Below are 57,671 nucleotides of genomic sequence, written 5' to 3'. Positions count from 1 at the left end.
CCCCAAACTAGAAATGAAAGAAGCGCAAAATCCCGCCGCCACGCCACCCCATTTGGACATGGCATCAAAGCGAGAAAATACTTTGCCACTGAGTTTGCGATCCAGATTGCTCGCAAGATGCTGATGCAATCCGTGATAACAACACACCATCGCGATGCCGAAGATAATTCTCGCAGCAATGAGTGCGGTTTCGGACGCAATTAAATGCAAGGCAGAGCTCACGGCAAGCAATGCAAACCCAAGCCACAACGTGCGCAGCGGTTGATGGCGATTCAGCCCATCTGACAACACGTGGATTTTGCCTGCCAGCAACAGATAGACGCCATGCGGCAGTGCGTACATAAAACCGATCCATGCGTGGTTATTGATGCCATATTGCTGCACAAACGGCGAGAAATAAGGAAAGGTCACCACCATAGAAAACGCAAACCCGAACTGAGCAAAGAAGATCCAGCGAATGGCATGCATTGCGTTTTTCTTTGCAACAGGTTGTTCTTGCTGAGATTCTGAGTTTGGCTTTTCGAGGTTTTGTTCGGCGGGTTTATCCGCAGGCAGTGTTAGCGTGATGCCCATAGCAATTAAAGGCAAAACGCATAACCAAAGGTATGCGTTGAGCGGGTTGGTCTCTGACAAGCTCCAGCCGAGCCCTATGGGCGCAACGATCAGCGCCAAGCGAGCAGATAGTTGGGTTTTATTGAGTGACTTGCCGAGTGTTTTGGCTTCTTTAATTTGACTAGATAAGTAGCTGTTCGAGGCGGCCATGGTGCCGCCAAAGGTTCCTTGAACAATAAGACCAAACACAAACATGGCGAGGTTGTCTGCCAAGCCGCACAGCGCAAACCCTGCTGCAAGGCCAAGTTGCGCGCGCAAGAGTGAGCGGCGGCGACCGTAGCGATCAGCAAAGTTGCCCCAAAATCGCGCTGCCAACGCAGTACAAAACGTGGGTAGGATAAACAACACACCTGCCCAGTCTGCATCAATGCTTGCGCCTAACGTTGGCAACACGACGGGTAGAAATAGCGGCATACCTAACGCGGCAAACGCAGCGATAAAGTGGCACAACAACACACTGTAGATGAGTTTGGTCATAATCGTTTAACGTACGCTTTTTTTGATGGCTTCTAAGTAGGCGCGTTGCGCTTCTTCGCTAGAAAGCAGCAAGAAGTTCGGAGCCGACAAACCATAGAACTTATTGATGTCGCTCGCGCCAGAGGCTTCTTTCGAGAGCAAACTGCCAGAGCTCAACAAGTACTTGGCGTACAAATCAGGTGCTTCTTGCAGTAACTCGCGTGCCAGTTTTGTCTCTAACCCTTCGCCTTCTAATCGGTTGAGTTGCTCTGCAATGCTTTTGGCCACGATGGCGTAAAGCGATGCTGAAGAGGCAATGCCCTTCGCAGCCATGGCTTCTACAATCGCTGCAATATCCAGTTGTAATGTGATGGTGGTAAACATCTGACCGAGCGCCAATTCATTGTCGACTTTGATGCGTTGGTCGAGCAGTTCATCACAATCCACGGGAGTTGTTCCTACGCCGTGTTTTTGGGCAGCATGCTCTGTAGCAAAGTGAAAGCGCTCAGGCCAAATTCGCGCCGCGTCGTTGTCTTTCATCGCGAGCGTCATTTTGCCCTGTTGATCAAATGCAACGATGGCGTTTTGCTGGTTGGACTCCAATGCGATGCCATAACGAAGCCACAAGGTGAGGTGCACTTGGCATAATAGGTCGACGTAATCTTGGTACCACGCCAGCGTATCTTGTTGATAGTACTGCTCTGCCAAATGTTCTAAGAACAAGCGGTCGTCAGGCATTGGGCTTGCCAGTGCGGCAACCGGAACTAACGCTTTGTCTTTGCAATGAGTAAGTGGGTACTCACGTACGATGTACGCGAAGGTTTTATCCTCACCGACGTGTCCACCGTGTTTTTCGTTGCAATGGAACAAGCGAGTGTTTAAGTCGGCGTCCGTTTGCTCAAGGTGGCTGAGTAGGCGTTCAAACCAGTGGCCGTCATACAGTGTTGAAGGCTTGATTAAGCGAATGTTTTTCGTGCCTAGCGATCGCATGATCAGCGGAACTTTGATGTGAATATGCGGCGCGTCGTTGACGACCACAGTACGAACGGAAAGCGTTGGCGTCACGTCTAGGTACATAAACGGCGCTTCTATCATGCCTTCGGGTAAGGCTTCTAAAGAGCGAAGGGTGAGCGGATGCGCAGGGAACAGTACGTGGCTCAGTGCAAAATCAGCAGGAAGCCCCACTTGCTCCATTGTTGGCCAGCAATCAGGTTGTTCGCTGGTTAATGTCACCAGTGATTTTTCAATCGCAATCCAATGCAGAGCAAAGCTTTGTGCGAACTCGGGCGCGTACTTAGCAAGGTCTTCATCGCTCAGACCAAACTTCGCCCGCGCAGTTGGATAGTACGGGTGGTCAAGGTAAGAAGCAATCTGGTCGGCAAGCAGTAGCTTTTTATGCCAAGAGCCAAGCTTGGATATTGGTTGAGAAATGTGGTCGGCGTGGTGACGAAACGCTTGGTCACACAGTGCTTTGTGTTTCTCTGCGCATTCCAGTTCTTGAAGATACCCCGCCAACAATTCGTGAGAGCTCTCATGCGCAAGTGTCGTTAGTAGCGCAATCCACTCTTGATAATGCTGCTGATGCTCGACTTGGCCATTTTTCTCCACCCACCAACCTAGCGGCGCTTCGCCATTGGTTTGGCCGTAACACCAATGCTGCATGTAATACGTTGGCACAACAGGTAAATAGAGCGTGAAATCCGGATTATCAAAGGTTAGCCAGACTTGCTCGCGTTGAGGAACAATTACCCCTTTTGGTGCGGCGCTACTGAACTTGGCGTTCGATAAAATGCCAAACATGTCTTCGCGCAGGCAAGTATCGATCAATCGTTGGGTTAGGTATAAAGCGTTGTGATTCATGCTGCCACCTCGCGAGTCGGAGCTAGATTGAAATTGTTAAGCGCGTTCTGCAGTGCTTGGTCGAGGTTTCGCCCCGATGGCGAGACAATCGAAATTCGGGCGAGATAATCCTTGTTGGAATAACTCTGTTGGAAGAGTTCTCCCGCGGTTTTTAGTACCTGTTGCTGGGTGATGACATCGCCATCGTGTTGGATGAAGGAGGTCGAATCTCCATCAATCACACCACTGTGCTCCGCAACCACATAGTGCACGTGTGCTGAGCCATGAATTTGGTAATCGCCGTCCAATCTTCGGCCCAAATGCAGACCCAAAATTGTGCTAAACCAACCGAAGTGAGCGAGATTGTTGAGCAAGAATTCGCGACCGTCCCCAATGCTGCGGTAGTTAATTTCCACCAGAACTGGGCCGTTTTCCGTGATGATAAATTCGCTGTGGCAAACTCCAAAGCCAACGCCGAACGCTTTCAGTTGAGCCAAGCAAGCTTCTCGGTGAGCAATGCAGTTTAGTCCGTTCCAGTCTGCGGCCGTTTCGATAAAGTAAGGCGGTTCAGAGAGCGACACATCAAAACCGCCCACGGCGATAAGGCGCTCACCATCTCCTAAAGTTTCTAGCGTAACCAACGGCCCTTGAAGGAATTGCTCCACCAGAATGGCGGCGTTTGGGTGTTTTTGCCAAAACGCATCGCAGTATGCGTCGAGCTCGCTTTGGGTGTCACAGCGCTGCACATCCAAACTCGCCACGCCTTCTTTGGGTTTTGCTACGACAGGGAAGGCCATGCCTAATGCCACATTCGAATGTCGGTGCAACAAACAGCTTTGTGTGTTGGGTAGGGCTTTTTCATTCAACACTTGTCGAGTTAAGTGTTTGTTTTTGGCCTTTAACGTGACAGACCAATCTTTGGCCGGTAGACCAAAAAATTGTGCGCATATGGCGGTGGAAGTTTGTAAGTGATCACTATTGCTGAAAATAGCGTCGGGTTTTAACTCATTCTCAGTGATGGTTTCGATGATCTCCAAGGGATTGAAGACATCGCACTCTAGAATGGTATCCGGATTAAAGTGACTATCACGACTTGCCAGTTCTAAATGGCTGAGCTTGTGATCGGTGATAAGAACGACGTGGAGGTCCATCGCTTTAGCTGCAGGCACGAAGCCGTGAGTGACTGCATCATTAACGACATGACTTACGATAATCATCGTAGATTTCATGAGCTTTCCTAATTTTCTAACATTTCCTAACGTTGATACTGTCTGCTCACAGTCGGCTTCCAGTGTGCCTCTCGCGAGGCTACGGGGCAGAAGGTTTGGTCTTTATTGTTATTGTGTTTGATTTTTTGTTGTTGCTTGTGTTTTTAGGGTAAATAAATATAGAGCATAAAATTAATATTGCAAATGTAAATAATATTTGTTCTTATTTCTATCCGTTGGCTTTATAACAACTAAACGGAATTATGGAATGAATAAATTATTGACCCTGACCCCTTTGGCGGTCGCGATTGGTTCTTCACTAGTGGTACCAAGCGCAGTGGCTTCAGAAGAGACAAACTCAACCCCATCGGCAACCGAAACCATTCAAGTCTACGGACACCAGTACGAAGGTTACGCTGAACATATGCCTCAATCGGGCACCAAAACGGACGTCGAGTGGCTTGATGTGCCGCAAGCGGTCTCGGTGGTGACCAAAACAGAAATGCAAGATCGCGGCGCGGTGCGCTTAGTGGATGCGTTAGATGGGGTGGCTGGGGTCAATAACACCTTGGGTGAAGGCAGCCGCGATCAGTTCATGATCCGTGGTTTTGATTCACTCAATGATATGTACCGTGACGGCATGCGAGACGACGGTACGTTGCAGTCTTACCGCAGTTTGGCGAACGTTGAGCGCGTTGAAATTGTGAAAGGCCCGGCAGGCGCGCTGTATGGCCGTGGCTCGGCAGGTGGCATCATCAACTTGGTGACGAAGCGCGCTAACGGCGATAACTTCACCCACGTAAAAGGCAGTGTGGGCAGCAACAGCCAGTATGTTGGTCAAGTCGACAGCTCAATGGCATTTTCTGACAAGGTCAACGGACGTATTAACTTGGAATACCGTCAGGCCGATTCTTACGTCGATCATGTTGATTCGAACGATTTCTTCATCGCGCCGACCATTCGAGTGTTGCCAGCGGACGGTCACACGATTGATATTGACGTTGAATACGCCCATCAAGAATTAGTGCCATATCGTGGTGTGCCATCAAAAAATGGCAAGCCAGTTGATTTGCCAGTGAGTACTTACTTTGGTGGCACGAACGATTATCAGGAGTCGGACAGTCTTCGCGTTGCAGTGGACTACGAATGGCGTTTGAGTGATCAATGGGTATGGAACAACCGAGCGGCGTTCAACCATATCGAACTTGAGCAAAAAGGCACGCGTCAGGGCAAAGTGACGGGCAATGAAGTGTCTCAAACCGTGAATAACTTTGGCTACGATCCTCGTACTACAACCACTTTGCAATCTGAGCTGATTTGGGAAACCAACGACAACCAATTGATGTTGGGCGCGGATTTCAACCAAATTGATATCGACCTGACGTTGGCAAGTGACAAAACGCTTCCTCCGCAAAATATCTACAACCCAGTTGTGGGCCCAACACCCGATCCGGGCTTCAAACCATTCCGTGACAATACCACCACAACCACGGGTGTGTACGTGCAAGATGTGTACACGTGGGGCGACCTTTCTGTGATCGGTAATGTGCGTTACGACTCGATGGATCTCGAACAGCAAAAAGCGGGCGCAGGAAAGGAAAAATTGGACGATGACAAAGTCAGCTACCGCACTGGTTTGGTATACCGCATCAATTACGACACCTCCGTTTACGCCAGTTTAGCGCGCTCTTGGCAGTTGCCGTACGCAGGCATCTACATCAATCCAAAGTTGGCGGAATTCTTCCATACAGACCTAAAAGAAGTGGGGGCGAAAGCGTACCTGCTGGATAACGCATTAATGTTGAATGCGGCACTGTTCCAGATCGACCAAGAGCAGCCACAAACCAACGTAGACGGCGATGTCATCGACAAAATTGAAGTACGTCACCAAGGCATTGAGCTAGAAGCTCGCGGTCAAATCACCAAACAGTGGGACATCTCTTTGGGTTACAGCTACTTGGATGCGGAAGACAAAGCCACAGGCAAAAAGCCGAACGATGTGTCAGACCACTTGTTCTCCCTTTGGAGCACTTACCAATTGGATGACAACTGGCGTTTGGGGGGCGGCGTGAAATACGTGGGCGACCGTTATGCAGGTAACGACGAAGCCGTCGCACTTGGCGATTACACCACGGTGGATTTGATGGCGGCGTACACCACTGGTCGTCACAAGATCCAAGCGAACGCTTACAACATTTTGGATGAGAAATACATTCTTGGCGCAACAAACGGCACGTCTGGCCTAAACCAGATTGGCTACGGCGCACCAGCCGAGTTCATGCTTAGCTACGGATACCAGTTCTAGGCTTGTTGTGCGTAGTTGGCGCACGTTAGCCGATTTTTGCCTCTTATTGAGGATGTTTTAGCCCCGAGAGCCTACGGGAAATGTTCTGCCCGAGGCTCAATTTCTCGCAAAGGAGACCTTAATGTCTTACCAGAATTTGGATGGTAAAGTGCGTGTACGTGCTGGTTTGTCTACCACTTACAGTGTGCTCGCGATTGCTATCGCTTCTGCCACCTCCATGAGCGCGGTTGCCGCTCCTGCCGCAAAAAACGAAACCACCGTGATGGAAACGGTGGTTGTCACTGGCAGCGTGATTGGCAACTCTGACATTGAAGACGTCAAAGAGTACCCTGGTGCTCGTACTGTCATTACCCGTGATCAAATTGAGAAAACCGCAGCGGGTTCGATTGATAATGCGCTACAGCGCGTTCCGGGTATTAAAGTTCAGGATGAAAGCGGAACGGGCGTTTTGCCTAACATTTCCGTACGTGGTTTGAAAGCGAGCCGCAGTGGTCATGCTCAGTTCTTGATGGATGGTGTGCCGCTAACGCTCGCGCCATACGGTCATACTGGTCAGTCTATCTTCCCAGCAACGCTGTCGATGCTTGATCGTATTGACATTGTACGCGGTGGTGCCGCAGTGCAGTACGGTCCAAACAACGTCGGTGGTGTGATCAACCTAGTGACCAAACCGATTCCACACACTTGGCAAACTGAAATCAGCAACCGCCTTACCGTGTTTGACGGTGGTGATGCGCCGCTGAATGATTTTTACCTACGCACGGGTGGCTGGTTAAGCGACACATTCGCGCTGCAGTTGGAAGGTAACTTTCTAAAAGGCGAAAGCTTCCGTGAACATTCCGATACGGACGTGAAGAACTTTCAAGCTAAAGCACAGTGGCTACTGAGTGATACTCAAGAGATTCAAGCATTCCTGCAACGTTACGATGCTGAAACGCAAATGCCGGGCGCACTTTCGCCACAAGATTACGAGCAAGATCGTCATCAATCGAAACGTCCTTACGATGATTATGAAGGTAAGTCGACGCGCTGGAGTGTTAAGTACATCCACGATTTGCCATTTGCCGACAGTGCCGAGCTAGAAGTGCTCACGTTTGGTCACAAATCAGAGCGTCTTTTCAAGTGGGGCTTTAACAGTGCGGGTGGCCATTGGGCGGATCCGGCTCTGCCTGCGACGGACGTTCGTACCTCTCCACGTGAATTTACCGTGTACGGCATAGAGCCGAAAATGGCGATGTATTTTGGTGAAGGCAAATCCGTTACCCAAAACTGGATCGTGGGTACTCGTTATGTTAACGAAGACATTGACTACAAACTCACTCAGACTCCAATCGCTGGTGGCGCAACCAAAGTGCCGCGTGATTGGCATTTAGATACGGATGCGTTTGCTGGTTACGTTAGCAACGAGATTGGCTTGTTCAATGATACGTTGAAGGTAACGCCAGGGCTGCGTGTTGAATCGGTTCGCATGACGTTTACCGATCGCGGTAAAAAGCAAACGGCAGACAACAAGGTGACCGAATGGCTGCCGGGTTTGACGGTGGCATACAACGTGACCGATCAGTGGGTAACGTATGCGAACGCGCAAAAATCGCTTCGTGCGCCACAAATTGCCTACATCCGAGGCTTGGGTGAAGAAGGCAGCGAACTGGCTTGGAACTACGAAGTCGGCGCGCGTTACACCCAAGATGCGACCAGCTTTAACGCTGCACTTTATCGCATCGATTTTGAAGACCAACTGCAATGGCAGAGCTCAACGCAGACCTTCGATAACATCGGAAAAACACTTCACCAAGGTTTAGAACTTTCTGCTCGTTACGTGCCTGAAGTTCTACCTGCTCTGAGCTTGGGCGCAAGTTACAACTACCTCGATGCCACGCTTGAAGAAGAAGGTGCGAATAAAGGTAACCAGCTGCCTTACACCTCTAAACATCAACTTGGTTGGGATGCGACCTACGCGTTTTACGGCATGGACACCACTCTATCGGGCTTCTACTTCAGTGATTCGTATACCGATAACGCCAACACCAGTGCCGAAGACGCAACAGGTGCAACGGGCAAAGTGCCGTCTTACATGGTGTGGAACTTCAACTTGGGGACGGATTTATACAAAGACGACAAAGGCAAGTTACGCATGAATGTTGCGGTGAACAACTTGTTTGACGAGGAGTATTACTTCCGTGGGATTGATACCAGCCCAGTTGGTCGGTACCCAGCTCCAGGACGCTCTTACACACTGGATCTGAACTATCACTTTTAAGCGTTTCGTTCACCGAGTTTGAAAAGAAAAGTCGCCAATTTACCTTGGCGACTTTGCCGATCTTAGGTACTGGAAAACTCTTAGCACTGGAAAAAAGCAAGATGAAAAATAAAAAACAATTTACGATCAAACACTTTTCAACCGTTTTGCTGATGCTGTTGAGCTCAGCTTTGATGTCATTTAGCGCATTTTCTCAGGCGCGCAGCGTGCAAGATGAGCAAGGCACTTTTGAGCTAGAAGCGATACCTCAACGTATTGTGGTTTTGGAGTTTTCGTTTGTGGACGCTCTGGCGGCCGTCGATGTCTCACCGGTAGGCGTTGCCGATGACAACGATGCCACACGAGTCATCCCTGCTGTTCGTGACAAGATTGAGCCTTGGCAATCGGTCGGCATGCGCTCACAACCGAGTTTAGAGGCGATTGCGGTGCTCAAGCCTGATTTGATCATTGCCGATGCAGAACGTCATCGCGCGATTTATCAAGATTTGCAGCGAATTGCGCCAACCTTGCTACTAAAAAGTCGTGGTGAGACATATCAAGAAAACCTCGAATCTGCACAGAAAATCGGCGTGGCGATTGGCAAGCAAGCGCAAATGACGCAACGCATTGAGCAGCACAAACAGACCATGGCAGAGTTCAAACAGCATTTTTCGACACAAGAAACCATTCAGTTTGGTGTGGTTTCCGACAAAGGGATGTGGCTGCATAGCCCGGTTTCTTACGCTGGTGGCGTTTTGAGCACTCTAGGCATCCAAAGCCCGCTGGCTCCATATGAGCGCAATGCGTATATCCCAACCAGCTTCGAACTTTTACTAAAAACCAACCCTGATTGGTTACTAGTTGGACTTTACTCTCAACCAAATGTCGTGGATGAATGGCGCAAAAATCCATTATTTAAGCTGTTAACTGCGGCGAAAAAGCGACAACTGGTCGAAGTCTCTCCGGAGCTGTGGTCATTAAATCGTGGCATGTTGGCGGCGGAAGAAATTGCCCGCAACCTTGAAGCGTTATTGGAGCGCTCATGAGTGCGGCGATAAGCTCGGAAAGCGCGTCTTCGGTTAGCAAATCGCATTGGAAAGCGAGCTTGTTTGTCTGTGCTATGGCGTTGTGTACGCTCTCAGGCTATGCAGCCTCAATGATTGGCTGGTCCAACTTTTCTTTGAGCGTTAATGATCTGACAAGCTATTGGTTTGCGTTTGATGAGGGCAATATGCTGCATCAAATCCTCGCGACGCTGCGTGCGCCTCGTACCTATGCTGGGTTATTAATTGGCGCTTCGCTTGCGGTATCCGGAGTGCTGATGCAAGGGTTAACTCGCAACCCTTTGGCGTCGCCATCCATTCTCGGCATTAATGCTGGTGCGGCGTGTTTTATGGCCTTGGCCTCCATCGGCGCACCATTCTTTAGTCAATTGAACCCAATCATCAACGCAGTATTCGGCGCGCTACTAAGTGGTGGTGCGGTCATGTTGTTGGGCGGTTTTTTCTCTGCGCGTTCTCACCCGTTGCGTTTGGTGTTAGCGGGCATTGCCATCAGTGCGCTACTGATAGGGTTGACTCGTGCGTCGGTAATCTTGGCAGATGACATGGCTTACAGCGTGTTGCATTGGTTAACGGGTTCACTCTCTGCGGTAGATTCTCAGCAGTGGCTGCAACTGTGGCCTCTTGCGACTTTAGGTTTGGTGCTCGCCATGGGATTAGCGCGAAACTTAAATTTACTCGCGTTGGGGGACGAAGTGGCTGTCGGGTTGGGTGGTAACATTCGTCTTACTCGATTAATCAGTGGTTTAGCGGTTGTGCTGTTGGCGGGTACTAGCGTGGCGATTGCTGGGCCAATTGGCTTTGTCGGGTTGTTAGTGCCGCACTTGGTACGCCCGATTGTTGGTCACAACTATCACATTCTCATTCCGGTTTCCGCTTTGTGTGGCGCGGCATTGGTGACGTGGTCAGATGTTTTGTCACGCGCGATTGCCTTTCCGGCCGAAACGCCGGTGGGCGTGATTACCGCACTGTTGGGCACTCCTTGCTTTATCGCGATTGCAATGAGGAAATCATCATGATGAATCAAACCAAACTGATGGCACAGCTTGGGCTTTTGCTGATTGCGTCGTCTCTCACGCTGTTTGTTGGCGCGGCGAATCTGTCGGCTCAACAGGTTTTTGCATTGCTGTTTTCTTTCTCTGATTCGGACTTTGTGATTCACCAATATCGACTGCCGAGAATGTTGCTCGCTATTGGCGTGGGCGCTGGATTAGGGCTATCAGGCGTTTTAGTGCAAGGCGTCATCCGCAATCCACTTGCCTCCCCAGATTTAATGGGGATAAGCGCAGGGGCAGGGCTGGCGGCTACCGCTTGCTTGGTGTTGTATCCGAATGCGCCGGTGGCAATGTTGCCGATGGTCGCTATGGCGGGAGGTTTGCTTGCTGCAGGCTTTATTGCTGTTCTGGCTTATTGGTCGAAGCCAACACCTGCGCGTTTGGCGCTGATTGGCGTTGCTGTCAGCGCATTTTTAGCCAGCGGTATCGACTTTCTTCTGATTGTGAACCCTATCGAAATCAATACGGCGATGGTCTGGCTAACGGGTAGTTTGTGGGGACGAAACTGGCAACAAGTGCCGTTTATTTGGAGTGCTCTATTGCTGCTACTGCCATTGGCGTTTTGGCTGGCATGGCGGTTAGATGTGATGGGACTGGGAGAAGAAAGCGCCACTACACTTGGCACGAAACCAAGACAGATCCAAATTCTTGCGTTGATTGCTGCCGTGCTATTGGCGAGCATCAGCGTGTCTGTGGCAGGCACTATCAGCTTTGTTGGCCTGCTTGCGCCGCATCTTGCGCGTTTGCTGTTTGGTCACAATCACAAGTTATTGATTCCTGCTTCTGCAACCCTTGGCGCGCTGTTGGTGATTTGCGCCGATGGTCTAGCGAGAGGCTTACAGCCACCAATTGAGTTGCCAGCGGGTGTGCTGACTTCTGTTATTGGCGCACCATATTTCATTTTTCTTTTGTATCGTTATCGAGGTTGGTAAGCATGTTACGAACGCAGAATTTATCCGTCGCGTACGGCAAACAGACCATCATTCCGGATCTCTCTTTGTCGATTCCTCAAGGTAAAATTACCGCGCTTGTTGGCCCAAATGGTTGCGGTAAGTCGACACTATTAAAAACCTTGGTACGCATCAATAAACCAGCTTCTGGCCAAGTGTTGTATGACGACAAACCACTAAGCAGCTACGGTGATAAACGCTTGGCACGCTCGTTGTCTTTGCTGCCGCAGATTCTCGTCAGTCCTGAAGGTATTACAGTCAGAAAACTGGTCGAATATGGCCGCTCGCCTTATCTCTCTCATTGGGGTCGGTTAAGTCAACAAGACAAAACCTTAGTCGAGCACGCAATGCAAGATACTGGCGTGATTGAGTTTGCTGACAAGCCAGTTGAATCGTTGTCTGGCGGTCAAAGGCAAAGGGCGTGGATTGCGATGGTAATGGCGCAAGATACCGACGTAGTGATGCTTGATGAGCCAACCACTTACTTGGATCTCTCTCACCAAGTTGAGCTGATGAAACTCATGAGGCATATGAACGACAAAGGCAAAACAGTGGTCGTAGTGCTACACGATCTAAACCAAGCCTGCCGTTACTGCGATCATTTGGTGGTGTTGGAAAAAGGTCAGTTAGTCACGCAGGGAACGCCGCAAGAGGTACTGACAGAAGGCATGTTGGCATCGGTGTTTGATTTACAAGCGAGAGTATTTAACGATCCAATCTCAGGCACGCCGATGTGTGTGGCGGTGTAGGTCTTACGTCTTTCGAAAGCTATCTGCAATAAAAACGCTGAGCCATAAAAACAAACCCCGCTAGTAACAAAGTTGCTAGCGGGGTTTGTTGTTTTTAAGATCGTTCCTAACGTGGCGTTTAAGCCAGTTTAAACGTCGCTACTTTCGAGTTGAGATCCTCTGCTTGCGATTTCAGCTCAGCAGATTGATTCATCGATTCTTCGGCACCAATCACCAAGTGATCGGTCACATCTTTAATGGACGTGACGTTTTGTGTGATTTCATTGGTTACGTGCGTTTGCTCTTCGGCTGCGGTCGCGATTTGCGTTGCCATATCGCTGATCAGCGCAACGGCCGCGTTGATTTCATCCAGAGCCAGTGCTGCGCGATCGGCATCTTCCACCGAACCTTGCGCGAGCTGAGAGCTTTTATCCATGATGGTCACAGCGCGTTGTGTGGTTTGCTGCAAAGTCTCGATCGTCGAGCGAATCTCTTCGGTTGAGGTGTGTGTGCGTTGTGATAGCACGCGAACCTCGTCTGCAACTACGGCAAAACCGCGACCTTGTTCACCTGCACGCGCCGCTTCAATCGCCGCATTCAGAGCCAGTAAGTTGGTTTGCTCTGCGATGTCTCGAATCGTTGATAGCACGGTTGAGATGTCTTGCGCGTGCTGGTTGAGCTCGCCGATGACAACGCTCGCTTGGTTGACTTCAGAAGACAAATTGTTGATGGACGATTTGGAGTTGATCACCAATTCATGACCATTTTGTGTGCTCGCTGAAGAGTCTTGTGCGGCTTTGGCCGTCTGCTCTGCATGCGCTGCAATCTCTTGTGTTGCCGATGCCATTTCAGTCACAGCGGTCGCCACCATAGTGATTTCTTGTTGCTGATGGTTCAGATCAGAAACAGACTGATTCGCGCGAGTCGTGCTCAGTTCTGATTGCTGGCTTAGTTCTTCCGCTTGGTGACGAATGTGACCTATAAGCTGCTGTAAACTTTCGACAAACTGGTTGAAGTTTTCAGCCAGCTCACCAACTTCGTCACGGTTTTCTACTTTGATGCGTTGAGTCAAGTCGCCGCTACCGTTAGCGATTTGCGAAAGCGCATTCGAAACGTTGTAGAGTGGGCGGAACAAGATGTTACATAGCAGGTTAAACAGCGCCACACAGATGATAACCACGATAGCCGTCGCGATAATTTGATCCCAAACGGCATCGTAAAGTGGTGCAACCAAAGAGTTGTGAGCCAACACCGTTACCGTCGTGAGCTTGGTGCCCTCAATTGGACGCGCATAAATCACATAATCGGTGCCGCTGATCGACACGCGACGTTCAGTGCCTGAGCGTGCAGCGTTGGTGATGTCGTTGTTGTTTAAGCCCAGTTTGCTAACTGGTTGGTTTAGGAGCTTGCTGTCGTTATGGGTGAAAATATTGCCCTGATCGTTGGCAATAAACATGTAGCCTTCACCCGGTAGGATCACTTGGTTGAGGCTGTTTAAAATATCTCCAATTTCGACATCTGCACCCAGTACAGTTGTTTGGCCGTGCAGTTGTAACGCCTTACCGAGCGACACCACATTCGCACCAGTTGCAGCAGCAACGGTCGGGTTATCCATAAAGACTTTCGATGGATTGGCAATGGCGTTGGTGTACCAGCCCCACTTGCGAGGATCATTATTGCCTGGCGGTAAAATCACCCCATTGGCGTTGTCTTGTGAGCCGTCTGGGTAAGCGAGGAAGACGTTATCGAACGCGCCGGAATCTCGCACCTGCTTCAAGTGCGTCACGATGGCTCGTTTTTCTGACTCAGCAGAAAGGGAGGTGAGTGCTCGCTCTTTAGAGAGTAGCCAGTCACTTACGTACTGGTTGTATGACGCGCTGGTGCTTTCCAGACGCTGGGCAACTTCCGCATCCAACCGTTGTAACGAATCTCGAAAAGACAAGCCTTCGACTAACACGCCCCCAAGGATGATGGCAGCACTGGCCGAGATAGCCAGTTTATTCTTCAGTGATAAATTTTTGAACATAGCAGCGATTAATAGATTTTTTGTACCCAAGCGGCGTTAAGTGTCGGGCTTAATACCCATTTACCTAAAAGCGCGGGGTAGTTTGTTATTGGTTATTTTCATTCGTATATGATTCGGCGTCGTCGCTGAAAAGCGTTTTTGACGCCGAAATCATCGATTGATTATATTTTACTGCTCAAAATAAATACTGGCGCTATGTCGCGAATTTGAGCTTTATAAGAAATAAGAACCTAATACGAGAGCGGTTTGTTTTATGTATTTGTAAAGTAAGGATTTGTCGCGTTTTGTAAATGATAATTGATTTCGCCAAATGGTGATATAGATCACATTTGAGCGGTAAATAATCCATTAAAAATGTGAAGGTCATGGAACGAGGATTATATTGATCGGCTTAATCATAGTTATGGGCAATAGTTATGCGCAGTATATTGTTAGTCCCCGCGTTATTGTTGTCAGGGTGTGCTCTGACACAACAATCCACGCCGATTCAGCCTGATGCCAACTGGCACGTTAATCAGCTATCCAATGGAATGAAATACCACATCTATCCAACTCAAGACCAAGAAGTTTCGGTTCGTTTGGTGATGCACATTGGTTCGTTCCAAGAAGAAGCCAATCAAAAAGGCTACGCTCACTTCGTTGAGCACATGGCATTTAATGGCAGCACACACTTTACCGGCAATGACGTTGTTAAGCTTTTTGAGCAATCTGGCGGCAGTTTTGGCGCAGATATCAACGCGTTTACCACCTATCAGCAAACCTCCTATAAGCTCGACTTGGCCAATAACGAGAAGCTTGAAGATGCCCTGACTTGGATGCGAGACATTGGCGACGGTTTAGAGTTCGCTCCAGCTCAAGTTGAAAAAGAGAAAGGTGTTGTCTTGGGTGAATGGCGACGCGCCAATCCGGATGATAAGTCGTTTTCGATGCACGCGTATGAGGCTTCGATTGAAGGAACGCCTTACGCCGAGCATGATCCAATCGGTACTCGTGATGCAATTGAGAACGCGACGTCAAATGGGCTGAAAAACTTCTACGAGAAATGGTATCAGCCGCAGTATGCCGAGCTGATCGTCACGGGCAATGTGGACGCTAAGTCGCTTGCTAACATCATCAAGAACAAGTTCTCGAACTGGGAAAGTACCTCAGATATCGCCATCGAAAAGCGTCGTGACATTCGACTCAATACTCAAGACGAAATTCTGCCAAGCAACTCGATGGAGTCACCAAGCTTGCATTTGGTGATTGAACGCGGCGATCTTCGTCGCGAAACGGTCGAGCAGCAACACGCAGAATGGCGGGACGAAGTGGCCATTCAACTGATTCAACAGCGTTTGATCAGCCTTCTCAATGATGCCGCCGAACCTTACCAATACGTTTATGCGCAGCCTTACTACTCGAACTACCAACGCCTGATGTCGGCGGGTATCTCATTTTCGCCTGACCACCGTGAACAAATGCACCAAATTTTCATCAGTGCGTTGACGTCACTTCGCGATTACGGTGTGACACAAGCTGAGCTAGAGAGCATCACATCTAACTGGTATGGCGAACTGGCAAATCTTGATTCTGATTGGAGCAAACGCAAGCCAAATAGTTACGCGGAAGCGCGTATTTTCCAATTGGAGCAAGACAGCGTAAGCCAATCGAAAGAGAGCTATGCGCAAAGCTTGGCAGCTTTTTTGGATAAAACGACGCTAGAGAGCGTAAACGCGCAGTTAAAAGAGCTGCTGTCTAATCAACCAAGCTTTGTGATTGGCATGGGCAAAAGTGAAACGCAAGCGCAGTTTGCTGATGTATTCACTGCGCTTAACAGCGCCTACCTACAAGCTGGTGAAAAGCCTTCTGACATGAACGCCAAAGCAGAAGGCTTCCTGCAACCAGCAGAGGAAGGCAGCATCGTTAGTATGCGTCAAGCTCCGGGTGGTTTTCAGGTTTACACCCTATCAAATGGTGTGGATGTTTGGTTCCAAAAAGACGCAAAAGCCGGTGGCCGCGCTTACATCTACTTCACTAGCCAAGGGGGTAAAGCAGCCCTAGATAAATCGCTTTATCCAGCCTACGAACTGGCTGCCATGACCGCCGTTCGCAGTGGATTAGGAGAGTTTTCTGGCTCAGAACTGGATGCCTATTTACGTACGAACAACATCGCTTTTGGTCCAATATTCGAGCCAACAGTGCATGGCGTTCAGGTTACGACGCAAAAAAATCGTCTAGTTGAAGCTTTGAATGGCTTGTACAACCTTTCGACCGAAATCAAGGTTGATGAGCGTCAGCTTGCCGCGGTGAAACAAGAGTTTAAGCAAGAGCGCAGCGCTTTCTTGGAATCGCCTATGGGTAAGCTTATCCAAGTAGCGAACACCAGCGCTTATACGCCGGATAGTCGTCATCGTTTACTGAGCAGTGATGGTGCCGATACCGTCACGCCAGAGCAGATTCTTGCGGTGCATGATCAACTATTTAAAACCGACCACGGTTACAAAATGGTGATTGTTGCAGACGTTGAGCCTGAGCAAATTACGCCACTTCTACGCAAATATGTGGCATCAATTAAGATGAAGTCGGGTAAAGCTGTAGATTATCGTGTGTCATTTAATGATGAGCTGCCAGCGCGCTCGGTCGTCACTGATGGTCACGAGCCTTCATCGTTTTACCTGCTGCGTTTTACCAACACCGACAAGTACAACCGTACGGCAAAAGACACGGTGATAGAAGACATTCTGGAGCGCATCAGTGCCGCACGAGTACTGGAGACGTTCCGTGAAGAATCAAGCTTAGATTACAGCCCTAGCATTTATACGATGACGCAAGATGGTGAGCCGATTTCGGACTGGTTGTTTGAATCGCAGGTGGATCCAAAAGATGTGGGTTTGATGGATAAACTGTTGGATAAGGTTTTCGACGATCTCGCGATCAACATTACCCAGAAAGAAGTCGACACCGCGGCCAAGCAGCTTGCTGTCGCGATGCAAGGATTGGGTGACAACCCTGGTTCTCGCGCTTGGGTTTACAGCCGCTACCTCGCGCACGACTACGGATTGGATGTTGTGTTGGATGTGGAGAAAGCCGCTAAGAGCGTAACACTAGAAGAAGTGAAAGCACGTGCGGCATCGGCGTTTGGTCCAAATGCCAAGCGTTCTGCGCTGATTCTCAACCCGATGTGAAACCAGACATTGGATGCAAACAGTAAAACGAAAAAGACGGCTTAATCGCCGTCTTTTTTATGCGCTTTTGCGCGCGAGTCGCTTTTCAGTGTTGGCGCTGTTGTCTTTCGCCGTTGCGCTTTCTTGCGCTTTGCCTTTCAGGCTGACCACTTCTTTTTCTGGCAATTCTGCTGCTTCACCGAAGAACTTACCGCCCGGTTCAATGCTCAGATTGTTGCTCCAGATTTTGCCACTGACACGACCTTTGGTGAGTACTTGAATGTGCTCTGCGTGACAGTTTCCGTCCAGAATACCATTGATGATCAGCTGCTTGGCATACACATCGCCAGTGACTCTACCGCTTTCTGCAACGACTAACGTGCCTTCGACATTCAGTTGACCATCGACGATGCCGTCAATCTGGACGTCGTTTTCTACTTTGAGTTCTCCGCTAACAGTACAGCCTTTGGCGATGAGAGTTGAAGCTGCTGAGCTACTCGTTGTTCCACGGTTTTTATCAAAGATTCCCATCGTATTTTTCGCTCCTTAGTAAAGATATCTTCAAAATTATTAAGGCTCCAATCAACAAACGGTTTTGGGTTCAATGCTCGTCCGACAAAGCGCACTTCGTAGTGCAGATGTGGGCCAGAAGAGAGCCCACTGTTGCCAGAAATCCCAATCAAATCGCCTTTTCTTACGAATTGGCCGCTTTGCACTTTGAATTTCTTTAAGTGCGAGTAAGAACTGGTAAAACCGAAAGAGTGCTGTAGCCTCAGAAAGTTGCCAGAGCCGGTATTGCTGCGACGAGTGACTTCCACCACGCCATCGGCAGGGGCATAAATTTTTGTTCCGATGTTCACCGCGAAATCTAATCCGCGGTGCATTTTCGCTACCTTGGTGACAGGATGAATACGTTTGCCAAAACCGGATGAAAGTCGAACTTTACCCACAGGCGAACCGTTTGGAATTTGATTGAGCATCAGCGTTCGCACATTCGAAGTGATCGCTGCTGAATCCAGTCGAGTATCCAAATCTTCATTGGTGGCGTGATTATCCACGCCAAGCACTTTTTCTAGCTCGCCTAAGCGCTCGGAAACCAACTGAACCCGCTCCTCTCGCTCTGAAAGGTCGTTTTCTAGTTCAGACTTCAACGCCTTTAATGTACTGAGCTCTTCGCCCATGCTGCGTGAGTGCTCGGTGAGCTGCGCTTGTTTCATCGCTGCGCTATCGACCCGCGCGTAGAGATGGTTTATGAGAATGGCGGTAGCTGCCAAAGTCAGTACAAATAGCCCTAAAAAGGTTTTTAGGTTGCGTTGCATCCGTTTACTGAAATACCAATGCTTGGAGCCATTGATGGTTGATATCGAGATCGTCAGTTGGTCTTTCATCATGTCGTAATGATCGTATTCTGGTATAAGCCTCGTCACTGAGTGAGCTCGACTGTAAGGAAAACCACAGGGGACTGCCAGAGGCAAATTGGAAAGAAGTGTCAGGTCGTGAGCCGTTTTCCGATATTTGATAAAAGACTCAGTGCAGATTTAATGTTGGGTTAATTTTGGTCGGTGTTGCGTGTTTGGCACTTTAGAGTGACGAAATTACCAATAGTATGAATGTGCAATTCAACATACTTCACGGTTTATCCTATAAATTGCGGATATTTTAAGAAATTAATATTCATTAAATTGATAACTGGCGACGGATCTTTATGATGACGGTTGATATGCCGATAGAGCACTCATTAGCCAGTGTTTGGCGGTGTAGGAGAACTGTAATTCGTCTCTACAGAACTCGATTTATTAAGGCTTAAAACTCGAATGCAAAACGCATTTACGAACCGATATAACTAACAACGGAGTTGGTCGTGAAAAAACTATTATTGGCTACAGCAGTGGTCGCAGCAGCGGGGGCCGCTGGGTACCTGTACCAAAATAACCTTCCTCAGAGCGGTTCAAGCTCACTATTGGCGCAAATCCCAGCCGATTCGCTCGTAGTTACTTTCCAAACAGAACCTTTCAAACACTACGAATATGTGAACGCGTTTGGCTCTGCCAATCAAATGACCATGTCTGATATGTTTGTTGGTGAGCAGCTGTCACCAAAAGAGCAGTTTGCGATCGATCTGTTTGACGGATACTTAAAAAGTGCTGCGTCGCCAGAAACTTTGAAAGCGTACTTAGGTACAGGCGATGAGATCAACCCAGTGCTTTACACGCTCGGTATGGTGCCAGTTTACAAACTGCCAATCGAGAATCCAGAGGCGCTTTGGAAAACGTTGGATCACGAAGAGCAAATGAGCGGCGTGACACACGAAAAAGTGAAGCTGGGTACGGTGGAGTACCGTCGTTATGAAATGACGGATGCAGTAGATCCGCAGGATGGCATTGGCTTAGTTGTGGCGGTTATCGACAACGTGCTAACCGTGACGGTGGATATCGCGGAGTTGGGTGATCTTAACCCGTTGAAAATGGCGCTGGGTCTTGAGTCTCCAACCCAATCATTAGCGGATAGCGGTCGTGCTGAAGCCATCCAAACTCAGTATGGTAAAAACAACAACTCTTTTGGCTACATCGACCATCGTGAAATCATCAAAGGTTTAACCACTGTTGATGGCAACATGTTTGCTCGTCAATTAACTCGTCTTAATGTCGATCCAAACATTACGGAAATGCGCACACTAGTTTGTCATAACGAGTTTACGCAAATTGCAGAAAACTGGCCTCAATCGGTGGCGTTTGCGGAGTACAAGCTAAACGGTGAGCAAGCGTCAATCAAAGGCGGCTTTGTTGTTGAGTCGAAGAATAAAGTGATCGTCGATGCGCTTAAATCGATTCGTGGTGTGTTAACCGAGTCTAACAGCGATAAGAGCTTCTTTAGCTTGGCGCTAGGCATCGACATCAATACGCTTGCGCCATCGATTGGTCAAATTTGGACAGAGATAACTCAGCCACAATACCAATGTGCGCTGCTGAGCCAAATGCAAAAAGACATGGGCGGACAAAACCCGGCGGCAGCGGTCAGCATGGGCTCTGGCATGCTGAATGGGTTGAAAGGGTTGAGCATGCAACTGTTCGATCTGAACATCAATCCTGATGCACAGTTTGGCGAAGTGTTTAGCCAAATGGATGGCATGTTTACTCTGTCTGCGAAAGATCCAAACATGTTGATTCAAACTGCGCAAATGCTAGTTCCTGAATTGGCGCAGCTTCAACTGCAACCAGACAACCAACCTGTGAACGTAAGTGACTTGTTAGAGATGCACACGGGCATGAAGATGGACGTGTTTGCACGCTTAAATGGCAGCCACCTAACGCTATACAGCGGTGAGTACGCGGCAGAAGCAAGCAAGGACGTGATGGCTCAAGAGTTGAAGCCAAACGGTTTGTTGAGCTTTAGCATGGACTCAGAGCGTATTCTGGAAGTGTTAGAAAAAGCATCAATGGCGACAGGCCAGCCTCTTCCTGAAGACGTGCTAGTGAGCTTCCAAAACGAGCTAACGGGCGGCATGAAGATGGACGTTACTGACAAAGGCATCGGTTTTGAGTTTGATTACCGCAGCTCGACCAAAAAGGTGAGCGTTGCCCAGCAGTAAACGCAACAATACTTGAAACCCTACGAAAACGCCCACGGAATGCTGTGGGCGTTTTTCTTTCTTCAATTAAGTCGGTGACATTAGCTGGCTTTCTCTGCCACCTCTCGGTGTTGTTGCGCTTCTTCAGTGTTGAACCCACGTAGAATATTGGTCAAGGTGATGGCGGTAAACAGCACTACAACCAACGACAAATGCCACGCTTCACTCAATCCAAGTTGCACCAGCGTCATACTCACCAAGGAAGAGACCACCATTTGACCGCCGCCAGACATGGCTGCTGCCGCGCCCGCTTGCTCTTTGTATGGTTGCATCACAAGTGCTTGTGCACAAGGCAACGCAATGCCATTGCCAAGAATCATCAACAATTGTCCAATCATCAAATACAAGGGCTCTACCGGGCAGAAAAACAACCACAGTGCAGCACTGATATGCAAAACAGGCGTGCAAAGCAGCATTTTCTTATTTCCGATGACGGGGCGGATGCGGTTACAAATGGTTGTGCCGCCGAGCATGCCTAACGCGGGGATCAGTGCCCACATGGCGTATTCGTCCGATGTCATCCCGATTTGGTCTTGCATGATAAAAGGCATCACGGAGACGGTCGTGATCATCAAGCTGAAGTTGAGCCAACTGATGCTCGCAAAGCTCATAAAATATCGAGACGAGAGCAAATCACGATACTGCGCCAACATTTTGGCTGGAGAAGGGATTGCAGAGCGTCGTGTGATGGTCTCTTTGAATCGAAACGCAATGATGATCCAAGCGAGTGACACGTAACCCAACAATGAAATGAACACCATGCTCCAGCCAAAATGGAAGTTAATGAACCCACCAATCACAGGAGCAATCAACGGCGTGATGGACGCTGCCATAGCAATGTAAGACATCGCGACGGGAAGCTCATTCCCACTAAACTGGTCGCGAGTAGAAGCCCGAGCCAACACCGCGCAGCAACCCGTCCCCAAGCCTTGCAAAAAGCGGCCTAATACCATGCCAGTAAACGTATGGCTCCAGAAAATGATCATCAGCAAGCCGGACATTGCGATCAGCAAACCAGCGAGTAGCACTTTCTTGCGCCCTAATGCGTCGGACATTGGGCCATAGATGAACTGGGAAGGGCCAAATCCAAGTAGATAAATACTCACGAGGAGCTGCGCTTGATCGAGTGAAACTGAGAAGTCTTTGGCGATCCAAGGTAGGGAAGGCATCACTAAACCCATGCTCAGTTGGCCAACACTGATGATCAAACATGCCAATAGAATCGTGCGGAAATTGATGGGACGGTTCATGATGATTCACCATCGGCGAATCCGGCATTTTTTCGCGTTCTTAGAGCGCCATCTTCATCAAACTCGCTCAATTTTGCTTTGACTCGTTTAACCGTCGACAAGCTGACATCGCATTGCTCTGCCACGCTTAACAGCGTGTTCCCTTCTAATAGTAACGCCGCGATGAGCCGATGTTTTTCCCGGTCAGCAGGGCGGCCACGGAACTTCTGTTTCCACAAATCTGGTTGATCTTTAATGGCTTGGCGGCCTTGCTCTGCCGCGAACAACCGATGTTGAATTTGTACCTTTCCATAACCTGATAGCAAAGCGAGTAACGTTTTCGTCTGTTCTGAGTCAGGTTCAAACGTCAATGGTTCACATACGGTTTTTAGTGTGACGCCTTTTTCAAGCAAGGCTCGAATGGCGTTGAGAGCCTGACTAAAATCGCGACCAAATGCTGTCAGCCACCACATCACGATGGTGTCGCCAGATTGAATCGTATTGCTAAGCTTTTGAAACGCTTCTCTTTCTGAAGGGGGAACGCAGCCACGAATTTTATCTTCAAAATGCAGCGCATCAGGAGCTGCCTCACGCAACGCGGCAAGGTGCTCACTGTGGGCTTTGTTTTTTGGAGAGTAGCGCGTGTAGATATAAGTCGCCATGACCGCATTCCTCATTGGGTTGGTTCATATACTGTAATGGTCCATAAATATACAAGGGTTCATTAATGCTTACAACACTAAATGAGCCATTTAAGTTTTCTTAGAACATATCCCAATTATCTAGGTGATGAGTTTTATGGCTGATTGGTGTTCAAAGATGTATGTTGGGGTATCTGTCTGCAAGCAATGAAAAAAGCCGATACAGATATTTGTATCGGCTTTTTATTTTAGGTGTTGTATTGGCTAGCTTTGCAATGGCTCACCTTGTGGCGAGTTTGGCTTTGGCTGGTAATGCAAAATCACCATCGAGGTCGGTGACAGCAAGACTTCGCCTTCTGCGTGCCCAGGGTTGAGGTTGCGCACATTGGTGTCACAAATCGTTACCCATTCTTGATTACGCTCGTTTGGCAGCTTAAATCGCGCTGTAGCGTTCGTTTGGTTGATGAGGTAAACCAACTCTTGCCCGTCTTTACCAATGCCTAAGTGAAGTGCTACGGAGCTTAATCGGTTCCAGTCGTCGTGTTCCATTAATCGGCCATCGGTTCGACGCCAGAAAATGCGGTTGTTGTTGCGATTTTCGCCGCTGAAAGCACGGATGAAAGGCACCATGTATTGGTGACGGTTTGCGACCATTTGCGCCATCCAAGTTTTGAAGTGCGCTTTGCGCTCCGTCTCGCTCCAGTTGATCCAACTGGTTTTATTGTCTTGGCAGTAGGCGTTGTTGTTGCCACCTTGCGAGTGTGACAATACATCGGCGGTCAAAATGTGCGGAATACCAAACGCAAAGAGCAAGCTCGCAATCAGGTTGCGTTTTTGCTTCTCACGCGTGGCTATGATCATGATGTTTTCCGTCTCGCCTTCTACGCCGTAGTTTTCTGAGCGGTTGTCACCGTGGCCATCGCGGTTCTCTTCGCCATTGGCTTCGTTATGTTTGTGCTTGTAAGAGACTAAATCTTGCAACGTGAAGCCATCGTGGTAAGTGATGTAATTTACCGTGAGTTTGTATGGCCAGTTGGCGGCGCTGTAGATATCGCGAGAGCCCATAAGGCGAGTGGCGAATTCTTTCAAATAGCCTTGATCACCACGCCAAAAACTGCGGGAAATATCGCGCAGCTTGTCGTTACATTCGTTCCAACCAAATGGGAAGTTACCAACTTGATAGCCATTAGGGCCAATATCCCACGGCTCGGCAATCAATTTGGTTTCACGCAAAATCGGGTCTTGAGCGACGGCTTTGAAAAATGCCGCTTCAGGGTTGTAATCATCCCCTTGACGTCCCAAAGTGGCGGCCAAATCAAAACGGAAACCGTCGATTTTGAATTCGCTAACCCAGTAACGCAGCGTGTCCATAACCAGATTTAATGCTGGTTGATAGGTGAGATCGACCGTGTTGCCACAACCTGTGTAGTTGGCGAAGTGATTGCCGTGTTTGATGTAAAAGCGAGAATCGAGCGCTTTGAGATTAAATACTGTCGCGCCTTCGCCTCCTTCTGCTGTGTGGTTGTAAACCACATCCAGAATCACTTCGATCCCATGCTTGTGCAGCTCACGAATGGTGGTTTTGAGCTCGGTTACCGCGTCTTTTTCTGCGTAACGAGGATCGGGCACCATAAACAAATAAGGGTTGTAACCCCAATAATTGACTTTACCCATCTCCAATAAATGTGGCTCATGCATGCACGCTGCGATAGGTAGCAATTGCAACGTGTTGATGTTTTGCTGTTTGTAGAACGCTAGCATCTGAGGTGAAGCAAGGCCAAGGTACCGCCCTTTGGTGGTTGCACTGACTTCTGGATGTAATTGGGTAAGCCCTTTAACGTGCGTCTCAAACAGCACCATGTCCTCTCTCGGGATACGAGGATGATCCGTTTCCTGCCAGTCGAAAGTGTCTTCAATAACGACGCATTTCGGCATATCAAAACTTTTGGCTGGAGTATAAGGAGGATGGTAGTGAAGGGCTTTGTCTAAAGATTTGGCGTAAGGATCGGAGATGAGTAATGGTTCATCTCTATGTGTGACAACGTAACCATATTTTTGCCCCGGTTTGATATCGGGAATAAAGGTATGACGTATACCCGCATATTCATTGGGTAAGTCATGCAAACTATAGCTGCCATCGCTTGCAAACAATGCCAGCTGGATATCTTTTACACCCGGAGCATGAATAGAGAAGTTACAGCCTTCTTTATTTAACGTTGCGCCTAGGGGGTAGGGGCGAGAGAAAAGTCGTGTCATCGGAGATACTTTATTTATTATTTATTGCTACCTTTAGGAAACTATAAGTTAAAAACTTTGTCTTACTAAGGTCAACCACCTTAAATAGAAAAATATTCGTGTAATTTAATTACTTTAGATGACGACTTCGGGTCAAAAATATGAATTAGCTATCACTTTGTAGCGGCTCAAAACCGAAGAAACTTACTAATTCCTCCCTAGATTGGTGATCTGACTCGAAAAAACACCATGCGGTAATTTCTCTACTCCCTTCTCATCCCCCCTAAATTAGTTTGGGGCGGAGGAAGTCATCCTTGTACCCCTCGGGTAGTCTTATAACTGTTGAAACAAACGGGGATTCGTTCCCATCTTACCTCTCTTTCTTTAGGTGCGTTTTTACTGCCTATATTCACCTGAGGGCGAGCAGGGAAGACAGAATTATAAATACCCTTAATGGAGTTAAGAATGAAAAAAGTAAGTGTAATTGCAGCTGCTGTTGCTGCAACTTTAGCTGCTGGTTCTGCTTTCGCAGTGGACTTCCACGGTTACATGCGTGCTGGCGTTGGCGTGAACGCTGACGGTGGTCAACAACTAACATTCGAAAAGAACAAGGTTGGTCGTCTAGGTAACGAGAGTGATATTTACGGCGAGATTCAACTAGGTAAAGAAGTTTACAACAACAACGGTAAAACGTTCTACGTAGACTCTATGATCGCAATGACTTCTAACGGTTCAAACGACTGGGAAAGTACTTCAACTAACTGTGGTATGGACGGAAGCAACGTGAAATGTGTAGACGATGCACAATTCGCTCTACGTCAGTTTAACGTTCAAGCTAAAGGCCTACTAAACTTTGCTCCAGAAGCGACACTTTGGGCTGGTAAGCGTTACTACCAACGTCATGACATCCATATCTCTGACTTCTACTACTGGAACATCTCTGGCGCGGGCGCTGGTGTTGAAGGTATCGAAGCAGGTCCAGGTAAAGTTTCTTTCGCTTGGGTTCGTAACGACCGTGGCGATATCGTAGATACAGGCAATGACGGCGGCGCAACAAACGTTAACACTCTAGACGTACGTTACGCAGGTCTTCCTCTATGGGACAACGGTTCTCTAGAAATGGGCTTGAACTACGCGATTCTTAACGAAACTGACGCTGCGCCAAACAGCACTAAAGATGCGAAAAACGGCGTAATGTTCACAGCAGAGTTGACTCAAGGTCTAGACTCTGGTTTCAACAAAACTGTATTCCAGTACGGTACTGAAGGCTACTCAAAAACAATGGCGTTCTACGGCGACGGTAGCTGGTACGGTGCAGAAGCTGATAATGGTGCATCTGGTTACCGCCTAATCAACTGGGGTGTAATCGGCATGGGCGACAGCTGGGAAATGGGTCACCAACTAGTATACGGTGTTGGTGAAGACATGTGGGCTGGCCAAGACAAGTGGGAAACAATGTCTGTTGTTGTTCGTCCAATGTACAAATGGGATGACAACCACAAAACTATCTTCGAAGCTGGCTACGCTATCGACGATAACGACGGCGAAGAAAACAAATACGGTAAGCTAACTGTTGCTCAAGCATGGTCTGCTGGCTCTAGCTTCTGGGCTCGTCCTGAAATCCGTGTTTACGCTTCTTACCTAACGGCTGACAAAGAAGACAACTCAAACACATTTGATAACGGTCGTTCAGACGATACGTTCCAATTCGGTGTACAAGCTGAAGCTTGGTGGTAATCATCTAACCACTAAGTCCTAAATTGTCCTAGAATGATACAGCCAGAACCTATCTGGCTGTATTTATTTCAAAAACAATAATGAGTCGAGGTAGACAGTAATGAGAAAATGGCTTGCTCCCGTACTGCTGGGCATGTTGGCTACTGGTTGTGCGTCCGTAGAACAAGTAGAGATGAGTCCAAAAGGTCAGCAACAAGTAATCACTCAATCGGGTGATATTCAATGGGTACCGCTTAATGTGCCTGTGGTTACTGAGTTCGCTTTGACTGATAAAAGCCAAATGCTGTTGGATGGCAACAGTGCTGGCGCAATTGCAGCGTTCGCTCTTCCGGGCAATCGTGGCAGTCTCGATATCAAATTAGAGACATTCGTAAGTAAAGAACTTCAATTTTATGCTCCAAATGTCGCAGTGATGAACTCGGCAGGAGAAACCATTTACCAAGCCGATTTCTCAAAGTTTAAGTACGAACCAGCAAAACTGTTGGACAACGATAAATTCGTACTTGATCTCAATGTGATTCCAGACATGACAGGTAATGATCTTCATGTATTGGTTTACACGACTTCCGCCGATCTAAAAGGAAGTACACAAGTTCTACACCCTGCAAAAGCCTTCGCCATGGCGCGCCATACTCAGCCGCCAGATATTGCAGACCCTCTCGCGAAACATAGCCCATTGGGTCAGTTCCGCTTTTCGGTATCCGCGAATGATATCGTGAATACCAAGATTGTTGCGAAAAACGACAACATTCCTCAAGGTACGGATCTCACTAGCTACTACCACAGCTCTATTGAAGCGGCAGTCGCAGCGAACGATATTCCGAAAGCACTCACCTTGCTTGATGAAGCAAAAGAGCTAGGTATTGAAGGCGCACAAGAAGTGTTTGTGAAAGCCGTAAATAAAAAATAATCGAATATAAAAGGTCAGCGAAATGCTGGCCTTTTTTCATAGAAAATAAACCAATAAAAATACCCCTACATAGAGTTACCTTATTCACATAATTATTTTTATTGCTTTGTTTTTTATATTGGTTAGATCAATAATTAATGACAGTTCCTAATTTATATTTTTATCTTAGGAAATAAATAAAACTCTCGAAGTGATTTAAATTCTCAAGCCGACGATATTTAGCGTTCGATATTCCCATTTTAATAACGATTAATATTTATTTTAGTCGTTGAGTTTATTTTGCTTTGGATATACTAAAAAGGAATTACGTGAAATGAACATGATGAAGACCTCTCTTGCTGCTGCCTTACTTGTTGCCTTAGTAGGTTGTCAATCGACGGCAGAACCTGAAGCGGCCGCAGAGCCAGTTGTTAATATGTCTCAAGACGAAGTGGTTGCTTTCATGAAAGCGTGTGACAACCCAGATAGCACGGCGAAAGGACCAATTTCTAAACCACTATTTGTGGTGGGTACGTTTGCGGATTCCGATTGGAAACACGTGCCTCAGCGTCAATACACTTACAAAGGGAATAACTTCTACCAAGCGGTGGTTCAAGAAAAAGTAGGCTCCTACAAAATGCAGTATGCGACCGAGCTATGGTTCCCACAATTTACTGCAAAAGGAAATAGAATGAATGTTGGTGAATTAACACCATTAACGTTTGGTGGTTACGGTACTGATACGGTTGTGGATATTAAAGAAGATGGTAAATATGTCTGGAGCCTTCAGTTTGAAGGAAAAGGCAAACCTGTTCATGTCATGGTAAATAAGTGCCAATAATATTCCATTAAGTTATTTAAAATTAGTTTTTATTTATTAGCCCCTACATGGAAAACATGTTGGGGTTAATTTTATTACTCAAATGTTTGTAGGTTATTTGAGTAAATTAGGGAGAGTAAAATGCGTAATGTTCTACGTAACCATCGCCTGTATCGATCGCTGCTTGCGTTAAGTGTGATGGGTGCTTTATCTGCGTGTAATTCTTCTGGTGGCGACAGTAATAGCAGCACGCCGCTACCGGATACGAGTTATGCTTGCCAAGCCAATGTCATGGCGCAAAGTAACCAACTTCGTACTTATCAAATCATGGTAGAGAGTTTTGTGGATGGTGATGCAAGCATTGGTTACGGTACTGGTTATGGCACCAGCCATCACAATGGTGATTTGCAAGGGGTGATTGATTCACTCGATTACATCGAAGACTTAGGGATGAATGCGATTTGGTTGACGCCAGTTTTTGAGTCAGAAGCGATAGCAGGACAAGATCATTGGGCGGATCGTTTGGACGCCACCGGCTATTTTGCGACAGATTACTTTAAAATCGACCCTAAATTTGGTGACTTAGCGACCGCGAAAACTCTAGTCGAAGAAGCACACAAACGCGGTTTGTACGTATTTTTTGATGGCGTATTTGGCCACCATAAGAATGGTTTGATCAAACCCTCACCTTCCGGCTTGTTGCCTTCTGGCTCAAGCAATCCCGTCGATTACCCAGCCAGTCTCGATTTCTACAAAGAGGTGGCGACGTATTGGATCAAAGAACTCAAGATTGACGGCTGGCGTTTAGATCAAGCCTATCAAGTTCCGACAGACGCATGGACACAACTTCGTAAAGCCGTCGATGAAGCCTCACTAAGTGTGACGTACACCAATAGCAAAGGCGATCAAGTGAATCCGTTGGGTTACATGGTGGCAGAGATTTGGAAAGGGGAGTCTGAGATCGCGAATGAGGCGTATGGATCGAACAGCGATCCCGCATTGTGCTCTGCGTTTGACTTCCCTATGCGCTATCGCATCGTTGAAACTTTGGCCGTGAATGAGAGTGGCGTGGGTGGTCGCGGTGTGGATTGGCTAGACAACGGCTACAGCACACACAACCAATATCCAACACATGCGCAGCCGAATTTGATGATCGGCAACCACGATTTAGTGCGCTTTGGTGACTTGTTGCAGCGCGGAAACTTGGCGGATGTGAATGATGCAGAATATTGGTTACGCCATAAAGCCGCGTTTGCTTTCCAAGCTGCGTACACTGGGCCAATCACGTTGTATTACGGCGATGAAATCGGGGATCAAGTGGATGGTTTTGCCGCAAAAGAAGACAACAACACCTGTGCTATTCAAGGTTTGTGCGATGATCACGTTGCGCGCAGCAGTGCGAAAATTGAAGGCGTGACGGCGACGCTTGATGCAAACCAAGCCGATCTCAAAGCTTATGTGACATCGCTGATGACAATGCGCGATACGCATCCCGCACTTTATCAGGGGTCACGCACGAATTTAGTTGCGAGTAACGGCAGTTATGTGGACTTGAAACAATCTGGTTCAGACAAAATCTTGTTTGCGCTAAATTCCTTAGAGAGCGCGAGAACCGTCATTCTTGCTCAGGAGAGTGTTGGCACCGGTGAGCTGGTGGATTTACTCACGAATGAAAAAATTGCTCCGAGCAATGGTCAATATCAACTTCCGATGTCGCCATTACAAGGGCGATTCTTTGCGGTAACTCCCTAGTGAATCATCCAGCATTGCCGCTCATCGGTTGAGCTGCACAGAACTTTTCTAATACACAAGCCAAGTGTTGTTGCTGACCCCCATAGGTGCACACTTGGCTTTTTTCGCTCTACTGCTCTCCTTTTTCTCAACTTCTCAATGGTTTCTACCAAGGTGCGGATAACTGGCTACCTCGCGTTTTGTACAGGTATTTTGCTGTTAATCCGTACGATATTTGTGAGATAAGCTGCACATTAAAAAGCAAATTAACACTCGTGCAACGTAAAAGTGTGACTTACGGGTTATTTATGCCTAACTAATATGTTTATCGTGTTTGGGATTTACATAACTAATGGAAAAGTATAATGAAATCCATCACAGCTCCTCTTTGTCTCCTTGCTGCCGTTAGCTCTCCGCTTGCGTATAGCCAAATTCTTAATGGTGACTTTGAACAGTGGAATGGCAATGCACCTACGCAGTGGTCAGTGATTGACGCTGGCATCGCGGTGTCGCCAAGCAGCGAACAAATCAAATCGGGCGGCTTGGCTGCTCAAGTCGTCGTGAACACGGGTACCCAGAGCAACACCGACTTTTTGCAAACCATTAATGTGGAGCAAGGGAAAACCTATCCGTTCTCAGTCTCGGTGTATCACACTGAAGGGCATGTAAAAGCTCGATTGGTGGCAGACGGTTATCACGGCTACTCCAATCCGCAGCAAACGAATCAGTGGCAAGAACTCACACTCAATTACACCGCGACGACCACGAAAACCATCGATGTGGGATTACGTTTTTATGATGAAGTGGGTTTTGACGGCTCAGAAGTGATTTATGTCGATAACTTCCAACCGACCGAGACAAGCACGCAGCCTCCCGTAGAGAGCTGTAGTGATCACCAAGTGGTCTTGACTCTCACGACCGACAACTATGGTTCTGAAACCAGTTGGACGCTGAAAAACAGCCAAGCCGAAGTACTGTTCTCTGGTCAGGGTTATGAGTCGGCAACCACCGTTGAAAAAAGCATGTGTTTAGCCGACGGTGACTACCGGTTCACCATTCAAGATGAGTATGGTGACGGCATTTGTTGTGGAAGTGGCGCGGGTTCGTACACGTTGATGGAAGGAGCCAAGACCCTTGCTTCTGGCGCTGAGTTCGCCAAAAGCGAAACCACTGATTTTACGTTAGGTGACACCACCACGACTCCACCAGTGGTTGATGGGTATTATCAAGCCGCGTCTGGCAAGACAGGCTACGCACTCAAAACGGCATTGTTTAACATCATCAATAATCACTCCAGCCGTGGCTATTCAGCGATTTGGACTTTGGTAAAAGACGCAGATTTGGATAACTACTACGAGAAAGATGGCTCCATTCTTGATATGTATTCAGAGAAGCCTGTGGGCAACGATGCAGTGAGTTTCACGAAAGTAATCGACCAATGCGGTCAATACAGTCAAGAAGGGGATTGCTACAACCGTGAACACTCGTTCCCGAAAAGCTGGTTTGGTGGCAAAGTTGAACCAATGAACTCAGACGGTCACCATTTGTTTGCCACCGATGGTTATGTAAACGCCAAACGTAGCAACTGGCCATTTGGCGAAGTGGGCACCTCGACTTATGTTTCCAGCAATGGTTCTAAGCTAGGTCAAGCGAGCACAGCACTGGGTTATTCAGGCACCGTGTTTGAGCCGATTGATGAGTTTAAAGGCGATTTTGCGCGCGCTTATTTTTACATGGCAACCCGTTACGAGAACGTGATTGGCAATTGGGAGAACAACACGAGCAACTCTGACGCGGTGTTGGATGGCACCAGTACGAACGTATTTGAACCTTGGATGCTAAACATGCTGAAACGTTGGCACAAAAATGATCCTGTTAGTGCGAAAGAAATCCGTCGCAATGACTTGGTGTTTGAGTTCCAAGGGAACCGCAACCCGTTTATCGATCATCCTGAATTTGTTGAGCAAATTTGGGGGAATTAACGCGCAATTGGTTTCAACATTGCGAGTCAATCTCGCGGCGAACCATTGAGAATAAGAAAGGGGAAGCATAATGCTTCCCCTTGTATTTACGGATGTTGTGAAAACTGGAGAGCTCAGTTCTTCGTGACGGTTACGATTGGCGCTGACTTGTCAGCCGCATTGAAATGGAAGTTGTAACTTCCTGCTTCTGCAATCGCAATTTTTAGGTTTGCACTACCGCCACCGACTTCCATCGTCAGTGCTTTACCAAGCTCAACACTGCCTTCGCCGCCGAAGTTGGTGTCTGCTGCCCAGTCTGCACTTGCAATCTTCATCTCGTAGCTACCCGCAGCTAGGTCAATGTCTAGCGAGTAAACATCATTGGCGACGTAGCTGAACTTCGCTGCTGAATCTTGCGCCGGAGTGTCCCAACTTGTGATGGTGCCACGTAGGTACAGTGCTGTTTCACCAAACGTTGGTGCATCCGCAGATTTGGTTACGGAAACCACAGGTTTTTCCACTTTCTCATCTTGAACGTATAGCGCGTTCAGTGTGAAGTTGTACTTGCCTGTTTCTGCGACGGTGAGTTTACAGTTTTCGTCTGCGCCTAGCTCCAGAGAGCCGCTGCCCACTGTTGCCACAGAACAACCGATGTTTGGATTTGCCCAACCTGTGTCTGCAAATTTGAACTCGTGGCTGCCTGCTTCAAGTACGCCTGTTACTGAGTACATGCCGTTGCCAATGAAAGTCATTGCCCAGTCGCTGTTGTCTGACCAATTGTTCATTGTGCCTTTCACGTAAACCACGGTTTCACCGAAAGGAGGAATGCTCGATACGTCTTTGTTGTCCGTATTGACTGGCAGACCCGCACCTTGCGCGCCGTCTTGTGGCTGTACGAATACCGCAGTAGTCAGTGCTGGCACAGTGAAGGTTTCATTTGCGAAGCTTGCGCCTTTCACGATGTCATCTGCAGAGTTTTGTTGAACTTCATGCAGCTCGAAACCTGTCGCGCCTTTCACGACAAATGATTTCTCTGTTGATGTTGAGTTCACCACGGCAACGATCGCATCGTATTTCGAATCCAAATCGGCACCTGCTGATTTACCATCGTCGATAGACATAACGATCAAGCCTTCCACTTGGTCTTTACCAACGTTGCGGAAGTCAACACGGTTCATGACTTCTTGAGCGGTATCTAAGCGGAACAGTTCACTTGAACTACGGATTTTTAGTAGTTCTAGGAATTGTTGTTTGGTTAGCTCAATGTCGGTTGCATCTGGCTTCGCTGTCGTGTCAGAAACGATCTTCTTGATCAGCTCCCAGTTTGCGCCGTCTTTGTCTTCACGAGGCAGACCTACGTTCCAGTTGTTGTCACTGCCGTCGAAGAAGACGCGGTTGAACCAGTCACCAGAATCGTAAGAGTCACGCTGCATCGATTTAGAACGCAGAAGCTCAGAACCCATGTGGATGAATGGGATACCTTGGCCAAGCATTATTGTTGATAGCGAGACAGATTGCATGCGTGCACGATCTGCAGAAGGAGTCGCAGTCGCAATCTTGTACGCGTTGTTATCCCACAGTGTTTGGTTATCGTGCTTAGACACGTACGAGATGTTTTCTGATGGCACTTTTGTGTAGCCTGCTGGCGCACCATTGTAATCAACGTTCTTACCTAGTTTAGTGTCGCCTTTGTAGTCTAGAAGAACGAAGTCAGCCAAGTTACCCGCCATGCCTAGACGAACCAAATCTTGGTTGTGTAGACGACCATTCACCGATTCTGCGTCCACTTTGGTTTCTTCATTCGCGTAAGCCGCGTTACCAAAACCTTGGTTGAAGCGAAGTGGGTGCTTACCTTCTGAATCGACACCGCCATCAAATGGGCTACCGCCACGAACAGCGTCACGCAGACGATCCGAGAACGTACCGATTTCAGTGCCAGCCATGTTTAGCTGAGTGGCTTGATCAAAACGAGCGTTGTTAGACACTTCACCGAAGTCCCAACCTTCACCGTAAAACAAGGTGTTTTCGTCAATCTTGCGGATTTGCTCAAGCGCGTAGACCATCACATCTTTTGGCTGGTGGCCCATCAAGTCGAAACGGAAACCGTCAACTTTGTAGTCGTCCGCCCACACTTTCAATGAGTCAACCATCAGTTTACCCATCATCAAGTTTTCTGTTGCTGTGTTGTCACAACAGGTTGAGTTTTCTACGCCGCCAGTGTTGACGTTAAGACGGTGGTAGTATCCTGGGACGATTTTATCTAGAACGGATTTGTCGTTAATGCCAGAGGCATTGGTGTGGTTGTACACCACGTCCATGATCAGCTTCAGCTTCATTTTGTGCGTTGCTTGCACCATTTCACGGAACTCAAGAATACGTTTTGAGCCGTTTGGATCGGTCGCGTAGCTGCCTTCTGGCACCGTGTAATGGAATGGGTCGTAACCCCAGTTGAAGCTGTCTAGCATGCGCAAATCGTTCATCAGTGCTTGCGCAGAACCGGTGGCTGGATCGTAGCTGTTCAGCACATCTTCAATCACTTTCGCGCCATCAACTTCGTCACAGACAGACGCTTCTGGTTTGATGCCACACAATTTACCTACGGTGTCAGTAATATCGACGCGGTTCGCCGCTTCTTCATCAACCGTAGCAATATCGAACGCTGGCAGGATGTGAAGCGTTGTTAAACCTGCGTCTTTTAGTGCTTGCAAGTGAGAGACCGATTCGCGGTCTGCTTCTGTGAGTGCTAAGTACTTACCGTTGTATTCTTTGGTGCCTTTTGTATCGTTAAAGCTGAAGTCACGAAGGTGTGATTCGTAAAGTACGTGGTCTTCATCTTTTTTAACGGTTGGGCGTTCGTAGTCGCTCCAGCCTTGTGGCATCAAGCTTGGATCATCCAAATCGATCACTTGAGAGTACATCGAATTTTTCGATAAGCTCAGAGAGTATGGATCTGTGACCAAGCGAGTTTCGATGACGCCCGTTGTTGGGTGGTAAACTTTAACTTGGTAACGGTAGTATTTGTTGACGACGTTGCTTTGCGCTTCAGAAACCCAGATACCAGTTGCTGAATCTTCTTTCATCGCAACGGTTGTTTCTTCTTTCAGATTCTCGTCATAGATGATCAGAGCAACGTCTTGCGCTGTTGGCGCCCAAAGTTTGAAGGTTGTTGCGCCGCCTTCCACAATCGCGCCGAGTTCTTGGCTAATTGCGTTACCTGCCTTGGAGTCGGCAAACACCGCATCCAAAACGCCCGGCTTTTGCACTTCAGTTGCAGAAATAACGTCGCCATTTGCGTTGTAAGCCACCATGACGATTTGTGATTTCAGAATCGTACGTAGGGTTGCATCGTCCACATCAATGCCAGCGGCTTGAAGGCTTGCAAGGTGGCGGAAACGAGATTTAAGACCGTCAGACAAATCGCCCGCTTTGGTCAGCTCAACAGCTGTACTGCCAGAGATTTGCTTGTCTTCATCCATTTTGATGTCGTTGGTCAAGCTGTAGAACAGCTTCATTGAATCAGCATTGGCTGCCGCTTCCCATGCGATAGTGTTGGCATCTAACCAATGCGCTTTTTGACCATCAATATCGACTGGACGTTCTTCGATTGGCTCGTAGTAAAGCTCGCTGCTGCCGTGGAAGCCAAATAGACCTTTAGAGTCGCCAATTTTGGTCAGCTCCACTTTTGAGTTCGAGCTACCGAAGGCTTTCTCATCGCCTTTGTGCAGAATGAAGTTCATACATTCGTGCGGATCAGACGCATCTGGGTTCACTTTCAGTACGTAGTAAGCGCCGTAGGTGTCGTTGATGCCGTCGAATGGACGCGGTGCAGACCAGTCCGTACCTGTGCCGGCAATGCCCATGGCTTCTAAGTCGGTGCTGGTACAGCCTTCGCCGTTCCACAAGTGCAAGCCCCAACCTTCGTAGTCGCTTGCCGTTGATGCGGATGCAATATCGCGCTTGTAGTAAATGACAACCTCGTTCTCTCCCGCAGGGTATAGGCCAGAGCCTGGGTTCGTGGTGTCGTCGCTTGTGCTATCGCTGCCACAACCGCTGATGACCGCGATGGAAATCAAAGGCAGTACGGTTTTGGCAATCGTTGATAATTTGAATGTTTTATTGTCCACGTTTACAAATCCATTGTTATTGAATTGATATAACGGACGTGCGGTATTTCGTGGCTCTAAAGCTCGAAGCGCTACACGCCCTATTTGGGGCAAGATGCCGAAAAGGAAATGTTCAACTAGATGCTAATACACTGAATCATCAGCAAAATGTGAGAGCAGGCTGTTAAGTTTTTTACAAGTAAAAATTTTCTGTCACAGTCGATTTTGTTCACAAAATAAATAATAAAACGGTCGCATAGTGAGATATTCCGCACACCATCAAAATGTAAATTTTTATAGGAGGAGTAAGGGGGGATGATAGGGGAGGAGAATATCTCAGCCCCAAAACTGTGATTAACTTCTATAAAAAACAGGGTGATATTTCGCCTTTAAAAATAAGTTACGCTGATATTGAATAAAATAACGCCAACAGACACTTAGAAGCTTCAGATTTTGCGGTAATGGTCGTTATATAATAAAGTCTGCCGATATTGGTCGGCATGTGATTTTCAAGACTCCCCGGTAGGGAGTTCATTTGGGCCCTGACTAAAAAAGAGGCTATCTATGAGTAGTATGGGCATTGCCATTGCGGCAACTGGCCTTTCACTCGTCCTGATATTTGTTTGGATGATCTCATTGTCGATGCGAAGGCAACGGCTGGAGACCGAGAGGAAAGCGCGTGAAGCTGCGTATCGTAAAGCGATGCAAAAGGCGCGTGAGCAAGAACGCAAAGAGCGTGAGTTTAAAGCAGAAACTGGCCACATCCCGACGATTTTGTTTTTAGCGAAAGAAGCTGAGCGGGACAACGTTCGACAAGCGCTGTATTGGTACGACAAAGCGGCGAAGTTGGATAACGTGACAGGCATGTACGGCATTGTGCGCCTTAGTGAGCGAATGCGAGAAGATGTGATCTTAAAAGAGCAGGCGAACTTCTGGCGAACTGCCATCGCGGGCATGGAAGGTGATATTGAAGCGAAGTTCACGACAGGTAAAGCACTGGTGTTTGGTCGAGGGGTAGAGAAGAACATCCCGAAAGGCCATCAACTCATCGAGACGGCGGCCGAAGAAGGTTGCGTTGCTGCGATGCTTTACATGGGAGAGTGGCAGCTCTCGCCTGAAAATACTTCAGGCCATAAAGCCGATGCGCTTTACTGGTTTATGAAAGCGGCAGAAAAAGACAGTGCAGAAGGCAAAATTCAAGTCGGCTTGTGTTATCTAAACGGCATTGGCGCAGACAAGAGCATGGTGAAAGGTTGCTATTGGCTGGAACGTGCTGCTGAGGGCGGCAGCGCAGAAGCGATGTACCATGCAGGCGAAGCATGGAAAGACAGAGGCAAAACAGGCAATGCGATTGCGTATGTTTGGTTGTTTCTTTCTGCCAATATGGGTTATCAACCAGCTCGCGTCCTTCGTGATGAAGTCGCGGCGAACATAGGTGTGGATGTGGTGGTTGGACTTCAATCCATTGCGAAGCCTCTGCAAAGAAAGCTCGCATCTGGCATGGTGAAAAAGCACTCGATCATTCGTGCGCTGAATAAAGTGTACAAACGTGACGTATATTTCCCTGGCGAAGAAGAGCTTAACGAGGTGTTAAGTGACGAGCACAAATCTGGGGCGAATACGTGGGAAGAGACGACGGAGCTGAACTTCGAACCGGATATGACAACGGTCACAACAGAAGATCAATCAGCGAAACCACCTGAGCAGAAAACGCCTTCCAAAGATGTGCTCGATTTTACGCAGAATTTTTTACAACCTTAATCTTCGAAGAGCCTCAGTAATGAGGCTTTTTTATTGCCTGATAACAGCTACTGGCAAGCTCCTCTAGGCGATGCCACCCTCTCTCTTCCCATCCCTGTTTTTACAAGAATCTCTATATAGAGACGAGTACACCGTTTTTAAGACGTTTGCGTGTTTTCTCATCGCATCGAGTCCTGAATCACGATGTTCGCTTCTATATGTACTAACGCTGCAAACATGGCCAAGCGGTCATGGTTGAGTGTTGCGAAGATCTTAATTTATTCATTTGCATATTATTTATTCGATTTCTCAACAGATTTTGTACGTTTAGTTCAGACTTTCTAGTGAAACCTAAAAATGGAGGGGAATCCCCCCTGTTTCAGAGATGGTTATTAAGCTCAAATCAAACATTTCCAATATCTAATTAACTGGAATTGGAAATTAATTTCGTGGCTATAAATAAAAGGCTAAAAAATACACTCATTACTTTATCTAATAATATTAATTAAAATTTGTACCTCTAAATCTAAATTTCTATTTTTGGTTTAAGATTTGATTTGTTGATTTTATTCTTAATTAGGCGCAAGATAATAAGCAAATAAAAATAGCGCATACTATGCGTATAAAAACATTCGGAAGTAACTTTTTCATTACATGTTTCAACAGAAAATGGAGCATATTCCATTTGCTCTGTTTTATTTCTATTAGAGATTTGTGTATGTTGAGAATCATTAGTGCAGATAAGTTCATCTCTTCAAGGTTCATCTTGGAATACAGCAAAGCGGAGTTTGCGTCTTTGTTGGGAGTTTCCGTAGCTAAGATAACCAATATTGAAAGTGGCAAATCTTCGATTCCCCCGGTGTACGATTACGCCATCAATCATTTACTCAGTGAGCATCCGTTCAAGGAAAGCGCAGTGGAAGCCCTTTGCTCTCATGAGACTCTTAACTTTGCCCGACGCATAGATGTGAACTCTAAGGTGCAACGCTTGTCCTGTAAGCGTTGCGATAGCCGTAGACTGCACGTTATGGCAGGAATGAGCGGGCTGTACTTTGTCGAGTGCATGGATTGTAAGCATACCATGTACTCGTCTGGTATCGCGGTAAAACGCTATCAACAGTGGTCCAACAATGGCGTAAAGCTGGATAGTCATTTATTTAATTGAATTGTGTTTCCTTTGCACCTAAAGTAAAAAGTCATCAATACATGTGTTGATGGCTTTTTTATTATGTGTTTAAATTTGGTTAAAATTAAAATATTTATTATCCCTAATAATATAGTCCTACTAATTATATAGTGATAGAAATCTCAAAAATTTATTTTCTTGATATTTTATTTCTAACAACAATGGTTGTGGTCACACAATTTTTAATTATTTTTCCTTTTAAGCCTGGTTTCAATATCATTGGCCCATCAATTGGAAAGTGATGAAGATCGCGAAATTTTAATTCGAGAAAATAAGACTTTTAAATATGAAAATTTAATCACGAAATTTGTTTTTTGAATTTTAAATATCGTTTTAGTTTGTAATATCTGTACCTGTCAATTTTAAAGAACAAAAAAGAGATATTCCAAATGAAACGTTTAATTATAGGTGTTAGTAATTACATGCCAGAAGACTTCAGTTTATTAGCTGAATCTTTAGATGAACAATTTAATCGTCATTTACAACCTTTAGAGCAAGTTGAATTAACCGACGTTGGTGCGGCTATTATTACTTCAGCAGACATTAAAGCAGGTCTGCATAAAATGATTTCTGAAACGGGTTACGGTATTCCAGTTTTCTTAGTAACGGATGAAAACCCAGTTTCGGCAGAAGATTACGTTTGGCTAACTGGCGTTATCGATTTAGAAAGACAATCTATTGAGTACTACTGTCGTCAAATCAACGAAGCAGTAACCAAGTACGAATGTCGTCTGCTTCCTCCTTTCTTCAAGCAATTAACGCACTATGTTGAGATGGGTAACTCAGCGTTTGACTGTCCGGGACACCAAGGTGGTCAGTTCTTCAAAAAACACCCAGCTGGTAAACAATTCTACGATTTCTTCGGCGAAAACCTGTTCCGTAGTGACTTGTGTAACGCGGACGTGGATTTAGGTGACTTGCTGATCCACGAAGGTTCTGCACACCAAGCGCAAGCGCACGCTGCAAAAGTATTTAACGCGGACAAAACTTACTTCGTACTCAACGGTACTTCTGCTTCAAACAAAGTGGTGTGTAACGCGCTAGTAACTGAAGGTGATTTGGTACTGTTCGACCGTAACAACCACAAATCGAACCACCACGGTGCGTTAATCCAAGCGGGTGGTATGCCAGTTTACTTAGAAACGGCGCGTAACCCTTGGGGCTTCATCGGTGGTATGGATGAGCACTGTTTCGATGAAGAATACATTCGTGCTCAAATCGCGAAAGTGGATCCAGAACGTGCACGCGATGAACGTCCTTTCCGTCTTGCTATTATCCAGCTTGGTACTTACGACGGTACTATCTACAACGCTCGCTACGTAATGGATAAGATCGGTCATCTTTGTGACTACATCCTGTTTGACTCTGCGTGGGTTGGTTATGAGCAGTTCATCCCTATGATGAAAGACTGTTCACCACTGCTGCTGGATTTGAAACCAGAAGACGCAGGTGTGATCGTAACTCAGTCTGTTCACAAACAACAAGCTGGCTTCTCTCAAACATCGCAAATCCACAAAAAAGACCGCCATATCAAAGGTCAAGCTCGTTACTGTAACCACAAACGTTTTAATAACGCGTTTATGATGCATGCATCGACTTCACCATTCTATGCACTGTTCTCTGCGCTTGATGTGAACGCGAAGATCCACGATGGCGAAGCAGGCCTGCGTTTATGGCGTGATGCGGTTAAGACTGGTATCGAAGCGCGTAAAGAAATCCTTAAGAGTTGTGAATTGATTCGTCCGTTCATTCCAGACGAAGTTGAAGGTCAACCTTGGGGCAGCTACGACACTGACGTGATCGCAACGAACAAGAAATTCTTCATGTTTGAGCCAAACGCAAGCTGGCACAAATTTGAAGGTTACGGTGAAGGTCAATACTTCGTTGACCCATGTAAATTGTTGCTAACTACTGCGGGTATTGCAGAAGACGGCAGCTACGCAGATTTCGGTATTCCTGCAACGCTATTGGCGAACTTCCTTCGTGAAAACGGCATCATCCCTGAGAAGTGTGACTTGAACTCCATCTTGTTCCTACTCACTCCTGCAGAAGATATGGGTAAGATCCGTCACCTTGTGGCTCAAATTAACCGATTCGAAAAATTCATCCGTGATGATGCGCCTCTAAGTATCGTACTTCCAAGCGTCTACGAAGCGAATAAAGAACGCTACCGTGGCTACACCATCCGTCAGCTATGTCAGGAAATGCATGACATGTACAAAGAGCTGAACGTGAAACAGCTACAAAAAGCGATGTTCCGCAGCGAGTACTTCCCACAAATGGTTCACAAACCAGACGTGGCAACACGCAAATACTTCCGTGGTGAATGCGATTACCTACCACTTAAAGAGGCCGTTGGTCGCGTAGCTGCTGAGGGTGCACTTCCTTACCCTCCAGGCATCATCTGTGTGATCACTGGTGAAATCTGGACCCCACACGTGGTGGATTACTTCCTATCTCTAGAAGAAGGTATTAACCGCTTCCCAGGCTTCGCGCCAGAAATTCAAGGTGTGTACCTTGAAGATGTTAACGGTCGCACTACCGCACATTGTTATGTCCTAAAAGATTAATCTACCTGTTCGCACCACGCTCCGGCGTCGGTGCGAACCGCTTATTCGTGGAGAATAATTTATGAGTACTGAAACTAAAAAAATGTCGGTGGTGCAGTTAACCATTCTGACATTCATCAACATGGCCGGCTCCGGTATCATCATGCTGCCAAGTAAACTGGCGCAAGTGGGCACCATTTCTGTGTTGTCTTGGCTGATCACGGCGGCGGGCTCTTTGGCGTTGGCTTACGTGTTTGCAAAATGTGGTCGCTTTAGTAAACGTGACGGCGGTATGAACGGTTACGCGTCTTATGCATTCGGTAAATCGGGTGCATTTATGGCGGGCTGGACTTACGGTTTGTCGCTCCTTATTGCGAACATTGCGATCGCGATTACTTGTGTGGGTTACGGCTCCGCATTCTTTGAAGTGACCCTATCTCCGGTCGAAACCTGTTTGTACACTATCGCCATTCTTTGGATTTGTACTTTCGCTAACTTCGGTGGCGCGAAAATCACAGGTCAAATTGGTACATTCACCGTGTGGGGCGTAATCCTACCAGTGTGTTCATTGGGTATTGTTGGTTGGTTCTGGTTTAACCCAACCATGTACATTGAGGCTTGGAACCCACACAGCTTGCCATTTGGTGAAGCAGTGAGTGCTTCTATTGCGATGACGCTATGGGCATTCCTTGGTCTTGAATCAGCTTGTGCGAACTCTGAAGCGGTAGAAAACCCAGAGAAGAACGTACCAATCGCAGTGCTAGGCGGTACGCTAATCGCGGCTGTGGTTTACATTGTATCGACAAACATCTGTTCTGGTATCGTTGCAAACTCTGAGCTTGCTGCATCTACAGCGCCATTCTCAACCGTATGGACAGTGATGCTAGGTTCAGCCGCTGGTAAAGTGGTTGCGGGTATGGCGGTATTGGCTTGTGCGGGCTCTCTATTGGGTTGGCAATTCACTATCGCTTCAGTGTTCAAATCGTCTTCTGATGCTGGCTTCTTCCCTAAATTGTTCTCTCAAGTGGACAAACGTGGTACGCCAATCAAAGGTATGATCGCGATTACTATTATCCAATCTGTATTGTCTCTAATGACGATCTCTCCAACGCTGAACGAGCAGTTCGAAGCGCTGGTTAACCTAGCGGTAGTAACAAACGTTATTCCTTACATTCTATGTATGGGCGCAATCTTTATCATGCAGCAAGTGGCGCACGTACCGGAGCGCGAGATGAAAACCACCAACGTTATTGCTCTGATTGGTTCTCTATACAGCTTCTACGCGCTATACGGCTCCGGCTACGAAGCGATGATGTGGGGCTCTATCGTAACCTTCCTAGGCTGGAGTGCTTACGGTCTGATTGCTGCGAAGCATGAGCCTTTAGCAAATTAAAAAATAATACTGAAAGAGCCTTCCCAAACGCGGTGTGGAAGGCTCTTTGTTTTTAGGCATTTACGCCAAATCCAAGTCAGCTCAATGTATTTGAGGCTAGACATCCAATGACGTGAAAACTCATTTTCGACATTTGGAGGACGAAAGATGATAAGTCAACCTGTTAAAATCGGTGACGATACCGCCGTAGTCATTCCAAGCGCAATCCTGGCTCAGCTCGGGATAAGGGAAGGAGATACCCTAGAAATCGCACTGAATAAAGACAAAATGGAAATTAAGAAGATGGTGTTGAAAACCAGCACTCCAACTTACTCTGAAGATATTGAGGAGAATTGAGTTAGAGAATCTTGGTTTGTCGGATACACTACTGGTTTCGCAAAACTGGCGCTTGCCGCTGTCTTTGAACTATCGATAACAACAATAAGAGGTAAGGTACTATGCAAGGTATCCTCTCTATACAATCTCATGTTTCTTTTGGTCATGCTGGTAACAGCAGTGCCGTTTTCCCAATGCAACGCATGGGTTTCGAAGTATGGCCGATTCATACCGTTCAATTTTCTAACCATACGCAGTATCAAGAAGGCTGGACTGGGCGAGCGTTTGCGGCTGAAGACATCAGCGAGTTAGTTCGTGGTCTAGGTAACATCGGTGCATTGGAAAAATGCCAAGCGGTGTTGACCGGCTACCAAGGCAGCGCAGAGCAATGCCTTGCTGTTGAAGATACCGTGACGAAAGTGAAGCAAGCGAATCCGAACGCACTTTATGTTTGCGACCCTGTGATGGGCGCGCCAGACAAAGGCTGCATTGTGGCTCCGGGTATTGCTGAAAATCTTCTGACTCGTTTGATGCCAATGGCGGACGTGATCGTTCCGAACCAATTCGAGCTGAGTCAATTTGCTGAGATGGAAATCCACTCACTAGACGATGCGATCACCGCATGCCAGCGTGCGCTAGCGAAAGGTCCAAAAGTTGTGCTAGTTAAGCACCTTTACTGCCTAGAAAATGGCAGCTTTAACATGCTACTGGCTACGCAAGAAGGCATTTACCTTGCGAAGCGCCCTCAATTTGAGTTTGCTAAACAACCTGTTGGCGTGGGCGACCTTATCTCGGCGATCTTCACTTCAGGATTGCTGAAAGGTTGGTCTCCTAAACAAGCTTTCCAACATTGTCACGACGCGTGTTACGGAGTGTTAAGCGCCACTTACCATGCAGGCGAATGGGAACTGCAAACCATCGCAGCGCAGCAAGAGTTTGTTGAACCAAGCAAACATTTCCCAATTGAAGAAGTGGAACTAGAAATGGCGTAACGCTATTTTCGAACACAAAAAGGAGCCCGGCGGCTCCTTTTTTGATCGCTAACATTGGGACGTATCGACTTTAAAACTGTGTCCGTCTTTTCCTGCGCCTTCCAACCGGTAATAGGCGTAGCATTTGCCTTGCATCAAGGCTTCTGGTGAGTCACTACGGCCGTAGCCGACTATCGAATAAGTGTTGTTTTCAATGAACACCAAGTTTGCTTGCTTCATTTCGTCTGAGATCGTCATGTTGTCGAAAAAGCTAAGGTGTTTGCCACATTCGCTTTGCGTTTCTGGATAGCCGTTGTAAAACTCTTGATAGCCCACAGCCGTCAGGACACATTGGTTTGCGCCATTCTCTTGGTTGAACGCTTTCGCATTGGCGTTGAGAATGGAGACGTAGTACTGCATGTCGGCAAACAAAACTTGAATGGCAGCAGAGCGAGCGTCGGACGTGCGCTGGTTCGAATGGTGGAGTGCATAAGCAGAGATTCCGCCTAGTAAAACAGCAGCGAACAACCACTCTTTCAATGAGAAACTAGACAGCCATCTCATTCGTTTACCCTCAAATTAAATCGACCATTCATACAATGGGGCGGCATTCTACGCATCGAATCTTGAAAATTTAAGGGTAAATCCCGTGTTTCAGAAAAAACTGACAGAAAGTTTATTAGTGATCAACAAGTGATACCGAATGCATATTCTATCGACAATAAATTATCGACAACGAAAAAAGGGGAGCCAACAGGCTCCCCTTTCTATTATTCAATGTTTATCTTACTGGCTTTTTTGCTGTTCTGAACGGCAAACAGCAGCGGTAAAGATAACGTCTGTTGAACTGTTTAGCGCTGTTTCAGCAGAGTCTTGAATCACACCGATGATGAAACCAACCGCTACCACCTGCATTGCTACGTCGTTTGATATGCCAAACAAACCACACGCTAGAGGGATGAGCAGTAGAGAACCGCCCGCAACACCAGAAGCGCCACATGCAGAAACCGCAGCGACAACACTTAGAAGTAGCGCTGTCATTAGGTCAACTTCAATACCCATTGTGTGCACTGCAGCTAGCGTTAGCGTTGTGATAGTGATTGCTGCACCAGCCATGTTGATGGTTGCACCCAGAGGGATAGATACTGAGTAAGTGTCTTCGTCTAGGTCTAACTTCTCACATAGCGCCATGTTTACTGGGATGTTCGCTGCACTTGAGCGAGTGAAGAACGCTGTTACGCCACTTTCGCGTAGACATTGGAATACCAATGGGTACGGGTTTTGTTTGGTTTTGAAGAATACGATCGCTGGGTTTACTACTAGCGCGATAATCATCATTGCACCAAGTAGAACCGCAAGAAGGTGAGCGTAGCTTGCTAGCGCGCTGAAACCCGTTGTCGCGAAAGTTGAAGCAACCAGACCAAAGATACCAAATGGTGCAAGACGGATGATGAAGCGAACAATGTGAGAAACACTGTGGCTTAGGTCTTCAAATACCGCTTTCGTTGTTGCTGATGCGTGGTGAAGTGCAAGGCCAAGACCCACACCCCAAGCAAGAATACCGATGTAGTTCGCTTCTACTAGTGCGTTTACTGGGTTATCAACCAGTTTAAACAGCAATGTTCGTAGGATTTCTGCAATACCTTGAGGAGGCGTTGCACCTTCAGCGCCGGTTACAAGCGTTAGATGGGTCGGGAAAAGGAAGCTTAGAACCACGGCTGCAAGCGCTGCGAAGAACGTACCCATTAGGTACAAAACAACGATTGGGCGCATGTAAGTGTGTTGGTTTTTCTTTTGGTTCGCGATTGAAGCGGCAACCAAAATAAACACTAGGATCGGTGCGATGGCTTTAAGAGCGCCTACAAAAAGGCTACCAATCAGTCCAACGCTTTCAGCATGGCTTGGTGAAACTGTTGCGAGCAAAATACCAAAGACAATACCGACAAGGATCTGGAGAACGAGGTTACCGCGAGCATATCGGGCAACGAGGCTGTTGTGTTGCATACGTCATTCCTGCAATTTTATGTCAGAGCGGCAGGGCAATAGCCAAACATTACACGGCGATAATGCCCTTGATGAACAAGGAATGAGCATTGCTTCTGTGCGCTAAGAACATGATTATCAATTATCCTGTTTTTATAAATTCAGCCATTTTCTTGCTGAATATCACATATCTTAGCTTGGTAATATTTTGTGTCTAGTTTTAGTTTGTTTTTGGATTAAATGTTTGCTCGATGTTATCTAAACGAGATTTTTATGTTGAAAAATCTCGTTGGTTATGAGTAATGGTTTTTAATAAAGTTATTAAAAAGGAGACGAAAGTCTCCTTTGAATTTATTGACAACTCAAATCTAACAACTCAGTAACTTTGCTGACGTTTGCGTTTATCACTCATCACATTGCGAGTGAGCTTGCCAAATTGTCGACTCTGAGCTCGTTGCTCTGCCAAGGTCGCACCATTAAAGGCTTGTTCTCGCAGCAGCTTTTGATAATTGTTGAAACGGCGAACTTCAAGAGAGCCATTTTCAATGGCCGCTTGAACGGCGCAACCTGGCTCGGTTTGGTGTTTACAGTCACCAAATCGACAATGCTCGGCAAGCGCTTCAACGTCAGCAAAGGCTTCGCTGACACCAGCTTCGCAATCGACGAGTTGGATTTCTCGCATTCCTGGAGTATCGATCAAAATCCCGCCCGCAGGTAATAGGTGAATCGAGCGCGAGGTCGTCGTATGGCGTCCTTTGCTGTCGTCTTCACGGATATGCCCTGTCGATTGTTCTTGTTGACCAAGTAACGCGTTGACCAGCGTTGACTTACCCACCCCTGATGAACCGATAAAAGCAACGGTTTGCCCTTCATTACACCAGCTTATGAGCTTAGAAGTACTTTCTGCATCTAAGCCGTTGACCGTCTCAATGACTAGCAGAGGGTCTAGCTTCTGTACTTGGCTTTTGAGTTCATCGACGTCGTCGCACAAATCGGCTTTGGAAAGCACGATAACGGGCTCGACGTCAGCTTCGTGAACTAAGGCTAAGTAACGTTCAATACGGCTTAAGTTGAAATCGTGATTGAGTGAGCAGACGATAAACACCGTATCGACATTGGCCGCGATGAGTTGCTCTGCCACTTTGCTGCCCGCCGCTTTACGGCTAAAGAGGCTCAAGCGATCCAGTAAGCGAACAAATTGCTGATCTTCATTTAAGATTACCCAGTCTCCGACGGTCATATTGGGCAGAGAGTGGTGGGCATTAAGGTGAACTTGCCCTGCTTCTGTTGCCAATAAATAACCACTTCGGTGATGCGCGATCACGCGTGCAAAGATCGTATTGTCGTAGTCGTCTAGTGTCAGTTGTTGCTGAAAAAATGGTTTCCAACCCAATCGCTTTAATGGGTTTGAAGTAGAAATTAATGTATCACAAAAAGTATGTGTTTGATTCATTGTTGAATTATCCCAGACGCAACAAAGCGCCTTAATACAAATCGCATTAGGGTCTAATTCGGATAGAGTTGACCCCGGTGAAGACCGGGCAGAGAAGGGGAGTTGTGGCTATGCCACAGAGTTGGTGCGGTTAGGTTTACCCTTGTGATGCCCAGTTAGTGCTATTCAATACAATCATCATGTGTCCTCTTTGTTAGTTGATACGTTGGTGAGTTCATTCTTTGGTTAATGAAACGAGGAGAGTATAGCTGCCCTTTTTATTTGTGGGTAGCAAAATCACCGCTTAGTTTGCTAGGAGAGTTGCTACGAGCGCCTAGCTTGTCATTCGTTCTTCCATGATCTGCGAATACGTGTTGGCTTTCAAACCGTATATGATTTGGATATGACGTTCATCCAACACAACAACACCATGAGCGCCATGTTTCTTTAAAGCCTCTTTATCTACGACAGCAGTAGAGCGCAGCGTGAGTCTTAGCCGCGTTGCACACGCCCCGGTTTCCACTACGTTATCGAGGCCACCAATTGCGGCAATAATGGTGTCCACGTCTTGCTCGACATTTGGATTGGTTTGAGTCAAAAAACTAAAAACGCGTTTGAGAGCTTGAAACATAAAGAGTTATCTCGGGAACAGGGTTAGATGCGGAAACAAGGAAATAGAGTTATAGCGAAGAGGGAGGTGTGTTGTATGGGGCATAAAGCACAGATTTACATTTTTAAATAAAATCGCCATTGCGCCGCGAGAGAGCGAATAAAACAAAGGCTCCTAATCAGGAGCCTAATTCGATTTTAGTGGGCTGTATGTTTCATCCCAGCCATCACTTTTTTCACTGGCGCGTTAAAGCTCTGCTTTTGGCCGTTATCGTAAGTCACGGTTACTTCGATTTCATCCCCTTCATTGAGCGGCGTTTTCAAATCAAACAGCATGATGTGTAGGCTGCCCGGTTTTAGCTCGGTGGTCTCTGTTGCGCCTAGCGTGATGCGGTCGATTTGGCGCATTTTCATCACATCGCCATCTTTAATGACATCGTGTAATTCGACTTTGCCCGCTGCTGGTGTTTCTGCGGCAACGATATTGATGTCGTCTTGGCTGCGGTTGGCAAAGGTTACGAAGACGGCGCTGGTGGTTGCACCCGGAGCCATAGCACGCGCATACGGTTCGTGCGCCATGACATCGAGCTTAGCCTGAGCTAAAGGGCTGAGCAGTAATGCACCCAAAGCCAATGTTTTAAACAGTTGATTAGCCTTCATTCGAGCCTTCCTTAGTGGTGAGTTTTGAAATTGCCTCAACAATCGGCGCAGGCGTTAGCGTGTGTGGCACTTTGGTGATCAACGTGCCGTCCGGTTTGAGGAAGTAGAAGTAAGAGCTGTGGTCAAGGGTGTACTTCAGCTCCGAGCCTTCTAATTCGGTTTTACGGAAAATAACGCCGTAGCGGTGAGCAAGTGGCGTCGTGATGTCCAACGGCGCAGATAGGCCTTCAATCATAGGGTGGAAGTAGTGCGCATATTTTGCGGACGCGTCCGCTTCATCACGTTCTGGATCGAGAGAGATAAACATCGGGCGCAGCTGCGCTTTTTGCTCATCGCTGATTTGATTTAGTGCACCTGCCAGCATCGCGAGCGACGTTGGGCAGACATCAGGGCAACGAGTAAAACCGAAATACACGATACGAATACGAGGGTCGTTCACATCAAAGACGTTGACTGGTTGATTGTTTTCGCCAAACAACACGCTTTGTTCTGACGAGGCTGCTTTTGAAACGTCTGCGGGTTTATCTAGGCTATCTAAATAGGTTTTAGTACCGAAACCCAGTACGAATGCGACTACGAGAAAGAGAGACCAATTGCGGCTCATAATGATTCCTTATCTTTGCATTTTGATGGCGGGATAGATGGTGGACTGTCCGTCGGTCAGTTCTCCGACCCACGTCATCGATTCTTGAGTGCAAACGGGCAACACGACTTCGCCAGAGTATTTTCCAGGTGCTATTTTCTTGAGGAGAAACTTCGGCTCGCCCATTTCCATTTCTCTTCCAGAAAGGCTCAGAACCAATTGCTCTGCGTCACTTTTGTTCCACTCGACATCGAATTTAGCAGGAATAAGGGGCTGAGCATTATCGACATTGAGTGTCATAGTGACACCTTGTTGGACACATGCCGTTGTCGAGAGCAGGCAGTACTCATCAAGTGGTTTGACTATCGAGGAAGAAGAGAAACTCTTGAGCAGCGTCGGGGCGTAGAATCCCGCAACGAGTGCGACCGCAATGGCGGCAATTTTTAACACTTTCATTAAGGTTCAGCATTTATCACTTAACATTAACCGCATCGTAGCACATATGTGTAACTCGCCAAGGCGTCTCCTCGACAATTTGTGCGTTATACCTAAATGATTTTGAGATGAATGAGTTAACGACTCATTGTGAGTCGGACTTGGGTTGAGAGCGCGTGCCGAACCACCGGATTGTCGGGTTTTTCTACGCCCTAAAAACAAAAACGGAGCCAATGGCTCCGTTTTCTATGAATGTGCTTCGCGGTTTATTTGTCAGAGTCTGCGAACTTTTCGAGACCTAAAACTAACGCGATAGCAACCAGCATCATTACGACTGCAATCACTAACTGCGATGGTTGAGAGGTAATGTGTTCAAATTCAAATGGAGACAAGTTGTGTTGTAGCAACGGTACTTGTTCGCCTTTCGAGTTCGTACGCCATGTTAGGGTTTCTTTCCAAGGCCAGATTTTAGGTAGCGTACCGATCATCAAACCAGTTAAGAACATCAGCGTGAAGTCGCGGAACTTGCGTAGTAACCACGAGAGCAGATGAGAGAAAGAAAGTAGGCCAATCACGCAGCCCGATAAAAATAGCGCCAACGTATCCACTTGGAAGCCTTTTACGGCCGCAAGTACCGGAGTATACATACCGATCAGTAGCAGGATGAAGCTGCCTGAGATACCAGGGAGGATCATCGCACAAATTGCTATCGCACCTGCAATCAGCGTATTAATAGCGGTAGGTTCAAGATGCAGTGGTTTCAGCACCGTAATGCTATACGCAAAGCCGACGCCCAGTAGAAGAGTCACGAAACGAACCGCATCGCGTTTCTCTACCTGACGGAGGATGTGATACACAGAGACCAAAATGAGGCCGAAGAAGAACGACCAAATAGGGATCGGATGAGTGTCTAGCAGCCATGTGATCAGCTTCGCTAAGGTTGCAATGCTCGACAAGATGCCAGCAAACAGAGCGATAAGGAAAAAGCCATTAATATGATTGAATGCGGCTTTAAAACCGTCTTTTCGCCAGATAGAGAAAAGAGACGGGTTAATACGACGAATGCTTTCAAGCAGTGTGTCGTAAATGCCTGTTATGAATGCGATAGTACCGCCCGACACGCCAGGGACAACGTCGGCTGCACCCATGGCTATTCCTTTGAAGAAAGTAATTAGATAGTTCATTTCTTTAGTGCTAAGTCATGTAGTTGGCACAGAGTATACAAAGATTGTTGCGAAAAAAGTATGAAATAGTGTCGTAGTTAATATTTGAGTGGTTGCTTATGAATCAATCCCAGAAAAAGGCGAGAACAGCTAACTTTCAACTCGTTAACATTTTATTTTCATTTACATTTTGACTAACTCAATTGTTAATAAATTACCTAAATTGCATTTTGAAATTGCAGAATGCAATTAAGTTTTGTTTTTTGCAAAAATTTATATAGGCAATATCAGTTTATATGAGATCTTGTGCCCAAAAATAAAGCTTTGAAAACTGGCATGATTAATGCATAATACTTCTCGACCCTTCTTAAGCCGAGGGTCACCTAGCCAACTGACGTTGTTAGTGAATATAGATTGTTCACAATAAATATGAGCCAATCGCGATTATTGCGGTTGGCTATTTTTTTGCCTGTCGTATATGAACAACGTTACTTACATGCTTTGCAAATTGCACTTCCCTCACCGGCGGCTTATAAAAAAGGGCTGACGCATAACGCCAACCCATTTTTGTTTTCAATTAAAATCCCATTTCTTTACTAAGGTTATTTGATTTAGTAACCCATCAATTGCAGTAAATTCTCCGCAGTTACAATGGCTTCTTTACGATTCGCGATGTTGAGCTTTTGATACAAGTTGCGAATGTGGGTTTTGATTGTCGTACCTGCCACATCCAATTCTTGTGCGATTTGCTCGTTACTAAAGCCAGAATAAATCAAACCTAGAACCTGCCATTCGCGCTGTGTTAACGGGCTCGTGCGTACAAGCTCCGGCACATTCGGGTGATTTACCAACTTTTCAATAAAGTCTTCATCAAAGTGGATCGAGCGGCTGCGCTGATTCGATGAAATGTCTTTCATTAGCTGTTGAGCGCGGTGACGTTCTAGATCGCCCAGCTCATGACGCAGGCTGAGTTTCTCTAGCAGGCCACCAATCGTAGCACCATCAATTAGGAAGTTTCCGACCATACCGGTTTGGTTCGTCATTACTAACGCTTCTTTTAACAGTGCTTTGGCTTGCTCTTCGTCTTTTTGGCGTGCGGCCAAGACTGCTTCAACAACGAGGTTGCGATTGGTATCGGTAATGAGGTTGGTACGGCGCGCTTCACTTTGCAGGAAGTTTAGCGCTTGGCGTGCTTCTTCATACTGACCCAAATTGATGTGTGCACGCACTATATTGCGCCATTGCAGTTGTAAGAAGTGGTTACATGCCGATTCTGGACGAACCGCCGTGTTCAACCATTCTTGCATGGCTTCTGTATTGCCACGCGCTTGCCAGAATAAGATCAACGATAAAGAGGCGTTGGCCGTCCAATCTACGTGGTACGTAGACTGCTTCATTAAATGTTGAATGTGCTCGATGAATTTACCGGCTTTGTCTAGCTCGCCACGGCCAATCGCAATGCGCGCCAACATTGAGTAGCTATGTAAGTGCTTACTCGGCGAATGGTTTTCGAGAATTTGTAGGCCTCGGTACGCACACTCTTCGGCTTCATCTAGGCGGTTCCAGCACCACAAGACTTGCGCGCGGATACGCAATAAAAACTCGTGCAGAGGAACGTGCTGTAATTGCTGATCTTCAATCAGACGGAAGCCCGAATCTTGCAGCTCAAAGGCCGCTTGCACGTAACCTTGAGCAATCAATATTTCGCTTTGTTGTAAAATCGCCCACAGTGCTTGATGGTAAACCTGATACTGGCGCGCCAATTTTTCGGTTTGCTGCATCATCGGCAACGCGCGGTCGAGTTTACCCAGCACGTGGTTCACTTCGCCTACGACTGAGGTCGCGACAATTCGGCTACGGTAAATGGTGTTGTCTAGTTGGCTGAGAGCCAGCTCCGCAAGTTCAAGCGCTTTCTCGGGTTGGTTGCTGTTAATCGCGACCTGAGCAAGCAGCGCGTTAGCTTGGCCTTGGTAATGGATATCTAGCTCGATATTACGCTTTTTATGCTCTTCTTCGGCTTCTTCAAGCAATTGGCCAACTTGATTGTATCGGTGTTGGCTCTGCGCTAACCATGCACGTAACATCGTCAATTTAGGGTGGCTAAATAGCAGCTCTGCATCCAGCTTATTGATGGCATGCTCGAGTGTGCTTAATTCGCCTTGGTTGAACATCTTCCAACCGAATTCATTCAAAATCTCAACGACTAAGTCTTTATCGTTGGACTTTTGCGCGTGATGAATGGCTTGGTGTGGCGATTTTTGTTGTAACCAAGCGACCGCAGCATTGCGGTGAAGATCTTTTTCTTGTTGAGGAATACGTGCTTGACGCTCGTGAGACAAGAACTCGCCAAACAAGTTGTGGAAGCGGAACCAGTTATGCTCGCCTTCAAGTGGGTAAATGAACAAGCCGTAACGGTTAAGCGATTCAATCAGACCCAGCGCGTCTTCGCGTTGAGTGAGGGCAAATACCAGTTCATCGTTAAAGTGATCCAGCACAGAAACTTGCATCAAGAAGTGACGAGTTTCGTGATCGAGCAGGTCAAATACTTCTTCGACCAGATAATCCCACAAATGCGCGTGATTGAACTGCGATACCGACTCGACGGTTTGCGCTAATGTGCGGTTTTGATGTTGGGCTTGCAGCGCGATCAACTGCATGGCAGATGGCCAACCTTCCACGTAGGTTCTTAGGCTGTTCGCCATGTCTTCATCAATGCCATCGGCGATGCGTTGGTTAAAGAAACGGGTGGTTTCTTCAGTATCAAACGCCAACATTTCGTTGCCGATTTCGATCATTAAATCGCGCACACGCAAGTTTGCCGTGCCCAGAGGTGGCGCTGCACGGCTGGTGACGACAACCGTTAAGTTGTCTGGCATGTGCTTGAGGAAGAAACGCATGGATTCATGAATTTCATCATTGGTGATCAAGTGGTAGTCGTCGAGAACCACGTAGCACTCTTGATGAAAATCTGCCATTTCGGCAAATACTTCGCTAAACAGCGAGCGTAAAGAGGAAATCTGGCGCTTTTCGGCCAGTTTTTGCGCATTCGAGCAGCTGAAGTTGGTCGCTTTGTTGAGCGCTTGGAGTAAATAGTTGACGAAACGAAATCCATCATTGTCACTGTCGTCAATGCTGTACCAACCGACGTTTGGCTTATCGGATAACCACTGAGCGGCCATCGTTGTTTTTCCGTAACCTGCTGGAGAACGGAACAAAACCAATTTGTAGTAAGGCGCTTGTTGTAGTAAGTCCAACACTCGTGGGCGCACAATGGCATTGTGTAGTCGGCCGGGACGAGTAAGTTTAGATGGAATCCACATTAGTAATTATGTCCTTATTTATGATACCCAAGTGACTTCAACGCACTGTTTTTAACAAGAGACCCTCTCGAAGTCTTCCTCTCGTCCAGCGACACCGTTAAACAACCATCAATGTTTCGGCAATTAAGCGTGATTTTCACTTTGCGCTACCCTGTTTTGGGTTTGGCAATATCCACACAAAATGCCATCTCCCGAGGTCACTTAGGTATAAAAGCTAGCAAAACTAGAAATAACTCACACCGCACAATTCTAGCTTGTATAAAAAATGCTCAATCTTGTAAGCCGAGAGGGATGGTACGACATCAGAAATGCTCGTTACTTTGATCCACTTCCTAATTCTCAAGAGTTGATGGATTTGGCATCAACTACGCCCTTGTTTTGTGATTTTTGTCACTTAAATGTCTTTGGTGTTGGTGCTATTAAGATTGTGTTGCACATCTCTTGCGAAAAATTTCTCGATGTTAACGAAGCTAATGTGATCGGTAAGACACTTTTTGCATGATAGGTGAAAAGGGCAATAAAAAGCGTCATGAACAATCTTTAACCTTTCTCATATTTGGTTGTGATCAAAATCACTAAGAATAGGAGCCAAGGACGTCGTGTTGAGATTTGGATCACTAACTTCCTTATGGTCCCCCCTCTACGCCCTCACCCCTCCTCCTGCAAAGGATGAGAATTAGGAGGATGTTTATTCACAGAGGTAAATGCACGATGTATGGCAGATGAATTACTAAAAGACGTGAGAATTTCGTAATGAAACCTACTCAACAGAAACAATTTGACAAGAAGTCCTTCCAAGACAGCGTTAAGAAACACCTTTCCGTAACTTACGCTCACACGGTTGAAAATGCAGACAGCCGCGCATGGTACCTAGCAATGGGGCGCGCACTGGCTGAGTTCACTACTTTTGATTTGCTTGCTACTGAAACCGATCCTCGCATCCAACAAGCGAAGAGCGTTAACTACCTTTCACTAGAGTTCCTTATTGGCCGTTTAACGGGCAACAACTTAATCAGCATGGGTCTGTACGAACAAGTAACAGAAGCAATGGATGAATTAGGTCATAACCTAACTGACCTTCTAGAAGAAGAGCGCGATCCATCACTTGGTAACGGTGGTCTTGGTCGTCTGGCTGCATGTTTCATGGATTCATGTGCTGCTCAAGAGTTCCCAACTGTGGGCTACGGCCTTCACTACGAATACGGCCTGTTTAAGCAGTCGTTCAAAGACGGTCGCCAACAAGAAGCACCAGACGCATGGCGTGGTGTGGAAGGCTACCCTTGGGAAGTGGCTCGTCCTGAGCTGGCGCAAGAAATCGGTTTTTACGGTCACGTTGAAGTTGTTAATGTAGACGGTAACGAAGTTCGCAAATGGGTTCCTGGCATGTCTGTAAAAGCAATGCCTTGGGATCTGCCTATCGTAGGTTACGAATCAGACACAGTTTACCCGCTACGTCTTTGGGAATGTCAGGCGATTGCACCATTCTCACTAGCAAGCTTTAACAACGGTGATTACTTCGAAGCGCAACACGCACTGATCGACGCAGGTAACATCACCAAAGTGCTTTACCCGAACGACAACCACGAGAAAGGTAAAACACTGCGTCTGATGCAGCAGTACTTCCACTCAGCAGCGTCTGTACGCGACATCCTACGTCGCCACGAAGCAGCAGGCTACTCGCTAGCGGATCTACCTAAGCAAGAGACTATCCAGCTTAACGATACGCACCCAACGATTGCGATTCCTGAACTAATGCGCATCCTGATGGACGAAAAAGGTCTAACTTGGGAAGCGGCTTGGGAAATCAGCTCTAAGACATTCGCGTACACCAACCATACGCTACTTCCTGAAGCGCTAGAGACATGGCCAGAGTCGCTAATCCAGCACCTACTACCACGTCACATGGAGATCATTTACGAGATCAACCATCGCTTCCTACAAGACGTACGTGCAATGTGGCCGGGTGATGTCGCGAAGCAACAGAAGCTTTCTATCATCGAAGAAGGTTTCCACCGTATGGTTCGTATGGCAAACCTATGTGTAATCGGCTCTTACGCAGTAAACGGCGTGGCGGCACTTCACTCTGAATTGGTTAAGAAAGACCTATTCCCAGAGTTCCATGAAATGTACCCAACACGTCTACACAATGTAACAAACGGCATCACGCCACGTCGTTGGTTGAAATTCTGTAACCCAGGTCTGTCTCAGCTTATCACTGAGAAAGTAGGCGCAGAATGGCCAGCGAAACTTGAGCAGCTAGAAGGCATTGCTAAGTACGCGACTGACGCGAAATTCCAAAAAGAATTCATGGCAGTGAAGAAAGAGAACAAAGAGCGCCTAGCAAACTGGGTGAAAGAGCACATGGGTATCGAGCTCGATACTAATGCTATCTTCGATGTTCAAATCAAGCGTCTGCACGAGTACAAACGTCAGCACCTAGATTTGCTACACGTACTGTCTTTGTACCACCGTATTCTTAACGAACCAGGTTTTGAGTGCACGCCACGCGTAGTGTTCTTCGCAGCGAAAGCCGCACCGGGTTACCACCTAGCGAAAGAAATCATCTTCGCAATCAACAAGATTGCAGACAAGGTGAACAACGACCCTCGCATCGGTAACAAGCTGAAAGTGGTATTCATTCCTGACTACCGCGTGAGCATGGCTGAAATCATCATCCCTGCGGCTGACGTTTCTCAACAAATCTCGTTAGCGGGTAAAGAAGCATCAGGTACGGGT

Annotated in this window: 39 protein-coding genes (2 of these 39 running past the window's edge); 20 read left to right on the top strand and 19 right to left on the bottom strand. The window is 47.2% G+C overall.

Going from position 1 to position 57,671, the window contains the following annotated elements; genetic code table 11:
• The 3 genes in view from UF05_RS12090 to UF05_RS12080 are tightly spaced (at most 6 nt apart) and all read right to left on the bottom strand, a layout consistent with a single transcriptional unit that may run on beyond the window.
• Positions 1 to 1,089: the 5' portion of an MFS transporter gene (locus tag UF05_RS12090; RefSeq protein ID WP_045545576.1), read on the bottom strand. The gene continues 117 nt to the left of window position 1, outside the view; the window shows 1,089 of its 1,206 coding nt (coding positions 1-1,089); it begins with the start codon at positions 1,087 to 1,089; its stop codon lies beyond the left edge, outside the window.
• A gap of 6 nt (positions 1,090 to 1,095) precedes the next feature.
• Positions 1,096 to 2,928 (bottom strand): IucA/IucC family protein, encoded by a 1,833-nt coding sequence (locus tag UF05_RS12085; protein ID WP_045545575.1) that lies wholly within the window; start codon positions 2,926 to 2,928, stop codon positions 1,096 to 1,098.
• Entirely contained in the window at positions 2,925 to 4,136 is a 1,212-nt protein-coding gene (locus UF05_RS12080) for an ATP-grasp domain-containing protein (protein ID WP_045545574.1), read from the bottom strand. Before UF05_RS12080 ends, UF05_RS12085 begins: the two co-directional genes overlap by 4 nt.
• A 247-nt stretch (positions 4,137 to 4,383) precedes the next feature.
• Here UF05_RS12080 and UF05_RS12075 point away from each other — a divergent pair, with 247 nt between their 5' ends.
• The 6 genes from UF05_RS12075 to fecE all read left to right on the top strand — a co-directional run bounded on the left by UF05_RS12075 (position 4,384) and on the right by fecE (position 12,474).
• Positions 4,384 to 6,420 (top strand): TonB-dependent receptor, encoded by a 2,037-nt coding sequence (locus UF05_RS12075; RefSeq protein WP_045545573.1) that lies wholly within the window; start codon positions 4,384 to 4,386, stop codon positions 6,418 to 6,420.
• Positions 6,421 to 6,541: 121 nt separating this feature from the next.
• Positions 6,542 to 8,680, top strand: a complete 2,139-nt coding sequence (pvuA, locus tag UF05_RS12070; RefSeq protein WP_045545572.1) for a TonB-dependent siderophore vibrioferrin receptor PvuA — start codon at positions 6,542 to 6,544, stop codon at positions 8,678 to 8,680.
• Positions 8,681 to 8,781: 101 nt separating this feature from the next.
• On the top strand, positions 8,782 to 9,705 hold the full coding sequence (locus UF05_RS12065; protein ID WP_045545661.1) for a Fe(3+) dicitrate ABC transporter substrate-binding protein FecB: 924 nt from the start codon (positions 8,782 to 8,784) through the stop codon (positions 9,703 to 9,705).
• 74 nt (positions 9,706 to 9,779) lie between these two features.
• Positions 9,780 to 10,739, top strand: coding sequence for a FecCD family ABC transporter permease (locus UF05_RS12060; protein WP_374011539.1), 960 nt, complete (start codon positions 9,780 to 9,782; stop codon positions 10,737 to 10,739).
• Entirely contained in the window at positions 10,736 to 11,707 is a 972-nt protein-coding gene (locus UF05_RS12055; protein WP_045545570.1) for a FecCD family ABC transporter permease, read from the top strand. Before UF05_RS12060 ends, UF05_RS12055 begins: the two co-directional genes overlap by 4 nt.
• A gap of 2 nt (positions 11,708 to 11,709) precedes the next feature.
• Positions 11,710 to 12,474, top strand: a complete 765-nt coding sequence (gene fecE, locus UF05_RS12050; RefSeq protein ID WP_029852972.1) for a Fe(3+) dicitrate ABC transporter ATP-binding protein FecE — start codon at positions 11,710 to 11,712, stop codon at positions 12,472 to 12,474.
• A gap of 118 nt (positions 12,475 to 12,592) precedes the next feature.
• Here fecE and UF05_RS12045 read toward each other — a convergent pair whose 3' ends face one another.
• Positions 12,593 to 14,479 (bottom strand): methyl-accepting chemotaxis protein, encoded by a 1,887-nt coding sequence (locus UF05_RS12045; RefSeq protein ID WP_045545569.1) that lies wholly within the window; start codon positions 14,477 to 14,479, stop codon positions 12,593 to 12,595.
• 416 nt (positions 14,480 to 14,895) lie between these two features.
• Between UF05_RS12045 and UF05_RS12040 the strand changes: the two genes are divergently transcribed.
• Positions 14,896 to 17,643, top strand: a complete 2,748-nt coding sequence (locus UF05_RS12040; protein ID WP_045545568.1) for a M16 family metallopeptidase — start codon at positions 14,896 to 14,898, stop codon at positions 17,641 to 17,643.
• 57 nt (positions 17,644 to 17,700) lie between these two features.
• On the opposite strand, the gene UF05_RS24610 is transcribed toward UF05_RS12040, so the two are convergent.
• Entirely contained in the window at positions 17,701 to 18,153 is a 453-nt protein-coding gene (locus UF05_RS24610) for a bactofilin family protein (RefSeq protein ID WP_020838276.1), read from the bottom strand.
• Complete coding sequence (locus UF05_RS12030) at positions 18,057 to 19,010, bottom strand: M23 family metallopeptidase (protein WP_005455166.1); 954 nt, start codon at positions 19,008 to 19,010, stop codon at positions 18,057 to 18,059. Before UF05_RS12030 ends, UF05_RS24610 begins: the two co-directional genes overlap by 97 nt.
• 473 nt (positions 19,011 to 19,483) lie before the next feature.
• Between UF05_RS12030 and UF05_RS12025 the strand changes: the two genes are divergently transcribed.
• A complete protein-coding gene (locus tag UF05_RS12025; RefSeq protein WP_045545567.1) occupies positions 19,484 to 21,211 on the top strand; it encodes a hypothetical protein in 1,728 nt (575 codons plus the stop codon).
• 80 nt (positions 21,212 to 21,291) lie between these two features.
• Here UF05_RS12025 and UF05_RS12020 read toward each other — a convergent pair whose 3' ends face one another.
• From UF05_RS12020 to glgX, 3 genes are all read right to left on the bottom strand, one after another.
• Positions 21,292 to 22,500: a multidrug effflux MFS transporter gene (locus UF05_RS12020; protein ID WP_045545566.1), complete on the bottom strand. Its 1,209-nt coding sequence runs from the start codon at positions 22,498 to 22,500 to the stop codon at positions 21,292 to 21,294.
• Positions 22,497 to 23,141 (bottom strand): recombinase family protein, encoded by a 645-nt coding sequence (locus UF05_RS12015; protein ID WP_015313664.1) that lies wholly within the window; start codon positions 23,139 to 23,141, stop codon positions 22,497 to 22,499. The genes UF05_RS12020 and UF05_RS12015 overlap by 4 nt, the downstream gene beginning before the upstream one ends.
• A 243-nt stretch (positions 23,142 to 23,384) precedes the next feature.
• Positions 23,385 to 25,376, bottom strand: coding sequence for a glycogen debranching protein GlgX (gene glgX, locus UF05_RS12010; protein ID WP_025506352.1), 1,992 nt, complete (start codon positions 25,374 to 25,376; stop codon positions 23,385 to 23,387).
• A gap of 444 nt (positions 25,377 to 25,820) precedes the next feature.
• Here glgX and UF05_RS12005 point away from each other — a divergent pair, with 444 nt between their 5' ends.
• The 5 genes from UF05_RS12005 to UF05_RS11985 all read left to right on the top strand — a co-directional run bounded on the left by UF05_RS12005 (position 25,821) and on the right by UF05_RS11985 (position 32,514).
• On the top strand, positions 25,821 to 27,092 hold the full coding sequence (locus tag UF05_RS12005; protein WP_017447176.1) for a maltoporin: 1,272 nt from the start codon (positions 25,821 to 25,823) through the stop codon (positions 27,090 to 27,092).
• A gap of 100 nt (positions 27,093 to 27,192) precedes the next feature.
• The gene (locus UF05_RS12000; protein ID WP_024702201.1) at positions 27,193 to 28,002 is read left to right on the top strand and encodes a MalM family protein; all 810 of its coding nucleotides are present in this window, start codon (positions 27,193 to 27,195) and stop codon (positions 28,000 to 28,002) included.
• 313 nt (positions 28,003 to 28,315) lie between these two features.
• On the top strand, positions 28,316 to 28,822 hold the full coding sequence (locus UF05_RS11995; protein WP_005500002.1) for a hypothetical protein: 507 nt from the start codon (positions 28,316 to 28,318) through the stop codon (positions 28,820 to 28,822).
• Positions 28,823 to 28,942: 120 nt separating this feature from the next.
• Positions 28,943 to 30,553 carry an alpha-amylase family glycosyl hydrolase gene (locus tag UF05_RS11990; RefSeq protein ID WP_045545565.1) on the top strand — a complete coding sequence of 537 codons (1,611 nt, stop codon included), beginning with the start codon at positions 28,943 to 28,945 and terminating at the stop codon, positions 30,551 to 30,553.
• A 344-nt stretch (positions 30,554 to 30,897) separates the two neighbouring features.
• Positions 30,898 to 32,514 (top strand): endonuclease, encoded by a 1,617-nt coding sequence (locus tag UF05_RS11985; RefSeq protein WP_045545564.1) that lies wholly within the window; start codon positions 30,898 to 30,900, stop codon positions 32,512 to 32,514.
• A gap of 113 nt (positions 32,515 to 32,627) precedes the next feature.
• On the opposite strand, the gene pulA is transcribed toward UF05_RS11985, so the two are convergent.
• Entirely contained in the window at positions 32,628 to 36,617 is a 3,990-nt protein-coding gene (gene pulA / locus UF05_RS11980; protein ID WP_045545563.1) for a pullulanase-type alpha-1,6-glucosidase, read from the bottom strand.
• A gap of 543 nt (positions 36,618 to 37,160) precedes the next feature.
• Between pulA and UF05_RS11975 the strand changes: the two genes are divergently transcribed.
• The 6 genes from UF05_RS11975 to pdxY all read left to right on the top strand — a co-directional run bounded on the left by UF05_RS11975 (position 37,161) and on the right by pdxY (position 44,771).
• Positions 37,161 to 38,357 (top strand): tetratricopeptide repeat protein, encoded by a 1,197-nt coding sequence (locus UF05_RS11975; RefSeq protein ID WP_005499994.1) that lies wholly within the window; start codon positions 37,161 to 37,163, stop codon positions 38,355 to 38,357.
• Between the two features lie 697 nt (positions 38,358 to 39,054).
• Complete coding sequence (locus tag UF05_RS11970; protein ID WP_005458369.1) at positions 39,055 to 39,501, top strand: helix-turn-helix domain-containing protein; 447 nt, start codon at positions 39,055 to 39,057, stop codon at positions 39,499 to 39,501.
• A gap of 410 nt (positions 39,502 to 39,911) precedes the next feature.
• Positions 39,912 to 42,092 (top strand): ornithine decarboxylase SpeF, encoded by a 2,181-nt coding sequence (gene speF, locus UF05_RS11965; RefSeq protein WP_011106546.1) that lies wholly within the window; start codon positions 39,912 to 39,914, stop codon positions 42,090 to 42,092.
• 61 nt (positions 42,093 to 42,153) lie between these two features.
• Positions 42,154 to 43,464 (top strand): putrescine-ornithine antiporter, encoded by a 1,311-nt coding sequence (gene potE, locus UF05_RS11960; RefSeq protein WP_005374814.1) that lies wholly within the window; start codon positions 42,154 to 42,156, stop codon positions 43,462 to 43,464.
• A gap of 147 nt (positions 43,465 to 43,611) precedes the next feature.
• Positions 43,612 to 43,800 carry an AbrB/MazE/SpoVT family DNA-binding domain-containing protein gene (locus tag UF05_RS11955; RefSeq protein ID WP_005458312.1) on the top strand — a complete coding sequence of 63 codons (189 nt, stop codon included), beginning with the start codon at positions 43,612 to 43,614 and terminating at the stop codon, positions 43,798 to 43,800.
• Positions 43,801 to 43,901: 101 nt separating this feature from the next.
• Entirely contained in the window at positions 43,902 to 44,771 is an 870-nt protein-coding gene (gene pdxY, locus UF05_RS11950) for a pyridoxal kinase PdxY (protein ID WP_005499985.1), read from the top strand.
• 48 nt (positions 44,772 to 44,819) lie between these two features.
• Here the strand turns inward: pdxY and UF05_RS11945 are convergent, their stop codons facing one another.
• From UF05_RS11945 to malT, 9 genes are all read right to left on the bottom strand, one after another.
• Positions 44,820 to 45,314 (bottom strand): hypothetical protein, encoded by a 495-nt coding sequence (locus tag UF05_RS11945; RefSeq protein WP_025793660.1) that lies wholly within the window; start codon positions 45,312 to 45,314, stop codon positions 44,820 to 44,822.
• A 222-nt stretch (positions 45,315 to 45,536) separates the two neighbouring features.
• Positions 45,537 to 46,754, bottom strand: a complete 1,218-nt coding sequence (sstT, locus tag UF05_RS11940) for a serine/threonine transporter SstT (protein ID WP_005458382.1) — start codon at positions 46,752 to 46,754, stop codon at positions 45,537 to 45,539.
• A 355-nt stretch (positions 46,755 to 47,109) separates the two neighbouring features.
• Complete coding sequence (gene rsgA / locus UF05_RS11935) at positions 47,110 to 48,186, bottom strand: ribosome small subunit-dependent GTPase A (protein ID WP_045545562.1); 1,077 nt, start codon at positions 48,184 to 48,186, stop codon at positions 47,110 to 47,112.
• Between the two features lie 313 nt (positions 48,187 to 48,499).
• Positions 48,500 to 48,796 (bottom strand): glucose PTS transporter subunit EIIB, encoded by a 297-nt coding sequence (locus tag UF05_RS11930; protein ID WP_005480175.1) that lies wholly within the window; start codon positions 48,794 to 48,796, stop codon positions 48,500 to 48,502.
• Between the two features lie 176 nt (positions 48,797 to 48,972).
• The gene (locus UF05_RS11925; protein WP_045545561.1) at positions 48,973 to 49,434 is read right to left on the bottom strand and encodes a copper chaperone PCu(A)C; all 462 of its coding nucleotides are present in this window, start codon (positions 49,432 to 49,434) and stop codon (positions 48,973 to 48,975) included.
• Positions 49,424 to 50,038, bottom strand: coding sequence for an SCO family protein (locus UF05_RS11920; RefSeq protein WP_005499972.1), 615 nt, complete (start codon positions 50,036 to 50,038; stop codon positions 49,424 to 49,426). The genes UF05_RS11925 and UF05_RS11920 overlap by 11 nt, the downstream gene beginning before the upstream one ends.
• A 9-nt stretch (positions 50,039 to 50,047) precedes the next feature.
• On the bottom strand, positions 50,048 to 50,473 hold the full coding sequence (locus UF05_RS11915; RefSeq protein WP_025443080.1) for a hypothetical protein: 426 nt from the start codon (positions 50,471 to 50,473) through the stop codon (positions 50,048 to 50,050).
• Positions 50,474 to 50,718: 245 nt separating this feature from the next.
• A complete protein-coding gene (locus UF05_RS11910) occupies positions 50,719 to 51,636 on the bottom strand; it encodes a DUF368 domain-containing protein (protein ID WP_045545560.1) in 918 nt (305 codons plus the stop codon).
• A gap of 590 nt (positions 51,637 to 52,226) precedes the next feature.
• Positions 52,227 to 54,935, bottom strand: coding sequence for an HTH-type transcriptional regulator MalT (gene malT, locus UF05_RS11905; RefSeq protein WP_005480178.1), 2,709 nt, complete (start codon positions 54,933 to 54,935; stop codon positions 52,227 to 52,229).
• A 753-nt stretch (positions 54,936 to 55,688) separates the two neighbouring features.
• Here malT and UF05_RS11895 point away from each other — a divergent pair.
• A protein-coding gene (locus UF05_RS11895; protein ID WP_045545559.1) for a glycogen/starch/alpha-glucan phosphorylase crosses the window boundary here: on the top strand, positions 55,689 to 57,671 show its 5' portion. The gene runs 471 nt beyond the window's last position; the window shows 1,983 of its 2,454 coding nt (coding positions 1-1,983); its start codon is at positions 55,689 to 55,691; its stop codon lies off the right edge, out of view.

This window comes from Vibrio sp. S457-15, assembly GCF_000960545.1.
Taxonomy (GTDB): domain Bacteria; phylum Pseudomonadota; class Gammaproteobacteria; order Enterobacterales; family Vibrionaceae; genus Vibrio; species Vibrio parahaemolyticus.
This window is presented reverse-complemented; position numbering and strand designations above follow the sequence as displayed.

Coding starts and splice junctions, on each gene's coding strand:
- UF05_RS12085 (WP_045545575.1), bottom strand. CDS start 2,928: ATGAATCACAACGCTTTATACCTAACCCAACGATTGATCGATACTTGC.
- UF05_RS12080 (WP_045545574.1), bottom strand. CDS start 4,136: ATGAAATCTACGATGATTATCGTAAGTCATGTCGTTAATGATGCAGTC.
- UF05_RS12075 (WP_045545573.1), top strand. CDS start 4,384: ATGAATAAATTATTGACCCTGACCCCTTTGGCGGTCGCGATTGGTTCT.
- pvuA (WP_045545572.1), top strand. CDS start 6,542: ATGTCTTACCAGAATTTGGATGGTAAAGTGCGTGTACGTGCTGGTTTG.
- UF05_RS12065 (WP_045545661.1), top strand. CDS start 8,782: ATGAAAAATAAAAAACAATTTACGATCAAACACTTTTCAACCGTTTTG.
- UF05_RS12060 (WP_374011539.1), top strand. CDS start 9,780: ATGGCGTTGTGTACGCTCTCAGGCTATGCAGCCTCAATGATTGGCTGG.
- UF05_RS12055 (WP_045545570.1), top strand. CDS start 10,736: ATGATGAATCAAACCAAACTGATGGCACAGCTTGGGCTTTTGCTGATT.
- fecE (WP_029852972.1), top strand. CDS start 11,710: ATGTTACGAACGCAGAATTTATCCGTCGCGTACGGCAAACAGACCATC.
- UF05_RS12045 (WP_045545569.1), bottom strand. CDS start 14,479: ATGTTCAAAAATTTATCACTGAAGAATAAACTGGCTATCTCGGCCAGT.
- UF05_RS12040 (WP_045545568.1), top strand. CDS start 14,896: ATGCGCAGTATATTGTTAGTCCCCGCGTTATTGTTGTCAGGGTGTGCT.
- UF05_RS24610 (WP_020838276.1), bottom strand. CDS start 18,153: ATGGGAATCTTTGATAAAAACCGTGGAACAACGAGTAGCTCAGCAGCT.
- UF05_RS12030 (WP_005455166.1), bottom strand. CDS start 19,010: ATGAAAGACCAACTGACGATCTCGATATCAACCATCAATGGCTCCAAG.
- UF05_RS12020 (WP_045545566.1), bottom strand. CDS start 22,500: ATGAACCGTCCCATCAATTTCCGCACGATTCTATTGGCATGTTTGATC.
- UF05_RS12015 (WP_015313664.1), bottom strand. CDS start 23,141: ATGGCGACTTATATCTACACGCGCTACTCTCCAAAAAACAAAGCCCAC.
- glgX (WP_025506352.1), bottom strand. CDS start 25,376: ATGACACGACTTTTCTCTCGCCCCTACCCCCTAGGCGCAACGTTAAAT.
- UF05_RS12005 (WP_017447176.1), top strand. CDS start 25,821: ATGAAAAAAGTAAGTGTAATTGCAGCTGCTGTTGCTGCAACTTTAGCT.
- UF05_RS12000 (WP_024702201.1), top strand. CDS start 27,193: ATGAGAAAATGGCTTGCTCCCGTACTGCTGGGCATGTTGGCTACTGGT.
- UF05_RS11995 (WP_005500002.1), top strand. CDS start 28,316: ATGAACATGATGAAGACCTCTCTTGCTGCTGCCTTACTTGTTGCCTTA.
- UF05_RS11990 (WP_045545565.1), top strand. CDS start 28,943: ATGCGTAATGTTCTACGTAACCATCGCCTGTATCGATCGCTGCTTGCG.
- UF05_RS11985 (WP_045545564.1), top strand. CDS start 30,898: ATGAAATCCATCACAGCTCCTCTTTGTCTCCTTGCTGCCGTTAGCTCT.
- UF05_RS11975 (WP_005499994.1), top strand. CDS start 37,161: ATGAGTAGTATGGGCATTGCCATTGCGGCAACTGGCCTTTCACTCGTC.
- UF05_RS11970 (WP_005458369.1), top strand. CDS start 39,055: ATGTTGAGAATCATTAGTGCAGATAAGTTCATCTCTTCAAGGTTCATC.
- speF (WP_011106546.1), top strand. CDS start 39,912: ATGAAACGTTTAATTATAGGTGTTAGTAATTACATGCCAGAAGACTTC.
- potE (WP_005374814.1), top strand. CDS start 42,154: ATGAGTACTGAAACTAAAAAAATGTCGGTGGTGCAGTTAACCATTCTG.
- UF05_RS11955 (WP_005458312.1), top strand. CDS start 43,612: ATGATAAGTCAACCTGTTAAAATCGGTGACGATACCGCCGTAGTCATT.
- pdxY (WP_005499985.1), top strand. CDS start 43,902: ATGCAAGGTATCCTCTCTATACAATCTCATGTTTCTTTTGGTCATGCT.
- UF05_RS11945 (WP_025793660.1), bottom strand. CDS start 45,314: ATGAGATGGCTGTCTAGTTTCTCATTGAAAGAGTGGTTGTTCGCTGCT.
- sstT (WP_005458382.1), bottom strand. CDS start 46,754: ATGCAACACAACAGCCTCGTTGCCCGATATGCTCGCGGTAACCTCGTT.
- rsgA (WP_045545562.1), bottom strand. CDS start 48,186: ATGAATCAAACACATACTTTTTGTGATACATTAATTTCTACTTCAAAC.
- UF05_RS11930 (WP_005480175.1), bottom strand. CDS start 48,796: ATGTTTCAAGCTCTCAAACGCGTTTTTAGTTTTTTGACTCAAACCAAT.
- UF05_RS11925 (WP_045545561.1), bottom strand. CDS start 49,434: ATGAAGGCTAATCAACTGTTTAAAACATTGGCTTTGGGTGCATTACTG.
- UF05_RS11920 (WP_005499972.1), bottom strand. CDS start 50,038: ATGAGCCGCAATTGGTCTCTCTTTCTCGTAGTCGCATTCGTACTGGGT.
- UF05_RS11915 (WP_025443080.1), bottom strand. CDS start 50,473: ATGAAAGTGTTAAAAATTGCCGCCATTGCGGTCGCACTCGTTGCGGGA.
- UF05_RS11910 (WP_045545560.1), bottom strand. CDS start 51,636: ATGAACTATCTAATTACTTTCTTCAAAGGAATAGCCATGGGTGCAGCC.
- malT (WP_005480178.1), bottom strand. CDS start 54,935: ATGTGGATTCCATCTAAACTTACTCGTCCCGGCCGACTACACAATGCC.